Below are 54,255 nucleotides of genomic sequence, written 5' to 3'. Positions count from 1 at the left end.
CAGCCACGTCAGGAAGATGGCGGCGACCACGCCGACGCACCCGACCCAGAAGCTCAACTCCATGACGATGCGGCGCAGCGAACCCATGCCGACGCCGAGCGCCCGCAGGGAGGCGAACTCCTTGATGTTGGCCATGATCGCGCCGCGCAGGGTCTGCCAGGTGATGGACACGCCGATGATGGTGCCCAGCACCACGCAGCCGCCGATGATGATCACCAGAATGCCTTCCTCGAACATCGCGCCGGCATTGGCGTCCGCCAGCTCCTGACGGGTCCAGGCCTTCCACTGGCCGCCGCCCTGGGCGTTCAGCTCGGCGGCGACGCGCTCAGCCTGCGCCGGATCGCGCAGCTTCACCATCAGCGGCCCCACGCGCGGACCGGTGTCGGCCTGGCCCACCATGCGCAGGGTGTCGCGGGACATGATGATGGTGGCCTGCATCATGTTGGGATAGCCGCGGGTCACGCCCACGACGGTGACGGTCTGGCCGTTGTACAGGGCCTTGTCGCCCAGCTCGACGCCCAGCTTGGCGATGGCCGTTTCATCGATGGCGACGGTGTAGGGCTGGCGCAGCGCGTCCACCAGTTCCTGCGAGTAGTCGGTCGGGATGGTCACCGCGCCCGGGGTGGTGTCGATGATGCTGGTCTGGACGAACTCCTGACGCGGCGCGCCCATCTTGGCCCGGTCGGCCTGGGACATGGTCGGGTCGACGTTCTTGACCGACTGGAAGGAGCCGCCCGCCCCGTCCAGCGGCTGGACCTCGACCACTTCGGGATTGCGATAGGCCAGCGGAATGAAGCGGCGCGGCACGCCCGACGGGCCGCCCATCAGGCTCTTGGCGCCGGGCTGCATGATGATGATGTCGGCGCTGGAGCGCTCGATCGTCGCGGTGAAGCCCTTGCCGATGCCGATGAAGACTCCGGTCATGGCGAGCACCAGCAGGCCGGACAGCGCCAGCGCCATCACGGCCGCCATATAGCGCCGCCACTCATAGAGCAGGGTGGAGAGTGCAAGCGACATCGAAGAGATCGGCCCCCGGGTTACGCCGCTATCTGACGGCGCCGATGATCGGGGCCAAGTTAAATCGGGTTAAGGGCGTGTGGACGGGCTTCGTTCATCGGCGCTAGGTAGAGTGACTTAACTGAACCGGCGGGAGCCGGGTCCTCTGGAGACGTCTTCGGCATGAACCTTCGTTCGCTTCGGTCCGCCGTTTCGGTGACTGCTTCCAGCGCCGCCGTGGCCGGCGCCCTGGCCGTGGCGGCCGCTCCCTCGAGCGCCCGCGCCGACGAGGGAATGTGGACCTTCGACAACTTCCCGGTCCAGACGGTGAACCAGAAATACGGCACCCGCATCGACCAGGCGTGGCTCGACCGGGTGCGCAACGCCTCGGTGCGCATCCAGGGTTGCTCCGCCTCCTTCGTCTCCGACGAGGGGCTGATCCTGACCAACTGGCACTGCGTCGTCGGCTGCGCCCAGGAGCTGTCGGACGCGCAACGGGACTATGTGAAGAACGGCTTCACCGCCGGGACGCGCGAAGAGGAGGTTCGCTGCCCCGGCCAGACGGCCGAGGTGCTGACCGAGATCACTGACGTCACCGAGCGCGTCCGCGCCGCCGGCGCCGGTCTGGAAGGCGCCGCCTTCAACGCCGCGCGGCAGGCCGAGACCAACCGCATCCAGAGCGAGGCCTGCGCGGGCGATCCGAAGTTCAGCTGCCAGGTGATCAGCCTGTATCGCGGCGGGCAGTACAGCCTGCACAAGTTCCGCAAATACGACGACGTGCGGCTGGTGTTCGCGCCCGAGAACCAGGCGGCCTTCTTCGGCGGCGACCCCGACAACTTCAACTTCCCGCGCTACGCCCTGGATGCAGGCTTCCTGCGGGCCTACGAGAACGGCCAGCCGGCCGAGACGCCGAACTTCCTGAAGTGGAACGCCGAGGCGCCGAAGGAAGGCGACGTCACCTTCGTGTCGGGCAACCCCGGCTCGACCTCGCGGCTGCTGACCATGAGCCAGCTCGAGCGGCTGCGCGACCAGCAGCTGCCGGTCACGCTGATTCAGGCCTCGGAGCTGCGCGGCCGCCTGCTGGAGTACTCGCTGACCGGCGACGAAGCCAAGCGCGTCTCGTTCGACCCGATCTTCGGCCTCGAGAACAGCTTCAAGGTCTACTACGGCCAGCAGGGCGCCCTGACCGATCCGGCCTTCATGGCCGCCAAGCGCGAGGCCGAGGCCGAACTGCGCGCCCGCGTCGCGGCCGACCCCAACCTGCTGCAGCAAATCGGCGATCCGTGGACGGAGCTGGAGGCGGTGCAGGGCGTCGCCCGCGATCTCTACCTGCCCTACCGCCAGCTGGAGCAGGCGGCCGGCGGCGGCTCGCAACTTTACCAGATGGCCAAGACGCTGGTCCGTGCCGCCAAGGCCGATCTGCCGGCCGAACGCCGGGCGCAGTTGGCGTCCATGATGGGCGAGGAGACTCCGATCTCGACCGACATGGAAGAGATCCGGATGCGCTACTGGCTGTCGAAGACGCGGGAATATCTGACGGTCGACCATCCGCAGGTGAAGGCGCTGCTGGGCCGCGAGAGCCCCGAAGCCCTGGCTGAACGGCTGATCGACGGCACCCGGATGGCCGACGCGAACTTCCGTCGCGAGGCGGCGGGGATGACGCTGGAGCAGCTGAAGGCGGCCGATCCCCTGCTCGCCTTCGTGGCGGCCAATGACGACGCCGCCAAGGCGATCGGCGACCGCTGGGCCGCCGAGGTGAACGCGCCCACCGCCCGCGCGGCCGAAAAGGTCGCCCAGGCCCGGTTCGCCGTCTACGGCACCAACCAGTACCCCGACGCGACCTTCAGCCTGCGCCTGTCCTACGGCGAGGTGAAGGGCTGGACCTATCGCGGCGTGACGGTGCCGCCGTTCACCTACATCGGCGGGCTGTACGAGCGGGCCACGGGTTCGGAGCCTTTCAACCTGGCCCAGGCCTTCGCCGATCACGAGGACGACGTGAACAAGGAGGTCGTCTACGACTTCGTTTCGACCAACGACATCATCGGCGGCAACTCCGGCTCGCCGGTGATCAACGCCGAGGGCGAGGTGATCGGCGCGGCCTTCGACGGCAACATCCACTCGCTGGGCGGCGCCTTTGGCTACGACGGCGAGCTGAACCGCACGGTGTCGGTCTCGACGGCGGCGATCACCGAGGTGCTGCGCACGGTCTATCCGAACCCGCGCATCCTCGAGGAACTGGGCGTCGACTGATGCTCCTTCTCCCCTTGCGGGAGAAGGTGTCAGGCGCAGCCTGACGGATGAGGGGTCGCACCGGTCTTGCCGGGCGACCCCTTCGTCATTCATGGTCCGGCCGACGTCGGCAACCGTCGGCAAGACCCCTCATCCGTCGGCCTTCGGCCGCCTCCTTCTCCCGCAAGGGGAGAAGGACAGGAGATTTTGATGCGTAACCTCCAGATCACCCTGACCGCCATCGCTCTGACCCTCGCCGCCGGCTCGGCGGCCCAGGCCGAGGAAGGCATGTGGACGTTCGACAACTTCCCCATCGCGCGGGCCAACCAGACGCTGGGCACGAATATAGACCAGGCGTGGCTGGACCGGGTGCGGCTGTCGTCAGTCAAGTTCGGCGGCTGTTCGGCGGGGATCGTCTCGGGCGAGGGCCTGGTGATGACCAACAACCACTGCGTCGCCACCTGCGTGGCCAACCTGTCGACGCCCGAGGTCAACTATTCCGAGACCGGCTTCGCCCCACGCACCCGCGAGGATGAGCTGAAATGTCCCGGCGGGTCGGCCGAGATCCTGACCGACATCTCCGACGTGACCGAGCGCATGCACGCCGCCGGCGCCGGGCTCGAGGGACAGGCTTTCACGCAGGCGCGCGACGCCGAGGCCGGGCGGATCGAGCAGGAGGCCTGCGCCGGCGACGCCACGATCCGCTGTCAGGTGGTCAGCCTGTACCGCGGCGGGCAGTTCAAGCTCTACAAATACCGCCGCTACACCGACGTGCGCCTGGCCTGGGCCCCCGAGGACCCGGCGGCGACCTTCGGCGGCGACCTCGATAATTTCAGCTTCCCGCGCTTCGCGATCGATGCCGCCTTCATCCGCCTCTACGAGAACGGCCAGCCGGTGGCGACGCCGACCCACTTCAAGTGGAACGCCGACAGGCCGGTGGAGGGCACGCCGGTGTTCGTGGCCGGCAGCCCGGGCGCGACCCAGCGCCTGCTGACCCAGGACCAGCTGATGACCGTCCGCGACGTGGTCCTGCCGATGGACCAACTGATCGCCTCGGAACTGCGCGGGCGGCTGATCCGCTTCTCCGAGGAGAGCGAGGAAAACGCCTTCATCGCCATGGACCCGATCGTCGGGCTGGAGAACACCTACAAGCGCGGCCTGGGGCGGATGCGGGCGCTGACCGATCCGGCCTTCATGACCATGAAGGCCGAAGCCGAGGCGGACTTCCGCGCCCGGGCCGGGGCGGCCGATCCGTGGTCCGAGCTTGCTGCGGTGCAGCCGGTCGCGCGTGAACTGTATCCAGCCATGGCCCTGCTGGAAGGCGGCACGGGCATGGGCACGACCTCGCCCGGCGGCAACTCGCAGCTGTTCAGCTGGGCCCGCACCCTGGTGCGCGGCGCCCAAGAGCGCGAAAAGCCTTCGGCCGAGCGCCTGCCCGAATACGCTGACAGCCGGCTGGCGGCGGTGCAGTCGGGCCTGTTCGCCGAACGGCCGGTCTATCCGTCGCTGGAGCAGGTCCGGCTGGAATGGTGGCTGTCCAAGACGCGCGAGTGGCTGACCGTCGACGACCCCCGCGTGCGCGGCTTGCTGGGCCGGGAATCCCCGGAGGGCCTGTCGGCCCGGCTGGTCGAGGGCACGACCTTGGCAGACCCGGCCGTCCGCCGCGCGCTGTGGGAGGGTGGTCTGGCGGCCGTCGAGGCCTCGGAGGATCCGCTGATCCGCTACCTGCTGTCGATCCAGGACGAAACCCGGGCGATCCGCTCGGAGTGGGAGACGCGGGTGCAGGCGCCGACCGATCGCGCCTCGGAACAATTGGCCGCCCTGCGCTTCCGGGCCTACGGCGACAGCGTCTACCCGGACGCCACCGGCACGCTGCGGCTGACCTACGGCAAGATCGAGGGTTCGGACGTGCCCGGCCAGCGCTGGGGCCCCTTCACCACGTTCGCGGGCCTGTGGGACCGCGCCACCGGAGCCCCGCCCTTCGACGTCGCTCCCAAGCTGTTGGCCGCCCGGGACCGCATCGACGGCGATACGGTGATGAACATGACGCTGTCGTCCGACACCATCGGCGGCTCGTCGGGCTCGCCGGTCGTCAACGAGGCGGGCGAGATCCTCGGGGCCAATTTCGACTCCACCGTGCTGACCCAGCGCAACGCCTACGGCTACGACCCCAACGTCAACCGTTCGGTGATCGTGACCACCGGCGCGGTCACGGCGGCGCTGAGGGACGTTTACGGGATGGAACGGCTGGTGGAGGAACTGGGGGTCGAGTGAGCAAGAGGGCTTGGGGCTTGGGGAGCAGGCAAGAAGCTCCCGGCCCCACGACCTGATCCCTACGACCCGGGCCCTACTCCCTACAGCTGGCTCATCTTCTGCTGGGCCTTCGAGAAATACTGCCAGCCGGTCCAGAGGGTGACGATCGCGGCGACCCAGATCAGCACGTAGGCGAACGTCTGGAAGTGCGGCTGCCACTCCAGCGGCCAGCCGAAGCCGTCCCAGAGCAGGGCGATCTGAAGAGCGCCCAGGGCGACCATCTGCAGCATGGTCTTCCACTTGGCGAGCAGGGTGACGGGCAGCTTGACCTTGCCCGCCACGGTTTCACGCAGTGCCGAGACGGCGAACTCGCGGAACAGGATCAGACCGCAGGGAATCGCGCTCTGGGCCACCGAACCCCAGGCGAGAACGCCAAGAATGGCGCCGGTGACCAGCACCTTGTCGGCGATCGGGTCGAGAATGGCGCCCCAGCGGGTAGTGGCGTGCCAGCGCCGCGCCAGGTAGCCGTCAACCCAGTCGGTCGAGGCCGCCACGACGAAGATGACGAAGGCGGTCCGACCGAGGCGGAACTGGTCGTCCGGGCTCAAATAGTCGGACAGGACCGGGATGCCCTGCGGCGCGGCGCCCGCGAGGATCAGGAACATCACCACCCCTGCGAAGAGGCGCAGGCCCGTCAGGATGTTGGGAATGGGGTTGGCGTGATGGGTGGGGGTCATGAAAGGGCTCCGCTGCCTTCAACGCGGATCTGCCACGCTTCGCTGCATGAAGCGAGGCTACAGCGCCTCAAAGCGTCCGGGACCCGTCAGGGCGCGCAGGATGCCGTCGGCGATGCCGAAATGCAGGCCGGTGAGGGCCAGTTCGCCGGCCGCCTCGCGCTCGGCGATCCACGGGAAGGTGCGGAGGTTGTCGAGCGACAGGCGGACCACGGCTTCCTCGGCGGCCTGCTCGACCTGATCGGGCTCGACGGCCTCGGCCACCCGGCGCACGAGCGGCGCGCCTTGGGCCACCCACGGGGCGACGAAGTCCTGGCAGTTGGCGGGGGCGCCGTTGAGCATGGCGTTCACACCGCCGCAGTGGGCATGGCCCATGACCACGATGCGCGAGACGTTTAGCACCTTGACCCCGAATTCCAGCGCCGCCGAGACGCCGTGCAGCCGCCCGTCAGGCTGGTAGGGCGGCACCAGGTTGGCGACGTTGCGAACCACGAACAGCTGGCCCGGCGCGGTGTCGAAGATCAGCGCCGGGTCGGCGCGGCTGTCGGAACAGGCCACGACCAGGGTGTGCGGGCGCTGGCCTTCGGTTGCGAGCGCCTCGTACTCGGCCTTGGCCTGGGCCCAGTGACCCTCGCGGAAACGGCGGTAGCCCGAGAGAAGGGCGTCGGCGGATTCGTTGGACATAGGCCGCTTCTAGAACGGGATCACGCCTTACGGAAGAAGGCGTGGATACGTTCGGCGAGCGGCTGGTTAATGCCCTCGACCTTGACGAGATCGGCGACGGAGGCGCGCGAGACGCCCTTGGCCGAGCCGAAGGCGTGCAGCAGGGCCTTCTTGCGGCCGGGGCCGACGCCCTCGATCTCGTCGAGCGGATTCTTCTTGATGTCCATCGAGCGGCGGGTGCGGTGCGCCCCGATGGCGAAGCGGTGGGCCTCGTCGCGAAGGCGCTGCAGGTAGTAGAGAGCCGGCGACTTCAGGGGGAGCATGAAGGGCGGCTTGCCGGGCATGAAGAACCGCTCCAGCCCCGCGTCGCGGTCCGGCCCCTTGGCGACGCCGACGACGGTGATGTCGTGGACGCCCAGTTCGGCCATCACCGTGACCGCCTCCGCCAGCTGGCCGGCGCCGCCGTCGATGAGAACCAGGTCGGGACGATCGACCTCCTCACCGGCCTCCTCTTCCTTGATCAGGCGGCCGAAGCGGCGGCGCAGCACCTCGCGCATCATGCCGTAGTCGTCGCCGGGCGTGAGCTCGTCGCCGCGGATGTTGAACTTGCGATACTGGGTCTTCCGGAAGCCGTCGGGCCCCGCGACGATCATGCCGCCGACCGCATTGGTCCCCTGGATGTGCGAGTTGTCGTAGACCTCGATCCGCTCGGGCCGGCCCTCCAGCCCGAATACCTCGCAGACCTCGTCGAGGATCTTGCCCTGGGCCGAGCTCTCGGCCATGCGCCGGCCCAGCGCCTCGCGGGCGTTGGTCAGGGCGTGGTCGACCAGCGCCTTGCGGTCGCCCCTTGCGGGCCGTTCGATGCTGACCACCCGGCGGCCGTCGACGGATTTTGCCTTCGTCGAGAAGGCCTCCTCCAGCAGTTCCTTCTCGTGCGGCACGACGTTGGACAGGATCTGCCGCGGCACCGGCTTGTCCTCGTAGAACTGGCCCAGGAAGGCGGCGAGGATTTCCGGATCGGTGTCGACGCGGTCGACGCGCGGGAAATAGGCGCGGCCGCCCCAGTTCTGGCCGGCGCGATAGAAGAACACCTGCACGCAGGCCTGGCCGCCGTCGGAATGCAGGGCGAAGACGTCGGCCTCGGCGACGCTCTCGGCGCTGACGGAATTCTCCATGGCGATGGCGGAGAGGGCGCGAATGCGGTCGCGGACCCGGGCGGCCTGTTCGAAATCCATGGCGTCGGACGCCGCCTGCATCTCCTGCGACAGGCGGCCGATGACGGCGCGGGACTTGCCGCGCAGGAAGGCTTCGGCCTCGTCGACCAGCCCCCCGTAGTCCTCGAGCGAGATGAGGCCGGTGCAGGGCGCGGAGCAGCGCTTGATCTGGTGCAGCATGCAGGGACGGGTGCGGGTCTCGTAGACGCTGTCCGAGCAGGAGCGCAGCAGGAAGGCCTTCTGCAGGGTGGTCAGGGTGCGGTTGACCGCCCAGGTCGAGGCGAAGGGACCGAAATAGTCGCCCTTCATGGTGTGGGCGCCGCGGTGCTTGCGGACCTGCGGTGCGCGGTGGTCGCGGCGGATCATCAGCTCGGCGAACGACTTGTCGTCGCGCAGCACCACGTTGAAGCGCGGCTTCAGCTTCTTGATGAAATTGGATTCGAGCAGCAGGGCCTCGGTCTCGGAGGCGGTGACGACCAGCTCCATCGAGCGCGTCAGCGACACCATCAGGCCGATCCGCTGGGTGTGGAACCGGCCCTGCGCATACTGGAGGATGCGCTTTTTCAGCGAACGCGCCTTGCCGACGTAGAGGCAGACACCGTCCTCGCCGTACATGCGGTAGACGCCGGGCTTGTCCGGCGCGCGCCGGGCCTCGTCGCGGATCAGGTCGGCGGCGACCAGCGAGGGCGGCGTCTCGGCGGCGGCGGGAATCGTCTCCTCGGTCATCCCGACCGATATAGGCCTAGAACTTCCGGACCATAAGGACGCCGGCGATCACGAGACCGACGCCGGCGACGCGGCCGAGGCTGATCGGTTGTCTCGGCATGCCCATGGCCCCGAAATGATCCAGCACCACGCTGAGCAGCAGCTGGCCGGCGACCATCAGGATGATGGTGGTGGCGACGCCCAGCCGCGGCACGCCCCAGGCCGCCGCGACCACGAAAATCGCCCCGTACAGCCCGCCGACCCAAGCGTACCACGGCAGGGCGCGCGACGCGGCCATATCCGGCCTGACCTGCAGCACGAGGGCGAGGATGCCCAGCGCCGCGGTTCCCACCGCAAACGAAACGAAGGCGGCGTTCACCGGCGAGCCGACGGCGCCCATCAGCTTCGCATTGGTCGGCGCCTGGAGAGAGGTGGCGGCGCCGCCGAGGACCACGGCCAGCATGGCCAGGAGGGAGGGGTTCATGGAGCCTCGCTACCAGCTTGTCGCGCATTCCGCATCGCCCAATACCTCCGCCAGACGGTCCCGCGTCGCTCGGTGAGTGTCTTCCGGCAGGGCGCAGGGGTCGAACCAGCCGACCTCGGCGATTTCGCCGCGGCTGGTGCGGTCGGTCAGCGCGAATTGGTCGATGCGGTAGACCAGGACATGGTCGCCGCGGAAGAAGCGCTCATTGGCGTGGATGCTGAGCAGGACCGGGCGCCCCTGGATGATGACGCCGGCTTCCTCGCGCATCTCGCGGATCAGGGCCTCCTCGCAGGACTGGCCGCGCTCGACACCGCCGCCTGGCAGCCACCAGCCGTGCAGATAGGTGTGCTTGACCAGCAGCACGCGACCATCGCCGTCCACCGCCACGCCGCGCACGCCGAGCGTCATGCCCCGGCTCATCCGTGACCAGGCGAAGAACAGCGGGCGGGTGAAGGGCTCGATGCTGGCGCGCCACGTCGTCATGGGGAGGAACGATAGGGCCTGACGGCTGCTTGAACAGCCGGGCCGCGCGCTTTATTGCGGGCGCCGACACAGGAGCATCGCATGCTGGCCCTCTACATCATCCTCGGCTTCGTGGCCGTTCTCGCCGCGATCAACTTCATCGAGTTCGGCCGGGTTGACTGAGCCGTCGGCCCGAAACGGGGCCGCCCTCGTCACCGGCGGGGCCAGGCGCATCGGCCGGGCCATCTGTCTCGAGCTGGCCCGCGCCGGCTTCGACATCGCCATCCACCACCGGGCCTCGGACGACGAGGTCGCCGATCTGGCGCGCGAGATCCAGGGCCTGGGCCGGCAAGCCGTCGCCCTGCCGGCCGACCTCAGGGACGTGGTCGCCACCCACGAGTTGATCGGGCGAGCGGCCGCGGCGTTGCGGCCGCTGTCGGTGCTGGTGAACAACGCCTCGGTGTTCGCCGACGACCGGCTGGACACCATCACCGGCGACAGCTGGAGCCGGCATCTCGACACCAATCTGCGCGCGCCGGTGCTGCTGGCCCAGGCATTCGCCCGTCAGGCGCCGGACGGATCAGCCATCGTCAACATCCTCGACCAGCGGGTGCTCAAGCCGGATCCGCGCTTCTTCTCCTACGGCCTGTCCAAATCCGCCCTGTGGCACGCCACCCGGACCATGGCCCAGGCGCTGGCGCCGCGCATCCGGGTAAATGGCGTCGGGCCCGGTCCGACGCTGCCGTCGATCCACCAGACCGCGGAGGATTTCGCCGCCGAAGCCGCCGCGATTCCGCTGGCGCGGCCCGGAAATCCCGAAGCCGTGGCCGAGGCCGTGCGATGGCTGGTGGACGCCGAACTGGTGACGGGCCAGATGATCGCCGTCGACGGGGGCCAGCATCTGGCCTGGCAAACCCCGGACATCGTGGAGTAGCCTGTGGCCGCCTCATCGCCCCTGCCCTTCCCGGGCGCCGACGCGTCCTCCGGCGTACGCCGCGAAGGCCTGACCGTCTTCGTGCGGGGACTGGAGGTCGCCGCCGGCATCGGCGTGCACGATCACGAACTGGGTCGGTTGCAGCGGCTGCTCATCGACGTCAGCCTCGATCTCGCACCGGCGGCCGTCGAGCGGCTGGCCGACACCATCAACTACGAGACGGTCGCTGAGGCGGCGCGGGCCATCGCGACCGAGGGGCATGTGGGGCTGGTGGAGACCTTCGCCGAACGGCTGGCGATGGCCATGCTGGCCGATGCCCGGGTGCGGCGCTGCACCGTGCGCATCGAGAAGCCGGGCGCGCTGGACGGCGCCGTCGCCCCCGGCTGCGAGGTGACGCTGGCGCGCTGACCCGGGGCGTCAGGCCGACGCGTTCAGCTGTTGCGCCCCCGGCGGCGGACCGTCATTCTGATACGAGGACTCGAAGGACCCCCATGGCCGAACCCGGCGATCCGCAAGCGCCTGACGACCACGACGATCTCGTCGGCTTCGCCTCTCCGGCGTCGCTGCAGGGCCGCGTCCGGACACCCGGGACCCCCGGGATGCCGGAGCCGCAGCCCGAACCGGGGCCCGATCTGTTCACGGCCTCTGTCGCCGCCTCGGTCCCGGTTGAACCGGAACCGGATCCGGCGCCCGTGACGTCCGACCCGGCGCCGACGCCGATCGCCTCCGTCACCGCCGACATCCCGATCGAGCCGGAGCCGGAGCCTGTTCCCGCACCGGCCGAGCCGGCGCCCCCCGTGGCGCCTGGGCCCGTAACGACCGCGCCATCCGCGGCCCCGGTCTCCGCCGCCGCAATCTTTGAACCCTCGCCCGAGTTCTCGACCCGCCCGCGGCGGCGCGAGCCCCCGGCCATCCCAGGAGGCGGCATGGGCCTGTACGCTGTCTATGCACTGATCCTCTTCGCCGTCCCGACTCTCGGGGTGTCAGCGATCATCGGTCTGCTCGCGGTCACCGGCCGGGCCGGGCCGGAGGACCCGCTGGCGCAATCGCACTTCATCTATCAGCAGCGCACGCTGTGGACCGCGGCCGTTGCCGTCACGGTAGGGGTGATCTTCTTCCTGGTGCCGTTCGGGCTGGGCCCCGCCATCATGTTTCTCGCGGCGCTGTGGCTGGTCGCGCGCGGCGCCGCCGGGGTCTGGTCGTTGAAGGCGGGGCGGCCGATCGCCGATCCCCGCGGCTGGTGGATCTGAAGGAGCTCGCCATGACGTCCCCCTCCTCGCGTGACGAACCGGTCTTCCGCCCCGGCGGAGATGGCGATGGCAAGGTCGCCGCCCTCATCGCCTGGGCGCTGTACATCCTGTCGATCCCCAGCGCGAACGTGCTGGTCCTCGTCGGGCTGGTCGTCGCCTACGCGGGAAGGAGCTCGGCCGCCGGCCTGCCTCTCGAACACCTGAACGCCCAGATCCGACTGTTCTGGTCGGTGTTCTGGTGGACCATTGCGTGCTGGATCGCGATCGGCGTCAGCGTCCTCGCCAGCATGATCCTGATCGGCATTCCGTTCCTGCTGCTATTCCTGCTGGCGTGGTTCCTGATCAGCGTCTGGTTCACCGTGAAGAGCATCTTCGGCCTGATCAACCTGCTGGGCGACCGGGCGCCCTGAGGCGCCGGGGCGACACGTCGCCTCGAAACGTACGATAACCGACGCTCGACGAGGAACGCATGACGCCTGCTGGAGTTGGCCCTGTGTCGGCCCGGCGACATAGCCGTCAGGAGTCCCCATGACCGATCTGCGTGACGTGGTCGCTCGCCAGCGGTTCGAGCAGGGATTCGCCGACGCCGAGGGCGAGATGCGCACGGTGTTCGCCGATTACGCCGTGCAGGGACGGACGCGCATCATTCTGCATGTCGAGGCTGACCCGGCGCTGAGAGGCACGGGCGCGGCGGGAACCTTCATGCAGGCCTTGGCGGAGCACGCCCGGGCCGAGGGGCTGAAACTGGCCCCGCGCTGCAGCTACGCCGTGGTCTGGCTGAAGCGGCACAATGAATACAGCGACATCGTTGCCTGAGGTCGGCGCGCCGGATCAGCCGCCTCCGTAGCCGCCGATCACCGGCAGGATTTCGCCGGTGATGTAGCTGGAGCATTGCGGTGAGGCGAGGAAGACGAAGGCGGGGGCGATCTCCTCCGGCTGGGCCGGGCGTTTCATCACCGACTTCGAGCCGAATTCGGCGACCTTCTCCGCCGGTTGGTCGGCGGGGTTCAGCGGCGTCCAGACCGGGCCGGGCGCGACCACGTTGACGCGGATTCCCTTCGGCGCGAGGTGCGTTCCGAGCGAGCGGGCGAAGGCGTGGATGCCGCCCTTGGTCATAGAATAGTCGAGCAGTCGTTCGCTTCCCTCGATGCCGGTGACCGAGCCGGTCATGACGATCGAGCCGCCGGGTTTCAGGTGCGGGACCGCCGCCTTCACCAGGTTGAAGTAGCCGTAGAGATTGGTCTTCAGCGTTCGGTCGAAATGCTCGAGGGTCAGGTCCTCGAGCGCCTCGACGTGTTCCTGGAAGGCGGCGTTGGGTACGACCACGTCGAGCCGGCCGAAGGCGTCGAGGGTGGCCTTCACGGACGCTTCGGAGAAGGCCGGATCGGCGGCGTCGCCCTTGAGCACGATAGCGCGGCGGCCCTCGGCTTCGACGGCGGCCTTGGTGTCCTCGGCGTCTTTTTCCTCGTCGAGGTGGCAGATGGCGATGTCGCAGCCTTCGCGGGCGAACAGTACGGCCACGGCGCGGCCGATACCGGAGTCGCCGCCGGTGATGATCGCCGCCATGCCGTCCAGCTTGCCCGAGCCCTTCCAGAACGGCGCGTCGTACATCGGCGCCGGATCGAGGGCGGCCTCGTCGCCTGGCTTGCGCTGGTGCTGTTCCGGGAAGGGCGGCTCCGGGTATTTGCGGGCTCCGGCCTGGACCGCGCCCTCCTCCTTCGATCCGCCGCCGCCGGACGCCTTGGCGTCGATCCCGGCCTGAATTTTCCGCTCCTGTTCGGCGATGCGTTCGGCGCGGTGTTCGAAGCGGTCGTCCATGGTTGGCTCCTGTTGCGGGGATGACCGGAAAGTCGATGGAGCGGGCGGGTGTTCCCGCGCATTGTAGCGGGGCGGTTCAAGGAGGCGGCGATGCCGGAGTTCGATGTCGAGGCGCTGGGCGCGGCGGCGGGGCCGATGCAGGTGTGGATACTGCCCGCCCTGCTGGGGCTGGGGCTGGCTTCGGCGACTGGGTTGAGGACCTTCCTGCCGCTGCTGATGCTGGCCCTGGCGGCGCGGATCGAGGTGTTCGGCGTGCGGCTGATCGATCAGATGGACTGGCTGGTCTCATGGCCGGCGATCGCGGCGCTGGGGGTAGCGACGACGGCGGAGTTCCTCGGCGACAAGGTCCCGGCCATCGACCACGGCCTGAACGCGATCGGCTACGTCACCCGGCCGGTCGCCGGGGCGGTCGCGGCGGGAAGCGTATTCTGGGCGGTCGACCCGGCCATGGCGGCGGTGGCGGGGCTGATCGTCGGCGCGCCCGCGGCCCTGGCGTTCAATGCGGCCCAGACAGGGGTGCGGGTCGGCTCGACGGCGACGACGGGCGGGCTGGGCAATCCGGTAGTGTCGCTGATCGAGGACGTACTGGCCTTCTTCACCGTGATCGTGGCCTTCCTCGCCCCGATCGTCATTCCGCTGGTTCTGATCGTGCTGGCCGTCATCGTGTTCCGACTGGCCCGTCATATCCGGAACCGGCGCGAGGAGCGGCTCGCCTAGAGGATTCGGCTGACGATCGCCTTCAGGGTCTCGGCCTTGGCCGGCAGATCGGCGGAAAGCCGCCCGGCCAGTTCGCGCGCGCCCACCGGATAGGCGTCGCCGCCGTCGGCGATCTCCTTGGCCATGCGCGAGGCCTCGAGCAGCACCCGCTCGAGCGCCTCGACCTGCTCGACCGCGAGGGCGCGGGCCTCGAGTTGCAGCCGTTTGACGCGCTCCGCGGTCGTCTCGGGCGTGCGCATCAGGTCGTAGATCTCAGCGTCGCCGGGAACGAGGCGCAGGTCAGGCTTGGCGGGCGGACTCTTGGGCATGGGGAACTCCTGCCAAGCCGAATGCGAAGCGGCGCCGCTCCGTTCCCGCGCGAAAGGGTAAACGGGCGACAACCGCCGCCGGTGTGCCTCCGTTGCATCACGAAACCGGCGCCGGGCGCCTTCAGGCGGCTTCGGTGCGCAGCTCGATGCGGGCCTCGGCCTCTCGCACCACGTCGACGGCGCGGTCGACCACCTCGAGCCCAGCCCCCGGCCTGACCGCCTCGACGGTGAGGATGCGGCGGAAGGCGCGCGCGCCCGGCCGTCCGTGCATCAGGCCCAGCATGTGCCGGGTCATGGCCGACAGATGCGCGCCCTCCGCCAGCCGGGCGGCCATGTAGGGGCGATAGCGGCCGACGGCCTCGAAGGCGTCGACATCGGCTGTCGGGGCGCCGAACAGCCGCCGGTCCGCCTGGCCGAGAATGGCGGGCTCGTGATAGGCGGCGCGGCCCAGCATGACGCCGTCCAGCTGAACGCCGTCGGCGGCGTCCATGTGGGCCTCGACTTCGTCCAACGAGGCGACGCCGCCGTTGATGGTAACGGACAGATGCGGCCGCTCGCGCTTGAGCCGGCGTACCAGGGCGTAGTCCAGCGGCGGCACGTCCCGGTTCTCCTTCGGCGACAGCCCCTGCAGCCAGGCCTTGCGGGCATGGATGATGAAGACCTTGACGCCGACGGCGGCGCAGGCGTCGACAGTCTCGAACAGCGCCACCTCCGGGTCCTGGTTGTCGACGCCGATGCGGCATTTGACGGTGGCGGGGACGGAGACCGCCCCCTTGATCGCGGCCATGCACTCGGCGACCAGCGACGGCTCGCGCATCAGGCAGGCGCCGAAGCGGCCAGACTGCACCCGATCGGACGGGCAGCCGACGTTGAGGTTGATCTCGTCATAGCCGAAGGCCGCGCCGATGCGGGCGGCCTCGGCCAGCTGGTCCGGGTCGGAGCCGCCGAGCTGCAGCGCGACGGGGTGCTCGACCGGATCGAAGCCCAGCAGGCGCTCGCGGTCGCCGTGGATCACGGCCGGGGCCGTGACCATCTCGGTATAGAGCAGGGCCCGCGACGTGAGGACGCGATGGAACGCCCGGCAGTGCCGGTCGGTCCAGTCCATCATGGGGGCGATCGAGAGGCGGCGGTCCATCGGGCGCGCTCCATACACCGAAGTCGGCTCCGGCGCGAGCTTGGGAACCTTTGGCATTCGGCCCGGTTCATCGGGCTCTAGGAGGATTTTCCATGATCAGACCAATTCTCGCCGGCGTCGCCTGCGTCACCCTGCTGGCCGCCTGCAATCAGGAGCGGAGCCCGGAAGCCGTCGACAAGGCGCAGGACATGGCCGCCGGCCCCGTCGGACAGACCTCGGCAGCGACCATGGGCTCCAATATGGTGTCGGCCTATGTGCCGAACGCCGCCATGGGCGACATGTACGAGATCCAGGCCGCCGACATCGCGCTCGAGCGGTCGCAGAACGCCCAGGTCAAGGAACTGGCCAACATGATCAAGGCCGACCACACGGCCGCGTCGAACGCCATGAAGGCCATGCTGCCGCAGGCGGCCCCGGACATGACGCCGCCCACCGCCCTGGACCAGCGCCGTCAGGGCCTGATCGACAACCTGCGCTCCGCCTCGGCGGAAAACTTCGACCGGACCTGGGTCGACCAGCAGATCGCGGCCCACAACGAGGCGCTGACCCTGCATCGCGGCTTCTCCGATCAGGATTCGCCGCTGGCGGCCCACGCCCGCTCGGTGGTTCCCAAGATCGAGGCTCACCTGCGTCAGGCGGAGGCGATCAGGGCGGCCATGTAACCGCCGGCTTCGCGAGCCGAACCGGAAGGGCCGGCGCCGGTCAGGCGTCGGCCTTTTCGCGTTCGTCGTCCCCTTCCAGGGCCTCGGCCGCCTCCTCGTTGAGAGCCCTGCCCTCGCGCCGGGGCTTGATGTACGGCTCCGGCCGGGTGGTGGCGATATTGCCACGCATCAGGGACCGGCCCGCCTGGATGCCCTCGACCAGCTGGAGCGAGAGCCGCTCGTCGTCGCGTCGGCGGACATCCTCGATCGTCTCGCGCGCCTCGTCGGCCGAGAAGCCGAGGTCGACCAGCACCTGTTCGCCGAACACCAGCGCCGACTCGAAGGTCTCGCGCAGCTGGTACTCGACCCCGGCCTGCACGAGTCGGATGGCGTGGCCGCGGTCGTAGGCGCGGACGAACAGTTTGGTCAGTGGGAACTCGGCCTTGACCAGTTCGACGATGCGGTCGGCGGTTTCGGACTTGTCGACGCAGACGAGGATGGTTTCGGCCTCCCCGGCGCCCGAGGCGCGCAGGACGTCCAGCCGCGAACCGTCGCCGTAGTAGACCTTGAAGCCGAAATTGCCGGCCGCCTGGATCATCTCCACGTCCATGTCGATGATCGAGACGTCGACGTTACGGGCCAGCAGCGGCTGCGACACGACCTGGGCGAACCGGCCGAAGCCGATGATCAGCACCCGCTCGCGCAGGTTCTCCGCCCGGTCGACGCCGTCGGCGCTGTCCGGATCGAGCGTCGAGGCCGGCATGAAACGGCCGACCACCATGGTCGTCAGCGGCGTCAGCACCATCGACAGGATGACGATGGCGGTCATCGAGGCGGAGACGCGGGCGTCGAAGATGCCGACCGACAGGGCCGCGGCATAGAGGACGAAGGCGAATTCGCCACCCTGCGCGAACAGGGACGCGCGCTCGACGGCCTCGCGTTCGCCGTGCCCGAACAGGCGGGCGACGGCGTAGATGGCCACCGCCTTGACCGCCATGAAGGCGATAACGCCGCCCAGGATGACCTGCCAGCGATCGATGACCACATCCATGTTCAGGGACATGCCGACGCTGAGGAAGAACAGGCCCAGCAGGATGGCCCGGAACGGCTCGACGTCGGCCTCGAGCTGGTGCCGGAAGACCGATTCCGAAAGCAGAACGCCGGCGAGGAAGGCGCCCATGGCCATCGACAGGCCGCCCATGTCCATCAGCCAGGCCGCGCCCGCCACGACCAGCAGGGCCGCGGCTGTCATCACCTCGCGGCCGCCGTAGCGGGCGAGGATGCGGAACACCGGGTTCATCAGATACCGGCCGGCGAGGAAGACGACGGCGACCGCGCCCACGGCCAGGCCGATCGTGCGCCACAGCGGCGGCGCGGTTTCTCCGCCCAGACCCATGGCCCCGGCCATGACCGCGACAATGGCCAGAAGCGGCACGATGGCGATGTCTTCAAGCAACAGGATTGAGACGGCGCGCTGGCCCTTGACCGAGCCCAGTTCGCCCCGCTCGTCCAGCGTCTGCATGATCACGGCGGTCGAGCTGAGCACGAAGCCAGAGGCGGCGACGAAGGCGACCGGGACCGACAGGCCGGCGGCCATGCCGGTCAGGGTCAGCAGGGCGCTGGCGGCGACGACCTGGGCCGCCCCGAGGCCGAAAATATCGCGCTTCAGCTTCCACAGCCGGGACGGACGCATTTCGAGGCCGATGATGAAGAGGAAGATGACGACGCCGAATTCGGCGACGTGCAGGATGACTTCGGGCTCGTCGAACAAACCTATGCCCCAAGGCCCGATGGCCAGACCGGCCGCCAGGTAGCCGAGCACCGAGCCGAGGCCGAGGCGGCGGAACACCGGCACCGCGACGACCCCCGCGGCCAGCAGGGCGGCCACGTGGCCCAGTTCCAGTCCGCCCGTTGGTTCCGCCATTCTGATGCCCCCTGTGAGCCTTGCCGTTCATAGTGGGGTCGGGGGCGACCGAGCGCCAGCCCACCGGTCCGTCGGCGGACGTCAGGCATCGTCAGACGACCCGCCGCCGCTTTGCGCGGAGGATGGCGCCGTGCAGAACCGGCACGGACAGGGAGCGACGCCGATGACGAACCACCCCTTGAGACGCAGTCTGGCCACGGTCCTGGCGGTCTCTCTCGCCGCCCCGCTGGCGCCCGCCCCGGTGATGGCCGCGGCCAGCCGTCCCGACCTCGCCCGCGACGGGGTGGTCTCGCCGGAGAACTGCCGCGCCGTCGGGATCGAACTCGCGCCTGATCGCCGCAGCGACGACTATTACGGGGCCGCCCGCGGCCGGGTGGCGGCGCCGGGCTATGCGCCGCCGCCGCCGCCCCCGCCGCCCATGGCCCCGCCGCCGCCCGTCGCCCAGAGCACAGTGGTCGAGGAGGTCGTCGTTTCAGGAACGCGCATCCCGCGCCCGCCGACCAACGCGCCGACACCCTCCATTCAGGTTCAACGCGAAGATCTGCTGAGCACGGGCCAGGCGACGACGGCGGACTATCTGGCCACCGCGCCGGCGATGTCGAACCCGCTCGTTCCCGGACATCCCCGGGTCGCGCCCGATACCGAGCGCTATCCCGACGCCCGGCCCAACCCGGTGAAGCGTGTGGCCGACGAGCCTGTCTCCACCTTCTCGATCGATGTGGACACCGCGAGCTATTCCAACGTGCGCCGCTTCATCGAGGAGGGCCGGTCGCCGCCCGCCGACGCGGTGCGGGTCGAGGAGATGATCAACTTCTTCGACTACGGCTATGAGCGGCCGCGCTCGGCCTTGGAGCCGTTCGCCATCACCACCGCCGTGGCGGCGTCGCCGTGGTCGGAAGGGCGCCAGATCGTGCATGTAGCGCTGCAGGGCTATGAGCTGCCCGAGAGCCAGCGACGTCCGCTGAACCTGACCTTCATGGTCGATGTGTCCGGTTCGATGATGTCGCCCGACAAGCTGGATCTGGCCAAGAAGTCGATGAACCTGATCATCGACCGGCTGCGGCCGCAGGACCGGGTGGCGGTGACCTACTACGCCTCCGACGTCGGCACCGCCGTGGGACCGACACCCGGCGACCAGAAGCTGAGGCTGCGCTGCGCGGTGGAAGCGCTGAACGCCGGCGGCTCGACGGCCGGGGCGCAGGGCATGGTCAACGCCTACAACCAGGCCGAAGCCGCCTTCGGGCGTGACAAGGTCAACCGCATCCTGATGTTCACCGATGGCGACTTCAACGTCGGCGTCACCAACGATCAGCGGCTGGAGGACTTCGTCGCCGCCAAGCGTGAAACGGGCATCTATCTGTCGGTCTACGGCTACGGCCGTGGCAACTACCAGGACGCCCGCATGCAGACGATCGCCCAGGCCGGCAACGGCACGGCGGCCTACGTCAACAACCTCGAGGAGGCGCGGCGACTGTTTGGTCCGGCCTTCGACCGCGGGGCCTTCCCGATCGCCGACGACGTCAAGATCCAGGTCGAGTTCAATCCCGCCCGCGTCGCCGAGTACCGGCTGATCGGCTACGAGACCCGGATGCTGAACGAGGAGGACTTCGACAACGACCGCGTCGACGCCGGCGAGGTCGGCTCCGGCGCCTCGGTGACGGCCCTCTACGAGATCACGCCCGTCGGCGGGCCGAGCCAGATCCCGGACCGCCGCTACGATCAGAACCGCCTCGGCGTCGGCGGCGGCGACCCGACCGGCGAGGTCGGCTTCGTCCAGGTCCGCTACAAACTGCCGGGCGAGCGGGACTCGCGGCTGATGCAGCGGGTGGTGTCGAACAGCGGCGCCGGACGGGTTTCGGCCCAGCCGCCGGAGAGCACCCGCTGGGCGCTGGCCGTCGCCGCCTTCGGCCAGAAGCTGCGCAACGATCCGTGGATGAGCGCCGACTACGGCTGGGACCAGATCCTCGAACAGGCGCAGGGCGCGCGGGGCGAGGACCCCTACGGCGAACGGGCGGACTTCGTGCAGATGGTCCGGGCGGCCGCGGGGATGCCGGTGCAGACGCGGCCGTGATCCCTGCTCTTGTCATCCCGGCCGCGCGACGCGGCGATCCGGGACGGCAGGAGGCCACTACGAGGCCCCCCGCGGCGGCGGTTTGTCCGGGAGCAGGGTGGCCTCCGCGCGGGGCCTGATCTGTCTGCCGGACAGCTGCTGACGCAGCTTCCGGCAGATTGCCGTGGTGGCTCTTCGCTTCGGCCGGGATGACAAGCGCCCGACTTTCATCGAGCGGAGATCGGACCCGGTTGCGCCGCCCCTCTCCCAACGGAAGAGCGAACCGGGCATGGTCACAGCGTGACCGAAACCCTTTCCCCCAAGACCGCCCGCCGCATCGCGCTTTCCGCGCAAGGTTTCGGCCGGACGCCCCCCGCGGCGCCCGGCCGAACGCACGTCCGGAACATCGTGCGCAAGCTGGGCGTGGTCCAGATCGACAGCGTCAACGTGGTGACGCGGACCCACTATCTGCCGGCCTTCTCCCGGCTCGGCGACTATCCGCGCGTGGCGCTGGAGGCGGAAGCCTGGGGTCCGCGCCGCAGCCTGTTCGAATACTGGGGCCACGAGGCGTCGCTGCTGCCGCTGGAGCTGCAGCCGCTGCTGCGCTGGCGCATGGCCCGGGCCGAGGCCGGTGAGATGTGGACCGGCCTGTCGCGGTTCGGGCGCGAGCGGCGCGACTACATCGACGGCGTGCTGAAGGAGATCGAGCAGCGCGGACCGGTCACCGGAGCCGACTTCAACGACGCGCCCAGGGGCGCGCCGGGCTGGTGGTCGTGGTCCGACGGCAAGCGGGCGCTGGAGTGGCTGTTCTGGGCCGGACTGATCACCACGAAGACGCGGCGCGGGTTCGAGCGCGTCTACGATCTGACCGAACGGGCCCTGCCCAAGCGGATCGTCGACCAGCCCACGCCCGACGAGGCGGATGCGCAGCGGGAGCTGGTGCGCATCTCGGCGCGCGCGCTCGGCTTGGCGACGGCGGCGGACCTGCGGGATTATTTCCGTTTGCCGCTGGCCGACGCGAGGGCGCGAGTGGCGGAGCTGGTCGAGGCGGGGGAGCTGACGGAGGCGGCGGTGAAGGGGTGGCGGGGCCCCGCTTATCTGGCGGCCAACGCCCGCAAACCGCGCAAGATCGCGAGCGCGGCCCTGCTGTCGCCGTTCGACAACCTGATCTGGACCCGCGACCGCACAGAGCGGCTGTTCGGAACGCGGGTGCGGCTGGAGATCTACACCCCGGCGCACAAGCGCACCCACGGCTACTACGTCCTGCCCTTCCTCGAGGACGAGGCGATCACGGCGCGGGTGGACCTCAAGTCCGACCGGCAGGCCGGTGTGCTGCGGGTGCAGGCGGCTTGGCGGGAGCCGGACGCGACGGCGGACTCGGCCTCGCGGCTGGCGGCGGAGCTTCGGAAGATGTCCGGATGGCTGGGGCTGGACGGGGTCGAAGTGGCGGGCAAGGGCGATCTGGCGGCGGCGCTGGAGTCGGCAGTCAGTTCGTGACGAGTTCGACTATGGATTTCGTGGGGATTTCGACCAGGCTGGCCGATCAGAGTCTGAAGATTTGTGCTGTTCTCCCTCCCCGTCCCTCCGTCATCCTCGGGCTTGACCCGAGGATCAGATGTCAGCGCAGGCTGTGCCACGGGAACGGCCCGGCGGGCGTGATCGAGCGGGCTTCGACGGAGCACCCGACGGTCTGATCCTCGGGTCAAGCCCGAGGATGACGGGGTGGTGTGGTTTCGTCGATGTGTGCGGGGCGACCCTCACACGTCGAATTTCACGCCCTGCGCCAGCGGCAGTTCGCGGCTGAAGTTCACGGTCTGGGTCTGGCGGCGCATATAGGTCTTCCACGCGTCCGAGCCGGACTCGCGGCCGCCGCCGGTGTCCTTCTCGCCGCCGAACGCCCCGCCGATTTCGGCGCCGGACGGGCCGATGTTGACGTTGGCGATGCCGCAGTCTGAGCCCCAGGCCGAGAGGAATTGCTCGGCCTCGCGGACGCTGTCGGTGAAGACGCAGGACGACAGGCCCTGCGGCACGGCGTTCTGCATCGCCACGGCCTCGTCGAAGTCGGACCAGGTCAGGACGTAGAGGATGGGGGCGAAGGTCTCGCGCCCGACCACGGGGGTCTGGGCGGGCATGCGGACGATGGCCGGACGGACGTAGACGCCCTCGCGGTCGAGAGCGTCGCCGCCGGTGACGATCTCGCCGCCCTGCTCCACGGCCTGCGCCAGCGCCGTCTCGAAGCTGCGGCGAGCGTCGGCGTCGATCAGCGGCCCGACCAGCACGCCGTCCTCGCGCGGATCGCCGACCGGCAGGGTCTCGTAAGCCTTTGAAAGACGGGCGATCAGGGCGTCGGCGATGCTCTCGTGGACCAGCAGGCGGCGCAGGCTGGTGCAGCGCTGGCCGCAGGTGCCGACGGCCGAGAAGGCGATGGCGCGCACGGCCATGTCGAGGTCGGCCGAAGGCGTCACGATCATGGCGTTGTTGCCGCCGAGCTCCAGCAGCGAGCGGCCGAGACGGGCGGCCACCGTCCGGGCCACGGCCCTGCCCATGCGGCTCGATCCGGTGGCGGAGACCAGCGGGATGCGGGGATCGGCGGCGAGCCGTTCTCCGACCTCCCGCCCGCCGATGACGACCTGCGACAGACCCTCCGGGGCCCCGTTTCCCGTTTCCCTGGCGAAGCGGGTGAGCGTGCGGTCGAAAATCGCCTGCGTCGCCAGGGCCGTCAGCGGCGTCTTCTCCGACGGCTTCCAGATCACAGGGTCCCCGCAGACCAGCGCCAGGCAGGCGTTCCACGCCCACACGGCGACGGGGAAGTTGAAGGCCGAGATCACCAGCACCGGCCCGAGCGGCTGCCAGGTCTCGCGCATGTGATGGCCGGGGCGCTCGCTGGCCAGCGTCAGGCCGTAGAGCTGGCGCGACAGGCCGACGGCGAAGTCGCAGATGTCGATCATCTCCTGGACCTCGCCGAGGCCCTCGGAGACGATCTTGCCAGCCTCGAGCGTGACCAGGCGGGCGAGGTCGGCTTTCGAGGCGCGCAGTTCCTCGCCGAGGAGGCGGACCAGTTCGCCACGGCGCGGAGCGGGCACGCGCTTCCACTGGTGGAAGGCGGTGACCGCAGCGGCGACAGCGGTTTCGATGGCGGCGGCGTCCGTCTCGGCCACGATCCCGCCGGTCGAACCGTCGACCGGCGAGCGCGTCGTCAGGCCGGCTTCGGCGAAGGCGGCGTCCGGCACGCCGAGGCGGCGCAGGATGGCGTGGCTTTCAGCGGCGGCGGTGGCGCGGACGGTCATGGGGCGGGGCTCCGGCAAGTCCGTGCGGCTTAGCCGGGCCGGGCGCAAAGAGAAAGGCCGCCCCGTCGCCGGAGCGGCCCCTCGTTGTTCGCGGCCGACTACCAGCGGCTGCGCCAGGCGACGCGCTGGAGCTGGTACTCGATGCGGTCCAGCCGGCGGTCCAGGTCATGATACTCGGCCCGGCTCAGCCCGTTGCGGGCGTAGCGGTATTCGAGCCGCTGGTAGTGGTTCATCTCGCGGGCCAGGTCGCGGGCCTCGAAGCGATGAACCCCGCCGCTCCAGGCGAGGCGGTCAATGTGCTGGGCAAGCACACGGGCGCGGTAGTGGAGGTCGCGCGGGGCGTAGCCGTAATCCCGGCGGCCGTGGCCGTAGCCGTAGCCGTAGCCGTCGCTGTAGCCGGGCGAGCCGAAGCTGAGGGTGACTCCGAAATTCTGGGCCAGCGCCGGGGTCGATACCATGACCGCGGACGCCGCCAGCACGGGAAGCAGGGCTTTCCTGATCATGGCGGTATTCATCGAGTGTCGTCCTTTCGAGTCCGGGACCATCCCGGCTGATGGACGCAGGGAACCATGCCGCGGCTGACAGGACCCTGAGGCGTTCGTTGTCCGGCAGTCAGGAACCGGCCGAAGGCCGGCGGGTTGTGTCGCCGAGCCGACAAACAGGAGAGTGGCCGATGAAAGTTCGCGACGTAATGAGCAAGGACGTGCAGGTGGCCCGCCCGGGCGACAGCCTGCAGGAGGTCGCGGCGCGGATGGCGAGCGGCGACTTCGGCTTCATGCCGGTGGCCGACGGAGATCGCCTGATCGGCACCATCACCGACCGTGACATCACGGTGCGCGCTGTCGCCGGCGGCGCCGCCTGCACGGCTCCGGTGGTGGAATACATCACCCGCGACCCCCATACGGTCCGGGCCGACGACGATCTGAAATCCGTGCTGGACGCGATGGGCGACAAGCAGATCCGCCGCCTGCCGGTGCTGGACAAGAACGACCGGCTGGTCGGCGTGGTGTCGCTGGGCGACCTGTCGACGCGGGTGAAGGAGAAATACGCGGGCGAGACGCTGGAGGACATCTCCCGTCCCTAGGACAGGCCGGGCGTTAACCCTTTCGCCAAACCACGTGTTCACCCGCGCCGGGGCATGCTCGCCGTTCACGACGGGAGACGCCGATGGCGCGCGCGCAGTTCCAGAAGGGTCAGAAGGTCTGGGTCGAATGTGTCGGCGCCTGGGCCCAGATCGAGAAGGTCCAGCCCGTCTGGGCCAAGGGCTTCGAAGAGCCCGTGCGGGTCACCTACGACGTCGGTCTGGGACGGGAGTTCCTGGGCCACGAGCTGCTGCTGCCGACCGAGGATCCCGCGGCCAACGCCGGTGAGAACTGGCGCCTGATGCGGGCCCGCAACAAGTGGCAGACGGCGGACGACACGCCGCATCACCCGTTCCCCGGCACCTATCCGGTGGTGGTCACCGACAAGGCCGACTGGGGCGGCTGGCGCGTGCCCGGCGCGGAATACGACCGCGACCCCGACCAGATCGAGTTTCAGGCCCGCCTGATCGCCGCCGCGCCCCGGCTGATGGCGCTGGCCGAGCGGATCGTCGCCGCGGTGGACGAAGCCCCGGAAGACGCGCCGCCCGAAATGCTGGTCATGGCCCGCGACGCGCGCACCGTGCTCAAGAGCATCACCGACGTGCTCGCGCCGCCGACCGAGGGCCGTCAGGCCCACAGCCCGTCACGCGCGGCCTGAGGTGAATTGATCCACCGGTCGGGGCAGGGAAGCCTCGACAGGAATCCGCGACGCAGCCTAGATTCGGCCATCGTCGCCGAATCGTCCGGGAGAGCGCCTTGCGGGGCAGTGAGCGCCGCATAACCCCGCAAGGACGGCGCGCCCAGGACCGGCGCAAGGGCCCGCCCGCATGGCTGCGGATCGCCATTCTCGCCGTCACCCTGGCTGTCGCCGCCTATGTGCTTCTGTTCGCTCGCGAAATGGCGCGGCCGGGCCAGGAGGCGGACGCCCTGCGCATGGTCGCGGTCGACCGCGAGGCGCGACTGCTGGCGCTGGAGATGGAGACCCGCATCGCGCCGGTCGAGGCCGCTGTCCGCGCCGCCGCGGCCCAGCCGCGCGGTCCCGCCGAAACCATCCGGCAAGCCCGCGCCGCCGCCCCGGAGAGCGCGTTCGCCGTGATCTCGGCGGGACAGGGCGTGACGGCCGTCGCCGGCGCCTCCCCCGCGGCCTTCGTGTCCACGCCGGGCAAGCCGCTGCTGGCCGCCGACGGCGCCGCCCTGCTGATCTCGCGGCCGCTGCCGGACGGAAGCCGGCTGGTCGGGCGCGCGCCCCTGCCCTCGCTGAGAACCACCGACGGCGTGGATCTGTGGCTGCTGTCGGGACCGCGCTCGCTGCTGGCCGGGGGATCGGGCGAGGAAGAGGCGCTGGCGCTGCAAGAGGCTCCGGCTGACGGGCGCGGACTGGGCGCGACCCTGACCGTCGCCGACGGTGCCGTGCGGCGGACGACGGTGGCGGTTGGAGACACCGGCGTGATCGCCGTCGCGTCCACCCCCGTCAGCATCGGGGCCGGCGCCCTGATGGACGACGCCTGGGTGCTGACAGCGCCGTTCATCATCGGCGTGCTGGTGCTTCTGCTGGCGAAGCTGCAGGAGCGCAAGCAGGTGGGCATCAGCCGTGAATGGGCGGCCTCCGAGCGCCGCTTCCGCGGGGCTGTCGAGGCGGCGCGATGCGGCGTCTGGGACTGGGACCTCGAGAGCGGCCAAATTCTGTTGTCCGACTACATGGCCGACCTGATGGGGCTGGAACGCACGGGCGCGGCTTCGGCGGACGAGATGATGGAGCGCATCCATCCGCGTTACCGCGCGGCCGTGGAACACGCCCTGCGACAGGCCGAGACTTTCGGAGCCTTCGAAGTCAGCTTCCCGGTTCCGGACGCGCAGGGCCGCGCGCGCTGGATCGACGCCCGCGGCCAGGCCCGGGGCGATCGCGGCGAGGACGGCTTCACCTCGATCCTCGGCATCGCGCTGGACACGACCGAGGCGCGGCGGGCGAAGGCGCACGCCCAGGCCGCCGAGGGGCGGCTGCGTGACGGCATCGAGAGCGTGTCGGACGCCTTCGTGCTGTTCGACCGCCACGGGCGGCTGATCCTGTCCAACCAGGCATTCGAGGACGCCTTCCGGTTCGAGCCGGGCGTGGTGCGCAAGGGCGCGCTCAAGGCCGATCTCAACCGCATCGCCGCCCTGGCGATCAAGTCGGAGCAGCCCGCCGCAGGCGGGCGGGCCGGAGCGCGGGAGGTCGAGCTGCACGACGGCCGCTGGCTACAGCTGGTCGAGCGATTCACCTCAGAGGGCGGCTCCGTGGTCTCGGCGGCCGATATCACCGCCATCAAGCAGAAGGAGGCCGAGCGCCAGCGCGCCACCGAACGGCTGCACGCCACCATCACCGAGTTGGAGGACCGCGAGGAGAAGCTGTCCCTGCTGGCGCGCAAGTACGAGATCGCCATGACGCGGGCCGAGGCGGCGAGCCAGGCCAAGTCGGAGTTTCTGGCCAATATGAGCCACGAACTGCGCACGCCGCTGAACGCCATCAACGGCTTCTCCGAGATCATGGCCGGAGAGATGTTCGGGCCCTTGGGCGATCCCCGGTACAAGGGCTACGCCGCCGACATCCTGCGCTCGGGCCAGCATCTGCTCAGTCTGATCAACGACATCCTCGACATGGCCAAGATCGAGGCCGGCAAGCTGACGCTGCACTATGAGGAAGTGTCGCTGAAGGAGATCGTCGACGACGCGGCGCGGCTGATGCGCGGGCGGGTCGAGGAGGCTGGTCTGAAGCTGCTGGTCGACACGCCGGACCTGCCGACCATTGAGGCCGACCATCGGGGCCTGAAGCAGGTGCTGCTCAACCTGCTGTCGAACGCCGTGAAATTCACGCCGGAAGGCGGGGACATCGTCGTGGCCGTGTCGCGCGAGGACGACGACCGGCTTCGTGTGGCGGTCACCGACACCGGCATCGGCATCGCCGCCGAAGACCTCGGCCGGCTGGCCCGACCGTTCGAACAGGTCGAGGGGCAGCATTCCAAGACCACGCAGGGGACGGGGCTGGGTCTGGCCCTCACCAAGTCCCTGATAGAGTTGCACGGCGGGACCCTGACGCTGGAAAGCGAGCCGGGGCGCGGCACCACGGTGAGTTTCGATCTGCCCGTCCGCCGGCCGAATCAGGCTGCGGCCAACCAGGCCGAGGCCGCCTGACGCCGGTCAGCCGCCGGAGCGCCCCGGATCGCGGGCCTTGCGTTCGCCCTTGTCGCGCACCACCGTCCGCCCCCGCCGGGTGAGGATTTCCGACAGGGCGGCGCGGTCGTCCGGCTCCAGCGTCGCCAACAGCGCCACCGCATCGGCCTCGATGCGGGCCCGGCCGCGAAGCTCCGCGGCGCGCGACTGCTCCAGCAGGGCGGACACCTCGGCCGGATCGAAGTCAGCAGAGCGGACGAGCGCCGTCGCCTGACGCCGCTTCGACCGCGTCTCCTCGAAATCGGGCCGGGCGGCGCGGGCCGAGGCGCGCAGGGCCTCGCGCACCTGATCACGCACCTCAGGGTCGAGCCCTTCGACGACGGTCATAAACGGGTGGGTTCGGGGCGAGCGGTGCTGGGACTCGATGCGGCGCTCGACGCCGGCGCGGCCGACGAGCAGCGTCGCTCCGGCCGCGACAGCGAACAGGTTCAGCGCCACCGAGGCGGCCAAGGCGATCTTGAGGGTCCTGGCGTTCACCCGAGCACCTCCGTGTCGTCGACGCCAAGCAGGGAGGCCTGGTACAGCACGGCGTCGGCCTGGGCGTCGGCGGTGACATGGCTGGTCAGCATCACGCCGGCCACGACGCCGGCGCAGGTCGCCACCGCCCAGCCGGCCCCGAAGGCCAGCGACAGCCGGTCGATCCAGACGCGGCCGGTGCGGCCGGCCTTGCCTCCGGCCGTGGCGGCGGCGGCCAGAACCCGGTCGCGCAGGGCCATCGACACCTGCGGCGTCGGCGAGCGATGCAGCAGGGCGTCGATCGCGTCGGCCTCGGCCATGGCCGGGCCGGCGATATCCGCATGCGCCGCGGCGAAGGCCTCGGCCGCCGCGCGTTCGCCTTCCGGCCAACGCCGGCGGTCGGCGCCGTAGGCGGCCACAAGGGCGAGGAAGCGTTCCGCCGTCATCCGTTCATACTCCTTCGCCGCCGGGCCGGTGCCCGGCCAGCGCCAGTCTCAACGCCCGCCGTCCGCGCGACAGCAGGCTTTCCAGAGCCTCGATGCTGATCTCCATCAGCGCCGCGGCCTCGATATTCGTCAGTTCCTGATAATGGCAAAGCACGATGGCCTCGCGCTGCCGATCGGGCAAGCGGGCCAGCGCCCCGTTGACCGCCGCGCCAACGTCGGCGGCGAGAAGGCCGCGATCGGGCGCCGGCCCCTCGTCGCGCCGGTCCGGCGGCAGGGCCGTCGGAATCTCCCGGCGACGCCTGAGCCGGTCGTAACAGAGGTTCAGGGCCACCCGATGCAGCCAGGTGTCGAACCTGGCCTTGCCGGTCACCCAGCGGGGCGCCTGCCGCCACGCCCGCAGCAGGACGTCCTGCGCGACGTCCTCGGCCTCGACGGCGTCCCCGAGCATGCGCTGGGCGAGCGCCAGCATGCGCGGCAGCTTGCGCGCCACCATGGTCTGGATGGCCGCGGGATCGCCCTGACCCACACGGCGCACCAGGTCCTCGTCGGGGTCGGCGAAAGACGCCATCCGGCCTCGTGCGAACGTTGCTGCAAGGCCGGTGAGGTCGAGGACCGCCGCGCCCGTCATCTGCTTACTCCGAAGGGGGCGCCGAAGGCGACGCCTGTTGCGCCAGGCGAGCGGCGCGGCGCTCCGCCCGCCGCTCGCGGCGGTCGGCGCGAACGGCACGGCGCTCCGCCGCCGCGACGAAGCCGTCGTTGTCGGCGTCCAGACGGGCGAAGGCGGCCTCGGCCCGGGCCTGGGCGGCTGCGATCACGACCGGCCCGCGATCGGCCCTGCGTCCGGCGCGCACGGCGCGCCGGTGCGGTCCGCGGTGAGCGCGGCGCGGCCCCCGCTCGGCCCGGGTTTCGGCGCGGTGCTCACCACGGGCGTCGAACTCGGCCTTGCTGATGACGCCGTCGTCGTCGGCGTCGAGCCGGTCGAAGCGCGTATCCGCACGCTGAGCCATGCGCGTCCGGGCGACGGCGCGCATTTCGTCGCGGGTAACGGAGCCGTCACGGTCGGCGTCCGCGGCGGCGAGGCGCTCGATGCGGCGGCCGACGAACTCGGCCTGGCTGAGGCGCCGGTCGCCGTCGGCGTCGGCTCGGATGCCGGGCGCATGCGGGCGATCCGGCGACTGCCGGGCGGAGGCGGCGCCGCCCGCGGCGAGGGTCAGAGCGGCCAGAGCGGCCGCTACGAGGGTCTTGTTCATCTCGATGGTCTCCATGGCCGCCCGACGCGGCCGCGTGTCCCTGTCTGAGAGTGAAACGGCGTTCGCGTCAGTCTCCGTCGCCGACCAGCGGCAGGGCGGCCTCGAAGGCGGCGCGGGCGGCGCGCCGCGCCTCCGCCAGCCCCGCCTTCAGCGCGTCGAAGCTTTCGAAGCCGGCCGCCTTGGCCAGCCGCTGCCGGAAACCTTCAGGCTCCTGGTCGGGATCGGGACGGTCGTCGAAGGCGGCGCCGAGAATCTGGCTGAGCGCCTGCTGCAGCCGCCAGGCCTCGGCCAGATCCGGGTCGTCGGCCAGCGCCTCGAGGGTCGAGACGGTCAGCGGCCCGCCCGCCCGGGCGCTGCGGAGCTGGCGCACCTGGGCGACGAACTCCGCATCGACCTGTCCGCCGGGCGCCAGCTTCACGTCCCAGTCGCCCTGCCCGGGCCGTTCCCGAGCCATCAGGTCGCGCATGCGCCGCGCGTCGGCGGCGAGCGCCACGCCCGGTCGCGGCCGACGCAGGATGCTCTCCAGCGTCGCCGCCGTGCGCGCGCCGAAGGCCGGGTCGTCGGTCCAGACCACGCGCGCCCGGGTCAGGGCCATGAACTCCCAGGTGTCGGCCTCGGTGGCGTAATAGTCCTCAACGGCGGAGAGGCGCAGCGACACCGGTCCCTTGGCCGCGCCGGGCCGCAGCCTCATGTCGACTTCGTACAGTCCGCCCTCTGCGGTGTGGGCCGAAAGGGCCGCGATCAGCCGCTGGGTGAAGCGCGAGTAGAACACCCCTGCGGCCCAGTGCCGGGCGTCCGACATGGCCTCGGCGGGCGCGTCATAGACGGTCATCAGGTCAAGGTCCGACGTCGCGGTCATCTCGCGCGAGCCGGCCTTGCCGAGCGCGACCACGGCCACCGCGCCGCCCGACAGGGTTCCGCCCTGGCGCATGGTCTCGGCCATGGCGGCGGGCGCGAGAGCCCCGAGGCAGGCGTCCGCAAGGGTGGTGTAGGCCCGTCCGGCCTCCTCCGGCCCGACCCGGCCGGTCAGGGTCTGGACGCCGATGCGGAACATCTGCTCGCGGTGGACCCGGCGCACGACGTTCATGGCGGTCTCGAAATCCGGCGCGGCGGCGGCCTCGGCGCCCATCTGATCGACGACGCCGGTGTCTTCCTCAATGCTGCGGGTGAAGCGGGCGTCCAGCATGCTGTCCAGCGCCGCAGGGTAGCGGCCCAGCGTGCGGGCCAGCCGCGGTGCGAAGGCCATGACTCCGACGACGAGGTCGAACAGCTTCGGCTGGGCGAGGAACAGCGCCTGGACCTGCACCCCGCCGCTCAGGCCCGAGAAGAACACGGCGAAGCGGCGGAAGGCGGCGTCGGCCGCGCCGGTGTCCGCCAGCGCCGTCAGCAGGCGGGGCGCGAGCCGGGTGAACAGCTCGCGGCCGCGCGCGGTCCGGGTGGCGGGGATGCGGCCGTGGTGCCAGCTCCGGATGGTCTCGGCGACCATGGCGGGATCGGAGAAGCCCATGCGGGCGAGGGTTTCGAGCGTCTCGGGGTCGTTCTCGACGCCGGTGAAGACCAGCGAGCCGTAGGGGGACGACAGCGCCTCCTCGCCCTCGAACAGTTCACCGTAGCGGCGGTTGACCCCGACGAGCAGGGCCTCGACCCGGGTGTCGAAGACGGCCAGATCGCCCTCCCCCGTCAGCGCCGCGACCCGGGCCCGGGCGGCCGGGTCGACGGGCAGGCTGTGGGTCTGCTCGTCCTCGAGCATCTGCACGCGGTGCTCGAGACCGCGCAGTTCGACATAGGCGGCGGTCAGATCTGCGCAGGCGTCGGGCTCGACATGGCCGGCGTCGCGAAGGGCCGCCAGGGCGTCGACCGTGCGCGGCTCGCGCAGGCCCGGATCGCGGCCGCCGAGGATCAGCTGCTGGGTCTGGGCGAAGAATTCGATCTCGCGGATGCCGCCGCGGCCGAGTTTCAGATTGGCGCCGGCTGCCTCGAGGCCCTCGCCGGTCTTGTGGACGTGAATCTGACGCTTGATCGACTGGATATCGAGGATGGCCGGGTAGTCGAGGCTGCGGCGCCAGATGAACGGCGTCAGCGCCTTCAGGAAGCCGCGCCCCGCCGCGACGTCGCCGAGCACGGGCCGGGCCTTGATGAAGGCGGCGCGCTCCCAGTTCTGGCCGACACTCTCGTAATAGGCCAGGGCCGTCGGGGCGGCGACCACCGGCGGCGTCGAGGAGGGATCGGGACGAAGGCGCAGGTCGACGCGGAAGACGTAGCCGTCGCCGGTCCGCTCCTGCATCAGCGCCGCCAACGCCTGGGCCAGCCGGTCCACGAACCGCTGCGGCTCCACGCCCTCCGCCAGCGCCGGGATCAGCCCCTCCGGCTCCCAGAACAGGCTGATGTCGATATCGGACGAGTAGTTGAGCTCGAACGCCCCGTGCTTGCCCATGGCGAGGCCGAACAGGCCGGGGACGGGGCCGCGCGGATCATCGGGGCCGCTGACCAGCTTGCCGCGCTCGCGCTGGTCGTCGGCGACCGCGCGCAAGGCGGCGTTGACCGAGGCGTCGGCGAAACGGCTAAGCGCGCCGGTGACCTGATCGAGATCCCAGACGCCGCCGAGATCGGCCAGGGCGGTCAGCAGGTGGAGTTCGCCCTTGAGCCTGCGCAACGGCGCGCGCAGGTCGTCGGCGCCGCCGGTCAAGGCTTCGGTGGCGGCGAGGACACGCCCCAGCCGTTCGTCCGGTCCCTCGGCCAGCAGGTCCCGCAGAAGCTCCGGCCAGCGCCGCGCGAGCCCGAACAGATAGGGTGACGCGGCGAATATCGGGGCCAGGGCGGACCAGGCGCCTTCCAGCAGCCCTGTCCAACCCTGCTCGCTCGCCGGGTCGGCCAGGCGCTCGAACGCTCTGGCGGCCGCGTTCGGGTCCACGACCGGCCCACACGGCTGCAGCGCCATCATGCACGCCACGTCATGTGCAGGAGCGGATAGGGCATTCCCAGGCCGTCCGTCGGCGAACGGCCCGTCCGCTGGAAGCCCAGCCGCTCGTAGAACCCCACCGCGCGGGCGTTCTGCTCGTTCACATCCACCGTCAGGGCGCCGTGAAGGGTTCGGGCGTGGGCGATCAGGGCCCGCCCCACGCCTGCGCCGTGCCGTGCCGGATCGACGAACAGCGCGTCCACATGCGCGCCGGTCAGGGCCATGAAGCCGACGGCCGTGTCCGTCTCGTCGACGTGAACCCAGGGACGGGAGGTCGCCAGCCAGTCCACGACGATCCCGTCGATGCGCGTCAGGTCGGAGGCCGAGACGAAGTCGTGCGTAGCGGCCACCGCCCGCCGCCAGATTTCGAGCGTGCGGGGGCCGTCCGCCGCCGTGGCCAGGCGGATCATCCCTCGGCCGCCGGCAGAACCAGTGCGACCCGCAGGCCGGGCCCGAAGCTGCCGTATTCGCCGGGCCCCTCGTCCAGCTGGACCCGCCCGCCATGGGCCTCGAGCACGGCGCCGACCAGCGACAGGCCGAGGCCGGAGCCGGGCTCGGTGCGGCTGTTGTCGAGGCGGACGAAGCGCTGGATGACCCGCTCGCGATCCGCCTCGGGCACGCCCGGACCGGTGTCGGTGACGGAGAACTCGATTTCGCCGGAACTGCGCCGACGGGCGCGCAGCATCACCGCACCGCCGGTCGGGGTGTATTTGATGGCGTTGTCGATGACGTTGGCGAGGGCCTGGGCGAGGAAGGGCCGGTTGGCCTCGACCATAAGGCCGCGCTCGATTTCGGCCGAGAACTCCAGCCCCTTGTCCTCGCTGGCCGGCTCGTAGAGTTCCGCCATGTCGACGGCGAGGTCGGCGGCGTCGAACAGCTGGGGATCGGGCGTGCGCCCCGCCGCCGCCTGCAGACGGGCGATGGCCAGCACGGTGTTGAAGGTCTTGAGCAGGTTGTCGGCCTCGTCCAGCGCCAGCTGCAGGGCGTCGACGCCATCGATCTTGCCCGCCTCGGCGTCGATCAGCGACACCTCAAGCTTGGCCCGCATGCGGGTCAGGGGCGATCGCAGGTCGTGGGCGATGGCGTCGCCGGCGTGGCGGATCGAGGCCATCGACGCCTCGAGCCGGTCGAGCATGGTGTTCAGGCCGGCCCCGAGCTCGTCCAGTTCGTCGCCGGAGTTGCGCACCGGGGCGCGCGCCTTGAGGTCGCCTTCCTGGACGGCCGTCACCACCCTGTTCAACCGGCCCATCGACCGTTCGAGATTGCGGCTGACCAGAATTCCGCCGGCGAGGCCGAGCAGCAGGACGATGCCCATGGCCCCCCACAGAGCCTGGGTCAGACGGGCGAGGTAGGCCTCGGTGTCGCCCAGGGACCGACCCACGAACAGCATCTCGCCGCCGGACAGCCGGACCTGGACGCCGCGGGCTTGGGGCCGGGTGACCCGCCCTTCCGCATCGGTTTCGGTCAGTGGGAAGGTGATCCAGTGACGGTCGCCCTGCATCGTCTCGATCGGCGACAGGGTGAGGCTGCCGGTCACGCGGCTGCCGTCCGGGTTCATCAGCAGGTAGACGAAGGCGCTGGGCGTCAGCGAGCGATCGATCAGGGCCCGGTTGAGTGCGTCCACGCCCCGGGCGTCGTAGATGCCGAGCAGCACCTGCATCTCGCCGCGCACCTCGCGCTCGGCGTTGACCCGCGCCTCGGCGGCCGAGGCGAAATAGACATAGGCGAGGATGGCGCTGGCGGCCGCCGCGAACAGGGCGAGGAACAGCAGCGTCAGCCGGAAAGGCGTGCGGCGAAGAAGGGACGGAAGCCGCATGAGGCTGGATCAGGCCTCCAGCCGGTACCCCGCGCCGCGCACGGTCTGCAGCATGGCGTGGTCGAAGCCCTTGTCGATCTTGGCCCGCAGCCGGCTGATGTGGACGTCGATGACGTTGGTCTGGGGGTCGAAATGATACTCCCAGACCTTTTCGAGCAGCATGGTGCGGGTGACCGACTGGCCGGCGTGGCGCATCAGGAACTCGAGCAGCTGGAATTCGCGCGGCTGCAGGTCGATCTCCTGGCCGCCGCGATGCACGGTCCGGGCGATCAGGTTCATCTCGAGATCGCCGACCTTGAGCATGGTGGCGACCGAGCCGGTCTCGCGGCGACGCGACAGGGCCTCGACGCGGGCGATCAGCTCGGAGAAGGCGTAGGGCTTGACCAGATAGTCATCGGCCCCGGCCTTGAGGCCCGCGACGCGGTCGTCGACCTCGCCCATGGCCGACAGGAACAGGACCGGGGTCTGGTCGCCGTCCTTGCGCAGGGTCTCGACCATGCCGATGCCGTCGAGCCGGGGCATCATGCGGTCGACGACATAGACGTCGTAGCCGCCCTTCTGGGCTTCCAGCAGACCGAAGGCGCCGTCGACGGCGTGGGTCGGCTCGTGACCGGCCTCGGTCAGCCCGCGGACCATGGCGGTCGCGGCCTCGGCGTCGTCCTCGACCACCAGAATACGCATGGAAAGACCCCTCCGGATGCAGAATCGCCGCCGATGGTAGCGCATCGGCGGCGATGGGGGCAGTTAAGGCTTATTCAGGATCGGGACGGTCATTCCGCGTCCGCGAACTCCAGCAACACCGGCACCCGCGTCGCGCTGCCCGCCTGGATGACGAACAGCACCACGCCCGACCGTCCGGCAGCCCGTACTGCCTCTACGGCGGCGCGAAGCTCGCCCGCAGAGGAGACCGAACGTCTGTCCGCGTGGGTGATCAACATCCCCGGGCTGAGGCCCAGCCGAGCGGCGGGGGTGCCCCGCGCCACTGCGGTAATCACCACACCGGTTGCTGTAGACGGGAAGCGGTAGCGCTGGCGAAGCGTTGGGGTCAGCGACGTAACGCTGACACCTTCGATCGGAGCGCCGTCAGCTCCTGCCGAAGGGCCTTCGCCGAGCCCGTCGGCATTCGAGCCGAGAAGCCCTTGGCGCAACTGCTCTTCCGACGGACGGACCCCCGCCCGGACGTTCGCCGTGACGCGCCGGCCGTCCCGACTGATATCGAGACGGATGTTGGAGCCCGGACTCACGGCCGCGACTACGCGGGTAGCCTCAGTGCTGTCCTCGACCGGCTCGCCATTCACGGCCGTGATCACGTCGCCGATTTCCACCCCGGCGCGGTCAGCGGGACCTCCGGGCGTGACCTCGGTGACCAAGGCGCCCTCGGTGCCGCGCGGCAAGCCATAGGCCTCCCACATCGCGGCACGCGGGGTCGTGAGCGTCAGACCGACGTATCCGCGCTTGATCTCGCCGTCACGGATCAGGCGCTCGGTGATCGGCTTGGCCACGGAGGCCGGGATGGCGAAGCCGATCCCGACCGAGCCTCCCGTCTGGGTGTAGATCGCCGAATTAACCCCGATCACGCGGCCGTAGATGTCGAACGTCGGGCCGCCGGAGTTCCCGGTGTTGATCGCGGCGTCGATCTGCAGGAAATCGACGTAACCCGCGTTGGAGTCGGGATCGATGTTCTGCCGACCGAGGCCCGATACGATGCCCGCCGTGGCGGTGCCCCCGAGGCCGAACGGGTTACCGACGGCAATGACCCAGTCGCCGACCCGCGGCTGGGCCTTCTCCTCGAAGGAGACGAACGGGAAGTCCGTACCTTCGACCTTGATCACCGCGAGGTCCGTAGCGGGATCGCGTCCCACGACCTCGGCCTTGAGTTCGCGTTCATCGGCGAGCACCACGGTGATCTCGACAGCGTCGGCGACGACGTGATTGTTGGTGACGATGTAGCCGTCGCGGGAAATGAAGAAGCCCGAACCAGCTCCGAGAGCGGTGCGGCCATCGCCCTCCTCTCCGCCCTCTTCTCCTTCGGGTACGGGGATGGCAAACGGGAGCCCCGGAACGCGGATGGTCGAAGGTGCGCTGACGCGCGACTCCACATTGATCTGCACCACCGCCGGCGCGACCTGCTGGAAGATATCCGCGAAGCTGAGCGGCGCACCCTGCGGGGGCGCGAAGAGGCCGCCGGGGCCGGCGTTCGGCGCCAGTCGGCCGGACATGCCCGCGACGGGACCCGCATTGGCGGTCGGCCAGTCGATGACGCCGCCGGCGGTGGCGCCGGCCGCGAGAACCAGGCCGAACGTGGCCCCCAGCATGAATTCCTTACGCTTCATCATCGGGTTTCGTACGATCCTTTCATCGGACGGCAAGCGCCCGGTCAGTCCGTCAATATAGGACGGCGGCTCCCGTCGCCAACGCTGTGACACGCGGATGGGTCCGTCCGGACCTCAGTCGTCAGACGGCTTTGCGTCAGGATCACGGCGAAGGTGGGCCTCCGAGATGATATCCGCCAGCCGCGCCTCCTCCACGGCCGTCAGCGGCTCGATCTCGGTGCGAGGGCGGCGGGACCGGAACAGGAGGAGCGCCAGAATCCCGGTCAGCAGCGCCACCGGGCCGAACCACAGCAGCCACGTCCCCGACCGGACGGGGGGCTGGAAGAGCACGAAATCCCCGTAGCGCCGGACCAGATCCTGCTCGATCTCGGCGTCCGAACGGCCGGCGGCGACCTGTTCGCGGACCAGCTGGCGCATGTCGGCGGCGATGACGGCGGGGCTGTCGGCGATGGCCTCGTGCTGGCAGACGACGCAGCGGATGCCGTCGAACAGGGCCTGGGCCCGGGCTTCCTGCGCCCCGTCGGGCAGCGGCCGGTCGGGCGCGGGCGGCGGCTCCTGGGCGACCACGGGGGGGCCGATCAGGCCCAGGGCGGCGACAGCGATCAGCAGGGCGCGCCTCATGCCGCCACCTTCCGCTGACCGACGCCGAGCCGCAGCCGCCGGTCCATCAGCGACAGCACCCCGCCAAGGGCCATGATGGCCGGGCCGAGAAAGATCAGTCGCGCCCAGGGATTCCACCAAACGCGGACGTTCCAGGCCGGCGCTCCGGTCGCGGACTGGCCGCGCTCGCCCAGCACCACATAGACGTCGTCGAGGCCGCGGAAGTCGAGGCCGACCTCGGTGGTGGTCTGGCCGCCGGCGGGAAAGAAGCGGCGCTCGGCGGTGATCTGGCGCGGCGCGGCGCCGGAGCGGAGGGTGACGGTCAGCAGGCCCCGCTCGGCCAGATAGTTGGGGCCCTCGACCACGCGCACGTCGTCGAGCCGCACCGCCCATGGGCCGGCCTCGACCACTTCGCCGATGGCGACCGGACGGGCCGCCTCGGCGCGGTAGCCGGTCTCGACCACCGCCCCGAGCACGAACACGCCGAGCCCGGCGTGGGCGAGGGTCGTGCCCCAGGCGCCGAGCGGCAGCCCCTTGGCGCGGCGCAGACTCTCGGCGAGGGGGGAGCGGAACAGGCGGACGCGCTCGGCGGTCTCGGCCAGGGCGCCGACGATCAGCCACGCGCTGAGGCCAATTCCGGCGGCGGAGAGCGCCTTGCGAGGCTCGAACATCAGCCAGCCGGCGAGGGCCAGCAGAAGGGCCAGCCCGGCGGCGACCGCCAGCCGCTGCAGGACACCCGGCAGATCGCCACGCTTCCACGCCAGCAGCGGCCCGGCGGGCAGGATCAGAAGGGCGACGGCCATCAGCGGCACGAAGGTCAGGGCGAAATAGGGCGGGCCGACCGAGATGGTCGAGCCGTTCGCCGCCTCCAGGATCAGCGGATAGAGGGTGCCGAGCAGGACGGTGGCGCAGGCGGCGGTGAGGAACAGGTTGTTGAGCACCAGCGCCCCTTCCCGGCTGACCGGAGCGAAGATGCCGCCGCCCTTCAGTTGCGGCGCCCGCCACGCGAACAGGCCGAACGCCAGCCCGCCGGTGAGGCCGAGGATGGCCAGCAGCATCATTCCGCGCTCGGGGTCGACGGCGAAGGCGTGGACGCTGGTCAGGACGCCCGAGCGGACGAGGAAGGCGCCCAGCATGGAGAAGGTGAAGGCCGCCAACGCGAGGAAGGTGGTCCAGCCCGCCAGCGCTCCACGCCGCTCGGTGACCACGGCGGAGTGCAGCAGGGCCGCGCCGGCCAGCCACGGCATGAAGCTGGCGTTCTCGACGGGATCCCAGAACCACCAGCCGCCCCAGCCCAGTTCGTAATAGGCCCAGAAGGCGCCCAGCGTAATGCCGACGGTCAGGAAGGCCCAGCTGGCCAAGGCCCACGGCCTGACCCAGCGGCCCCAAGCCGGCCAGAAGGCGGCGTTGGCCCGTCCCTCGACCAGGGCCGCGACAGCCAGCGAGAAGCAGACCGAGAAGCCGACGTAGCCGGCGTAGAGCAGCGGCGGATGGAAGGCGAGCGCGGGATCCTGCAGCAGAGGGTTCAGCGACGCGCCCTGAAACGGAGCCGGGTCCAGACGGGCGAACGGATTGGAGGTGAAGACGGCGAAGGCGAGGAACAGCACGCCGAGAAGGCCTTGCGTCGCCACGGCCGAGGTCTTGAGCCCGAACGGCAGGTTCCGGGCCCGGGCGAGCAGCGCGCCGAAGCCGGTCAGGACGAGGCACCACAGCACCAGAGAGCCTTCGTGGCTGCCCCAGGCGCCGGCCACCTTGTAGAGCATCGGCTTGTCGGTGTGGCTGTTGGCGGCCACGTTGGCGACCGAGAAGTCGGACACCGAGAAGGCGTGAATCAGGGCCGCGAACGCGACGGCGACGGCTAGCGCCGAGCCGATCGCCGCCCCGGCCGCCGCACCGGCCAGCACCGGGCTCCGGCGCAGGCGTCCAGCTACGGCAAGGGCGGTCTGCAAGGCCGCCAGCCCGAGGGCGAGAATCAGGGCGAAGGCGCCCGTTTCAACGATCACGGCGCGGTCGCGGAAGCGGCGGGGCGCCACTCGCCCTTGGCCTTGAGGCGGTCGGCGACCTCGCGCGGCATGTAGGTCTCGTCGTGCTTGGCGAGCACCTGGGTGGCGCGGAAGCTGCGATCGGGCAGGAAGGCCCCCTGGGCCACCACGCCCTGCCCTTCGGCGAACAGGTCCGGGAGGTCGCCGCGGTAGACCACGCGGGTGGTCGCGACGTTGTCGGTGACGGCGAACGCCACCTGGCCCGAGCCGTCCCGCACCACGCTGCCGGTTTCGACCAGCCCGCCCAGCCGCACCACGCGGCCCGCGGGCGCGTTCTCGGGCGTGGCCTCGGAGGGCGAGAAGAAGAAGGTCACGCTGTCGCGCATCGCATACAGCGAGAGCGCCACGGCCAGCGCCAGCACCGGCGCCACGGCGGCCACGACCCAGAGGCGACGGCGGGCCTTGGGGGATTTCGGCAGCCAGCTCAAGACCCGGCTCCCGCCAGCCGCGCCTGCAGGTCGGCGCGGGCCGGGTCGCGCGGGTCCATGGCGGCGATCAGGGGCGACCACATCTCGCGGGCCCGCGCCGCGTCGCCCCGCGTCAGGGCCGCGTCGCCGAGGAAATAGCGGGCGGAACCCTGACCAGGGTCGAGCTCGAGCGCCCGGAGGAAGGCGGCTTCCGCGTCGGCGCCGACCGAGCCGCCGTTCGCCCGCACGAGGCCCTGTCCCAGCCGGGTCCAGCCAGCGGCGTCATCCGGCCGCAGCGCCACGGCCCGGCGGAAGGCGGAGACGGCGCCGATGGGGTCCCCGGCCTCGGACCGGGCGACGCCCAGCATGGTCAGGGCTTGATGATCGTCGGGACGCTTCTCCACCTCGCGCGCGACCACGGCGGCGATCTGCGGCGGCTGCAGCGTGTCCAGCCGGGTCGCCCATTCGTCGACCCGCCGTTCGTAGGGCTGATCGGGCCGTCCGGAGCCGCCGACCATCATATACAACCCGACCGTCGCGGCGACGGCGGCGAAGATCCCGCCCAGCACCCAGACGCGGTCCTGCGGTCCGGAGAGGACGGGCGCCGTCTCGCGCTGCGCGGACAGGATGCGGCGGCCGGCCTCGGCCCGGGCGGCGGCCCAGCCGGCCTCATCCAGCAGGCCGCGGGCCTTCAGGCGGTCCAGCTCGGCGAGTTCGGCCGAAGCGGCCGCGGGGGTCACGAGCTCGCCCCCGTCCGCGCCGCGACGCGCTCCGGCCAGAACCAGCAGGCCGGCGAGCGCGGCCAGCAGGGCCGTCATGATCCAGAACATCGTCATCGCCGCGCGATGTAGCCGATCAGGCGGCTCGCGACGAGGGTTTCGACCCGCCCTTGCCCGCTCCGGCCACTGCGGCGCGGCGACGCACGGTACGGGCGGCGTCCCGGGCGTCGATCAGGTCAAGGCAACGGGCGGCCAGCTCGACCAGCCGCAGGGCGTTGACCTCGTCCTCCGCCTCGCCGTCGTTGACCACCGTCAGCGCCTTGTCGGCGTAGTCCGACAGGCGGTCGGTGAGGGACTCAACCAGTTTCTTGCGGTCGGACTCCGCACCGAAAACCGAAGCCGGGCCGCGGACGGCCCCGACCAGCTTCAGCAGATGGCGGACCGCCTGCACCGTCTCGCCCTGGACCGGGGCCGTGAGCTGCGGCGACTTCAGGGTCATGCGGCCGGCGATCCGGACGCGCTCCAGCGGCAGGGCCTTGTCCACGGCCCGGTCGGCGGCGCGCAGGAAGGCGGACAGCTGGCCGGCGATGCTGACCCGCGCGTCGCGAACCGACTTGCCCCAGACGCTGAGCGGATTGAGGGTCAGGGTCACGTCCAGTTCGTTGAGGACGTTGGCGCACCACGTCAGGTCCTCGATGACGGAACCGACGTTGGCGAGATCGGAGCCGGGGCGGAAGGCGCCGATCCGCGCGACCCGCGCACCGACGCCGGCGATCAGACGCTCGACGAAACCCGCCAGCTCGGAGGCGCTCAGGAAGCCCTCCCGCCCGGAGGCGCACGAGCTCTGGGTGATGATGCGCAGGATCAGGACGGCGTCCTCCAGGTGCGAAAACAGCATCTCCAGCACCCGCTGGGCCCCGTCCTCGTGGACCGCGGCGCAGTCCTTGATCAGCAGGCGCAGCTCGGCGATCTGGTCGCCGTCGGGCCGCTTCAGCCAGACCTCGATGGAGGGCAGGCCGCGTCGGGCCAGATGGGCCAGGTCCAGACAGGCGGCGAGGTCGAAAAGACCACGCTCGCGCCTCGCCGGCTCGAGATCCGCGGGCCAGACCAGCTCGGGACGGTCGCGCACGGCGGCGGCGGCGGCCAGGCAGATGCGATCGCAGACCGCCGTGGCGTCGGCGCCCTCCTTGTCCAGCCGCGGCAGCAAGGAAGGCTCGCGCGTCGATCCCGCCTTCCACAGGCGCGGCAGGACGGCCGGAGGAAAGGTCATCGCCTCGACCCCGTCCACACGGGGCCTGAACATCGGCAGCAGGGGCGCCATCACCAGACGGCGGCGATTGCGGTCGAGAACCTCGTCGGCGAGCATGGCGCCGAGCTCCAGCGCCCGGGCCCCCGGGAGGGCCACGGCCGCTGATGAGAGCTTCACCAGCGTGGCGTCGGACGCCTGCTCAATCAGAGCAGCCAGCGCGACGCGGTGGGCGACGGACAGCCCCGACATTCAACACCCTCGCGGCCGGTCACTCGTCCGGCCGCCGCCATGCTGACGAGACGAGGTTAACATCCGCTATCCGGCGGACGGTCACGCCTCGAGCGCGGGCAGCTCCAGCACTGCTTTCAGGCCACCGAGCTCGCTGTCGGACAGGGAGACCCGGCCACCGTAGGCGCGGGTCAGCTCGACCACGATCGACAGGCCCAGCCCTGAACCCGGCGTGGTCTCGTCCATGCGCGAACCGCGCTGCAGTGCGGCCTCGCGCTGATCCTCGGGGAGACCCGGGCCGTCATCCTCGACCACCACGATCATCTGGCCCAGTCCGGTGGAGCCGGCCGAGACACGCACGCGGCGCCGAGCCCATTTGCAGGCGTTCTCGAGCAGATTGCCGAGGAGCTCCTGGAGGTCCTGCCGCTCGCCCCGGAACGCCAGGTTCTCGGGCGAGCGCCAGTCTATGACCACGCCCTTTTCCTCGAACACCCGCTCCAGCATCACGGCCATCTCGTCCAGAACCGGCTCGATGGGGGTGATCTCGCCCAGCATCTGGGCCCGGGCGGCGGCGCGGGCGCGGCGCAGGTGATGGTCGACCTGGGCCTTCATGACCTCGGTCTGACGGCGCACGATGTCGGGCAACGGCCCCTTCTGCTGGCCGGCTTCGGCCAGCATCACCGACAGCGGCGTCTTCAGCGCATGGGCCAGGTTGCCGACGTGGGTTCGCTGGCGTTCGACCGTCTCCTGATTGTGGTCCAGCAGCCGGTTGACCTGTTCGGCGAGGGGCTGAATCTCGAGCGGATAGCTGCGCGCGATGCGCGACGCCCGGCCCATGCGGACATCGGCGATCTCGTTCCTGAGGGCGTAGAGTGGGCGCAGGCCGATCTGCACCTGCAGGAAGACGGCGATCACCAGCCCGAGGCCGAGGATCAGCAGGGCGGTCCAGGTGAAGGTCGCGAACTGCTGGGTGTCGCGGTCGATGTTCGAGCGGTCGATGCCGGCGAGAAACACCACAGGCTCGGCCCGACCGGGCAGCTGCTTCATGCTGGCGGCCACGCGCAGCGGAACCCCGAGCGGCCCCTCCCCGCCGGGACGAAGCCCGTCCGGGTCGTTGTAGCTGATGATGGCGCCCCGCGCGGCGGCGAGGCGGGCGGGAAGCTCGTCGGGGATCGTCAGGCTTTCGCCGGCGAGGGAGGGAGAGCGCACCAGAATGCGCAGCCGGCCGTCCTGCCCCGGCTCGGCGACCGCCCAGTATTTGCCCTGCAGCGGGCTCAAGGTGCGGTCGTCCTTGACCTCGCCGACCGTAAGCCTTCCATCCGCGCCTGCGTTGGTCGCCAAAACCACCTGGTCAATGGTGTTGGCCAAGACGTCGCCGAGCCGGCGCAGGGAGGATTCCTGGTACTGGTTAGTCAGCGCCCAGCCCGTCAGCACGAGGGCGAGCACGATCCAGGCGGAGGCGAGCCAGATCAGGCGACGTGTGAGGCTTCTGCCCGGGCGGCCGAACCAGCGGCCCCACGTGCGCGGCTCGCTGGCCACTCCGGTTTCGCCCCCCGAGCCGTCCGTCACGTGTCGTCGCTCTCCCCGGGCAGGGGCGTCAGCCGGTAGCCGAGACCGCGCACCGTCTCGATCCGGTCCGGTCCGATCTTCTTGCGCAGCCGGCCGACGAACACCTCAATCGTGTTGGAGTCGCGGTCGAAGTCCTGGTCGTAGAGGTGTTCGACGAGTTCGGTGCGGCTGATCACCCGGCCCTGATGCATCATCAGATAGTGCAGCAGGCGGTATTCCAGAGAGGTCAGGCGCAGGGGCTCGCCGTTGACGCTGGCCCGCGCCGCCCGTGGATCCAGCCGGAGACCGCCGCAGGACAGGGTCGAGGAGGCGATGCCGGCCGAGCGCCGCAACAGGGCCCGCAGCCGCGCCAGCAACTCCTCGGTGTGGAAGGGCTTGGTCAGATAGTCGTCGGCGCCGGCGTCAAAACCCGAGACCTTGTCCGACCAGGCGCCGCGGGCGGTCAGGATCAGCACCGGCGTGGTCTTGCCCTCGCGCCGCCAGCGTTCGAGCACCGAGACGCCGTCGATCTTGGGCAGGCCGAGGTCGAGCACGATGACGTCATAGGGCTCGGTGTCGCCGAGGAAATGAGCCTCCTCGCCGTCGGCGGCGTGGTCCACTGCGTAGCCTGCGTCCGAAAGGGCGCCTTTCAACTGGCGCGACAGGTCGGCGTCGTCCTCGACAAGCAGCACGCGCATTCAGCGTTCTCCGATCACCCGGCCCGAGCGGCCGTCCACCATGATGTCTGCGACGCGACCGCCGGGATACTCCCACCGGACCACGATCGTGTCGCCGCGATCGCTGGCGCCGAGGAAGCGTCCAGGACGTCCGGCCGAGGCGCGCTGAACGGCGGCGCCCACGCTGACGCGGGGCGACTGGTCCGACTGGTCGCGAGAGGGCCTCTCGCGAGACGGCTGTTCGCGCTGGCGTTCCGAGCCGCCGCGATCGCCTCCATCGGGACGGCTTCCGCGATCCTGCAGTCCGCCGCCGCCGCCAGCGGCGCGACGCTCCTGCCGCGCTTCGGCGCGGTCGCCGCGATCCTGCGCCCCAGCGGACACGGGCGCGGCGGCGAGCAGGGCGGCGAGGATGTAGGCGGGCATCCGGGTCATGGGCGACGGTCTAGGCCCCAAGCTCTGAACGACGGCTGAACGGCGAGTGTAGACATATTTCACCGTTACCGCGCCCTCGACCCCGAATGAACGCCCGCGCACGACAGAGGCGCATGGATGCGTGCTCACGGACATGAACGCAAGCTGACACAAGCCGTTCAGATCGGGCTCAGGCGCAACATGGTCTTGTAGTTCCAACGCAGCCAATCCGGCGTGCGTGGACCGCGAAGGATAAGACCGATGATGAAGAAAGCCCTCATCCCCGTGCTGGCCATCGCCGCGGCATCCGTCGCGGTTCCCGCCGCCGCCCAGAACTACGACCGCTACGACCGCTATGAGCGGAATGACCGCGACGGTCGATACGACCGCGATCGGTACGACCGTGGCGATCGGTACGACCGTGACGACCGCTACGAGAACCGCGGCCACTGGCAGTCGATCAGCCAGCGCAAATATCAGCTGGACCGTCGCATCGAGGCGGGCCTTCGCAACGGCTCGCTGAGTCGCCGGGAAGCCAGCCGGCTGCAGGTTCAGCTCAACAGTCTGATCCGGCTGGAGCGCAGCTACATGCGCGGCGGCCTGACCCGCTGGGAGCGCAACGATCTGGACCGCCGCTACGACCGTCTGGCCGTTCAGGTCCGCATGGAGCGCCGCGACCGCGACAACCGTCGCTGGTAGCGCCTGACCTTTCCTCCCCGGAAGGTCCGAGGGGCGTCGTCCGCAAGGGCGGCGCCCCTTTCCTATGGCGCGACGCGCAGCCGGCTCTCGATGACGGTGACGGCCCGCCCGCGCAGCAGCACCCGGTCGCCGCGCACCTCGGTCTCGATATCGCCGCCCCGGCCCGGGAACACCTGCCGGAACCGCACCACCGGCCGTCCGAGCTTGTCGGCATAGAGCGGGGCGAGGATGCAGTGAGCCGATCCGGTGGCGGGATCCTCGTCTACGCCGCAGCCCGGCGCGAAGAAGCGGTCCACGACATCGACAACATCGCCTCCGTCCGCATCCGCGCAGACGATGACCTCCCCCGCCTCGCCGGCCTCGCCCTGCAGCAAAGCGAGCGCCGCAATATTCGGCGCCAGCGACCGCACTGCGCCGGCGTCGCGGAGCACCGCCACCAGATAGCGGGCCGCCCAGACCTCGACCGGCTCGGCGCCGAGCGCCTCGGCCAGACCCGCGACAGGACCGGTCAGACGCGGCGGATTGGCCGGGAAATCCATCTCATAGCCATCGATGGCGCGGCGCACGATCAGCGGACCGGAACGGCTGTCGAAGGTCAGGGCCTCTGCGCCGGCGGCGAGTTCGGTCATCAGCACATGGGCCGAGCCGAGCGTGGCGTGACCGCACAGGTCGACCTCGCGGCCCGGCGTGAACCAGCGCAGGCCGAACCGGGCCGGATCGGCGGTGCGCAGCAGGAAGGCGGTTTCGGCCTGATTGTTCTCCCTGGCCAGCGCCTGCATCCATGCGTCGTCGGGCCACGCCTCGAACGGCTCGATCACGCAGGCGGGATTTCCGCGAAACGGGGCGGAAGCGAAGGCGTCGACGGTCCACTGGCGCATCAGGCGATCTCCGGCTGGATGATTGTGAGTTCCGGCCAGCGGGACCGGGCGTTGACCACGGCCCGATCCCAGCCCCTGGCCAACGGCCGGTGCGGATTGGGCCGAATGGTCAGCGAGAAGACGTCCTCCAGCCCGAAAGGAGCAGCGATGCTGATGGTGTCGTCCTCATCCAGCCTCACGCCGACGGCGAAGGCGGGAGCCACGAAACGGGCCAGCGCCTCGTCCGTCTCCGTCAGAGCTTCGTAGGGCTCGCCGAACTTGCCCTCGAACCAAAGATGGACGCGGGCCTGGTTGCGGACCTCGACCATGTCGCGGAACGGCGGCTCGAAGGCGGCTGCGGCCCGCTGGATGACCGCATCTTCCGCGTCCCAGGACGTGTCCGGATCGAAATAGCCGAGGTCGTAGTCGCGGACGCCGTAGCCCGGAGGACGGCCGGTCACCGCGTTCCAGGCGCTCTGATAGACCGCGCCCGAGAACACCCGCCAGTCGTTGAGCTCGAGCCCGCGCACCGTCGTCAGCACCTGCATCAGGCCCGGGTCGGCGCGGACGATCTCCGCCAGCCGGGCTTCCAGATCGCTCACTTCGCCTCCCTCAACGGCCAGCCGTGGTCGAGCGGCCCATGCCCGCGCCCCAGCCCTGGAGCGCGGCGGATGGCCTCCGCCACATAGGCCCAGGCCTCGGCCACGGCGACCTCGAGGGGCAACCCCCTGGCCAGGCCGGCGGCGCAGGCGCTGGCCAGGGTGCAGCCGGTGCCGTGGGTGTGGCGTGTTTCGACGCGCGGGCCCTCCAGCAGGGTCTCGCCGGTCGGCGTCAGCAGCAGGTCGCTCACCGTCTCGCCCTCGACATGGCCGCCCTTCATCAGCACGGCGCGCGCGCCCATGGCCAGCAGCGCCTCGCCCGCTGCGCGCTGGCCGTCGAGGTTCGCGACGGCCAGGCCGGTCAGGGCCTCCGCCTCCGGAGCGTTCGGCGTCAGCAGGGCGGCGCGGGGGACCATCAGAGCCCGCACCGCCTGCACGGCCTCGTCCGGCAGCAGCGGCTGGCCGCCCTTGGCGATCATCACCGGATCGATCACCGTCGGCGCGTCGGATGTGTCGAGGATCGCCGCCACACGCTCCACCACGTCGCTCGAGCCGAGCATGCCGGTCTTGATGGCGTCGGCCCCGATATCGTCAAGGACAGCCCGCGCCTGCGCTTCGATCAGCTCCAGCGGCAACGGATGGACGCCATGAACCCCGAGGGTGTTCTGCACGGTTATCGCCGTGATGGCCGTGGCCGCGTAGCCGCCCATCGCCGTCACCGCCTTGATGTCGGCCTGAATTCCCGCCCCGCCTCCGGAGTCGGAGCCGGCGATGATCAGGACGCGTCCGGGGAGCGAGGTCATGCGCACGGGATGGCCAATCCGGCGTGACTCGGCAAGGTCGAGTTGTATATTGTGGTATGGCTATATTGCTGATACAGGATATTCATGCTCGCCGCCCTGCAAGCCCTCTCTGAACCTCACCGGATGGCCATTCTGTCGATGCTGGCGGACGGCGAACGCCCGGCCGGAGACTTCGTCGAGGCCCTGCCCATCACCCAGCCGACGGTGTCGAAGCACCTGTCGGTGCTGCGCGAGGCCGGGCTGGTCACGGTGCGCAAGGACGCTCAGCGGCGGCTGTACAGCCTGAACCCCGCGCCCTTGAAGGAGCTGGACATCTGGCTGGCCCGGTATCGACGTTTCTGGACCGATCGCCTCGACGCGCTCGAGGCTCAACTCGACAAGGAGTTTCCGCAATGACCGAGACCCTGGAGCCGGGCGTCCGCCTGGGCGCGGAGGCCGGAACGCTGCGCCGCATCGACGGCGGCTGGGAGCTTCGTTTCGAGCGCCGGCTGCGCCATTCTCCGGAACGCGTGTGGAAGGTCCTGACAACCGGCGAGGGGCTGGCCTGCTGGCTGGCCGAGGCGGAGATCGAACTGGTCCCCGGAGGCCGGATGGATCTGAATTTTCGGCAGCCGGATCACGAGTTCATGCCTGACGTCCCGGAACGGCGGCGGCAGTCGAACGAGGTGCTGGTGGTGCGGCCCTTCACCCGTTTCGAGCACACCTTCGGGAGCAATGCCGAGTCGGTGGTGTCGTGGCGGCTCGAGCCGGACGGCGACGGTACGCATCTGACCCTCGTTCACCGGCTGCCAGAGTCGTGGACGGACGCGCGCAGCAAGGTGCTCAGCGGCTGGCATCATCACATGGAGGGGCTCGACGATGCGGCGCAGGGTGTGCGGCATGCGTGGGAGTGGGATCGCTGGTTCGCCCTGCGCGACGCCTATGCGACGGAGCTGGAGAGGGGCGAGTGACCGCTCCCGTCGCCAGCGCCGGCATGCTGATCCGCCGTCCCGTCCCGGAGGTCTTCGAGGCCTTTGTCGATCCGGCGGTGACAAGCCGGTTCTGGTTCACCGACGGCAGCGGCCGGCTGGAGCCCGGCGTCAGGGTCCGATGGAACTGGGCCATGTACGGCGTCGGCACGGAGGTGGTGGTGAAGGTGATCGAGCCGAACCGCCGCGTCCTGATCGACTGGGATGTCGACAGCGAGCCGAATGAGGTCGAGTGGCGCTTCGAGGCCCGGGGCGGCGACGCCTGGGTGACGGTCGAGAACCGGGGCTTCGGCGGCGCGCCCGAGGAGCAGACGGCCAGGGCGCTGGACTCGACCGGCGGCTTCACCCTGGTGCTGGCCGGGGCCAAGATCTGGCTGGAGCACGGCATCGATCCCCGCTTCGTGGTCGACCGGCATCCGGATGCGCGGGTCAAGGGATGGGACGGATGAGCCCGCCCGTCGAAATCCGCGTCGAGAAGCGGTTCCGCCATCGGCCGGAGCGGGTGTTCGACGCCTTCCTCGATCCGGTCAGGGTCGGCGAATGGCTGTTCCACACACCCGAGGGAGTGATGGAGCGGACCGAGTACGATCCGCGGCCGGGAGGATCGTTCGCCATCTTCGAGCGGCGGGGCGCGGACCTGGCGCGGCATTTCGGGCGCTTCGTGGAGATCGAGCGGCCGAACCGGGTGGTGTTCGACTTCCGCGTCGACGAGGCGCCGGACGAGCCGACCCGGGTGACGGTCACGTTGGAGGCGGAGGGCGATGGCTGCCGGGTGGTTCTGACGCACGATCTGGCGCCGGCCTGGGCGGCCTATGCGGAGCGGACCGTCGCAGGATGGACGATGATTCTGGACGGGCTGGCGAAGACGGTGGGAGATTGACCGATGACCGCGAACTGGCTGGACCAGCTGGTCGGCGATTGGACGTATGAAGGCCATGGCGTGCCCGACCAGCCGGAGCATCGCCGCAGCGGGACGGAGACCGCGACACGGCACGGCGCGTGGGTAGTGTTGGAATCGGGCGACGAATACCGCTTCCAGATCGCTCTCGTCCCGAAGACCGGCAGGGCCACGGGCGACTTCATCCATTGGGAGCACCCGACGCTCTGGACCTATGAGGGCGCGGTAGAGGCTGACGGCAAGCTGCACCTGAAGAGCCGGGGGCCCAGCTTCGATGTCGAGGGCGAGACCTGCGACTACGACGACGTCTTCGAGATCATCTCGCCGGATGAGCGCCGGATGACCAGCCGGATGATCGGGCCGGACGGCCAGTGGCGCGACTTCATGGTCACCGACTATCGCCGCAAGGGCTGAGGGAATCTGCCGATGAAAGCCACGCCGTTCCTCATGTTTCAGGGCCAGGGCAAGGAGGCGCTGGCGCTCTATCGCAAGGCCTTCCCCGGTTTCGAGGAGATCCTCGTGCGGGAGCACGCCGAGGGTGGGCAGGCGGGCCAGATCGCCATGGCCAGCTTCCGGATCGGCGGCCTGGAGATCCGGCTGTACGACAGCCCGCCGGTGCACGACTTCACCTTCACGCCGTCGACCTCGACCTTCATCGATTGCGACGACGAGGGCCAGCTGCGTCGGCTGGCCGAGGTGCTCGGCGAGGGCGGCAAGGTGATGATGCCGATCGACAACTATGGTTTCAGCACCCTGTTCACCTGGGTCGCCGACCGCTTCGGGGTGAGCTGGCAGCTGAACCTCCCATAGAAGCCACCGCCGCCTGCACCGCCAGCGCCTGGACCGTTTCGCGAACGTCGTGGACGCGGATGACGGCCGCGCCGTTGCGCGCCGCCTCGAGCGCCAGGGCCAGCGAACCGCCGAGCCGGTCGGACGGCTCGGCGGCAGTGGGATCGATGGACTGGATGGTCCGCTTGCGGCTGGCTCCGTAGAGGACGGGGAAGCCGGGGGCGCCCAGGCGGTCGAGATGGGCGGTCAGGGCGAGATTGTGCTGCACCGTCTTGCCGAAGCCGATGCCGGGATCGAGCCAGATCCGGTCCCGTGCGACACCGGCCGCCACGGCCGCTTCGGCGCGGGCCGCCAGCCACGCGGTCACCTCGGCGACGACATCGTCGTAGTGCGGCGCGGCCTGCATGGTGCGCGGTTCGCCCTGCATGTGCATGAGCACCACGTCGCAGCCGAGCCCGGCGGCGGTCGCAAGACTTTCCGGAGCGAAGCCGAGCGCCGTGACGTCGTTCCACATCGTCGCGCCGGAGGCGACGGCGGCGCGGGCGACGGCGGGTTTCATGGTGTCGATGCTGATCGGTCCCGGCCAGCGGCGTCGCAGGCCTTCGATGACGGGAACGACGCGGGCCATTTCGTCGGCCTCCGGCACGGGTTCGGCGCCCGGCCGGGTGCTTTCGCCGCCGATGTCGAGGAGGGCCGCGCCCTGGTCGACCAGCCGCAGGCCGTGAGCGATGGCGGCCTCGACCGAGCTCAGCCGGCCGCCGTCGGAGAAGCTGTCCGGCGTGACGTTGACGATGCCCATGACGCGCGGGTCGGCCATCAGTCCTTGCCCCCGATCAGCGCCCCGATCGCCTCGAGGTAGGCGGCGAAGGCGCGGCGGCCCTGCTGGGTGATCGACACCCGGGTCAGCGGCTTGTTGTTCACGAAGCTCTTGGAGATGGCGACATAGCCGGCCTCCTCGAGCTTTTTGAGGTGGACCGAAAGGTTGCCCTGGGTGGCCTCGAGGACAGTCTTGAGTTCGGTGAAATCGGCCGCATCCACGTCGGCGAGATAGACCATGATCCCCAACCGCATACGGCCGTGGATGACGTCGTCGATCCGTCCGAGGTCGGCGAGACCCATGGGTCAGGCCGCCTTCGGCCCGGCAACCGCATTGGGTGTTCTGGCGTCGCGGAACATGATCCAGCCCGGCAGGGCGAACAGCAGGAACAGGGCGACGGTGCAGACGCCGAGATACCACATGGGCTCGCGGACCAGCACGCCGAGCGCCACCGCCGTGACCCAGCCGCCCAGCGCCGTGGCCAGCATCCAGCCCTTCTTTCTCAGGGTCCAGGCCATGTACCAGGCGGCGGCCTGCAGGGCGAAGACGATGGCGGCGTAGTACAGCCAGATGGCGAAGTCGTTGTCGCGCATGGCGCCGACGCCGAAGACGATGATGACCGCGGTGTTGGCCATGCCGGTCGCGCTGAAAGCGGCGTTGAGCGTGCGGGTCGCCAGCGGTCCGCGGTTGGCCGGGCCGGCCTTGCGGTCCCGCAGGATCGCCCAGGTCAGCACCGACAGGAAGGCGACGCTGATCATGACGACGAAGACCAGATTGGCCAGATCGGGCCAGCGGATCACCCCAAGCACCTGGCCGACGTGGAACAGGCACTGCAGGCCGTAGAGCAGGCCTCCGGCGAGATAGCAGACGGCCAGCGTCATGGGCGGGCGGGCGCCGCCCTCGGCGATCGACCGCATGAAGGCGAGATCGTCCTCGGCGGAGTGGAGGCGGGGTCTGGCGATTTTTGCGGACATGGGGCGATTCTCCGGAACCGGCTCGTCCCGATTGGGTGGACGAGCCAGTGGACCTTGGCAAGCTATTCGGCCGGGACGACGACCGCCTCGACGGGCCGCCTCCGCCAGGGGATGCGGCGGCCGTTCAGCCAGCGGCCCATGAAGGTGTGCCGGACCATGAGCTCGTAGGTGGCGAGGCAGACGGCGAAGACGCCGACCGAGACGCCGCCCAGCTTGAGCCACCAAGGCCCCGTCCAGTCCTGGACCCAGACCTGGGCCAGCATGACCAGCGGCAGGTGCAGGATGTAGACCCAGTATGAGGCGTCGGCGAGGTAGCGGCGGAGGGGACTGAAGCCGGACAGGAAGCGCAGGCACAGACCCGTGGCGGCAAGGGCGGAGGCGTAGACCGCGAGGGCGACGACGCCGGCGGCGAGGGCCTTCTGCGCGGTGGGCTCGACCATGGGCGTGACGGTCGGACCGCCGACCAGGGTCCATGCGGCGACCCCCGAGGCTACGGCGACCGCGAGGAACAGGGGAGACCAGGCGGCGATCCGGTTCAGCAGATCGCGCCGGCGGTCGAGCAGGAAGCCGAGACCGAAGGCCAGTCCGAACCCGACCAGGGCGGCGGTGTCCGGCACGGCGCCTGCATCCGGCGTGGGCACGGCGAAGAAGGCGATCCACGCCGGATCCAGCCACAGGGCCAGCGCCAGCGGGGCGGCGAGGACGACGGGCGTCCACCAGCCGACCAGAGCGCCCGTGACCCGGTCCACGAAGCGGCCCCAGCCGCCGTCGCGGTCCAGCCATGCGAACGGCGCGCGCAGGATCAGCACAGCGGCGCAGAACAGGCTGAGCACGTACAGGAACCAGAGGTGGGTCAGGGGGAAGTTGGTCCAGTCGTAGGTCGGGGGCGGCGGCGGCGGCGCGCCGGGGACGACCATCCCGTTGGCCCAGGCGTTCCAGACCAGGGCCGTGACGATCCCGGCCATGACCGGGAACCAGAAGGCCAGCAGCGGGCCCGTGATCCTCGACGCCCGGTCGCGGAGGAAGCCCCACCAGCCCTTCCGCGCCAGAATCATGTGGGCGAACAGACCGGCGATCAGGAAGAAGGCCGTCATGCGGAACAGGTGGATGGCGAAGAACAGCCAGGCCGCGCCCATCGAGCGACTGTCATCGGCGACGATCCAGATCTGCTGCGGAAAGAACGATAGGCTGGCGTGCAGCAGCACGCCCAGCAGCAGGGCGCCGCCGCGCAGGGCGTCGAGCCCGTGCAGGCGGTCGACCGGGTTGGAATGAATGGCGGACATGGATCTCTCCCCTCTTGATTGGACTCGTCTACGCCAGACTTGTTTGAATTGCAAACTTGTTGATGCGAGGAGTTCCGTAAGCGACAGGGAGGGCGCGGGACAGCCGGGCCTCGCCCGGTGCTGTTGTGTTGTTACCGTTTCGACGAGACAGGCTGTCCCGCGCGGCCGTTTTCCACACGCCCTCCGACTGGCAGCCCTGCCTTCGGGCCTTTGACGGATCACGCGGCGGCCGCCTTGCGACGACCGACGCGGGGGGGCCTGCCGCCGCGACTGCGACGTCCTCAACCCCGCCAGAAGCGCGCGGCGAGCAAGCAGAGGCCATCCATCGACCTCC

At 70.2% G+C, this 54,255-nt stretch carries 57 protein-coding genes (1 of these 57 only partly in view); 21 read left to right on the top strand and 36 right to left on the bottom strand.

The window, feature by feature from the left end; genetic code table 11:
• Positions 1–1,017 carry the 5' portion of an ABC transporter permease gene (locus VEC04_RS10750; protein WP_324776660.1) on the bottom strand. 156 nt of this gene lie to the left of the window's left edge, so only the first 1,017 of its 1,173 coding nucleotides appear in the window; it begins with the start codon at positions 1,015–1,017; its stop codon lies off the left edge, out of view.
• Positions 1,018–1,179: 162 nt separating this feature from the next.
• Between VEC04_RS10750 and VEC04_RS10745 the strand changes: the two genes are divergently transcribed.
• Complete coding sequence (locus VEC04_RS10745; RefSeq protein WP_324776658.1) at positions 1,180–3,246, top strand: S46 family peptidase; 2,067 nt, start codon at positions 1,180–1,182, stop codon at positions 3,244–3,246.
• Between the two features lie 189 nt (positions 3,247–3,435).
• A complete protein-coding gene (locus VEC04_RS10740; protein ID WP_324776656.1) occupies positions 3,436–5,499 on the top strand; it encodes a S46 family peptidase in 2,064 nt (687 codons plus the stop codon).
• An 80-nt stretch (positions 5,500–5,579) separates the two neighbouring features.
• Here the strand turns inward: VEC04_RS10740 and pgsA are convergent, their stop codons facing one another.
• From pgsA to VEC04_RS10715, 5 genes are read right to left on the bottom strand one after another with little or no spacing between them, the layout of a single operon-like run.
• Complete coding sequence (pgsA, locus tag VEC04_RS10735) at positions 5,580–6,215, bottom strand: CDP-diacylglycerol--glycerol-3-phosphate 3-phosphatidyltransferase (protein WP_324776654.1); 636 nt, start codon at positions 6,213–6,215, stop codon at positions 5,580–5,582.
• Between the two features lie 57 nt (positions 6,216–6,272).
• Positions 6,273–6,896, bottom strand: coding sequence for a carbonic anhydrase (locus VEC04_RS10730; RefSeq protein ID WP_324776652.1), 624 nt, complete (start codon positions 6,894–6,896; stop codon positions 6,273–6,275).
• 20 nt (positions 6,897–6,916) lie between these two features.
• Positions 6,917–8,815, bottom strand: a complete 1,899-nt coding sequence (gene uvrC / locus VEC04_RS10725; protein ID WP_324776650.1) for an excinuclease ABC subunit UvrC — start codon at positions 8,813–8,815, stop codon at positions 6,917–6,919.
• Positions 8,816–8,831: 16 nt separating this feature from the next.
• Entirely contained in the window at positions 8,832–9,278 is a 447-nt protein-coding gene (locus tag VEC04_RS10720) for a DMT family transporter (protein ID WP_324776648.1), read from the bottom strand.
• 9 nt (positions 9,279–9,287) lie between these two features.
• A complete protein-coding gene (locus tag VEC04_RS10715) occupies positions 9,288–9,761 on the bottom strand; it encodes an NUDIX domain-containing protein (protein ID WP_324776646.1) in 474 nt (157 codons plus the stop codon).
• A 154-nt stretch (positions 9,762–9,915) separates the two neighbouring features.
• Here VEC04_RS10715 and VEC04_RS10710 point away from each other — a divergent pair, with 154 nt between their 5' ends.
• The 5 genes from VEC04_RS10710 (at position 9,916) to VEC04_RS10690 (ending at position 12,740) form a co-directional block, all read left to right on the top strand.
• Positions 9,916–10,674: an SDR family oxidoreductase gene (locus VEC04_RS10710; RefSeq protein WP_324776644.1), complete on the top strand. Its 759-nt coding sequence runs from the start codon at positions 9,916–9,918 to the stop codon at positions 10,672–10,674.
• Between the two features lie 3 nt (positions 10,675–10,677).
• Positions 10,678–11,082 (top strand): dihydroneopterin aldolase, encoded by a 405-nt coding sequence (folB, locus tag VEC04_RS10705; protein WP_414642670.1) that lies wholly within the window; start codon positions 10,678–10,680, stop codon positions 11,080–11,082.
• A gap of 83 nt (positions 11,083–11,165) precedes the next feature.
• A complete protein-coding gene (locus tag VEC04_RS10700) occupies positions 11,166–11,924 on the top strand; it encodes a hypothetical protein (protein WP_324776642.1) in 759 nt (252 codons plus the stop codon).
• 11 nt (positions 11,925–11,935) lie between these two features.
• Complete coding sequence (locus VEC04_RS10695) at positions 11,936–12,334, top strand: hypothetical protein (protein WP_324776640.1); 399 nt, start codon at positions 11,936–11,938, stop codon at positions 12,332–12,334.
• A gap of 118 nt (positions 12,335–12,452) precedes the next feature.
• Positions 12,453–12,740 carry a GNAT family N-acetyltransferase gene (locus VEC04_RS10690; RefSeq protein WP_324776639.1) on the top strand — a complete coding sequence of 96 codons (288 nt, stop codon included), beginning with the start codon at positions 12,453–12,455 and terminating at the stop codon, positions 12,738–12,740.
• 15 nt (positions 12,741–12,755) lie between these two features.
• Here VEC04_RS10690 and VEC04_RS10685 read toward each other — a convergent pair whose 3' ends face one another.
• Positions 12,756–13,742 (bottom strand): SDR family oxidoreductase, encoded by a 987-nt coding sequence (locus VEC04_RS10685; RefSeq protein WP_324776637.1) that lies wholly within the window; start codon positions 13,740–13,742, stop codon positions 12,756–12,758.
• Positions 13,743–13,790: 48 nt separating this feature from the next.
• Here VEC04_RS10685 and VEC04_RS10680 point away from each other — a divergent pair, with 48 nt between their 5' ends.
• Positions 13,791–14,459, top strand: a complete 669-nt coding sequence (locus VEC04_RS10680) for a DUF4126 domain-containing protein (RefSeq protein ID WP_324776635.1) — start codon at positions 13,791–13,793, stop codon at positions 14,457–14,459.
• On the opposite strand, the gene VEC04_RS10675 is transcribed toward VEC04_RS10680, so the two are convergent.
• Together VEC04_RS10675 and dusA are read right to left on the bottom strand one after the other, a co-directional pair.
• Positions 14,456–14,767 carry a hypothetical protein gene (locus VEC04_RS10675; RefSeq protein WP_324776633.1) on the bottom strand — a complete coding sequence of 104 codons (312 nt, stop codon included), beginning with the start codon at positions 14,765–14,767 and terminating at the stop codon, positions 14,456–14,458. The genes VEC04_RS10680 and VEC04_RS10675 overlap by 4 nt on opposite strands.
• Before the next feature lie 121 nt (positions 14,768–14,888).
• On the bottom strand, positions 14,889–15,902 hold the full coding sequence (gene dusA / locus VEC04_RS10670; protein ID WP_324776631.1) for a tRNA dihydrouridine(20/20a) synthase DusA: 1,014 nt from the start codon (positions 15,900–15,902) through the stop codon (positions 14,889–14,891).
• A gap of 92 nt (positions 15,903–15,994) precedes the next feature.
• Between dusA and VEC04_RS10665 the strand changes: the two genes are divergently transcribed.
• Complete coding sequence (locus VEC04_RS10665; protein WP_324776629.1) at positions 15,995–16,564, top strand: DUF4142 domain-containing protein; 570 nt, start codon at positions 15,995–15,997, stop codon at positions 16,562–16,564.
• Between the two features lie 40 nt (positions 16,565–16,604).
• Here the strand turns inward: VEC04_RS10665 and VEC04_RS10660 are convergent, their stop codons facing one another.
• On the bottom strand, positions 16,605–18,467 hold the full coding sequence (locus tag VEC04_RS10660) for a monovalent cation:proton antiporter-2 (CPA2) family protein (RefSeq protein WP_324776627.1): 1,863 nt from the start codon (positions 18,465–18,467) through the stop codon (positions 16,605–16,607).
• A gap of 178 nt (positions 18,468–18,645) precedes the next feature.
• Between VEC04_RS10660 and VEC04_RS10655 the strand changes: the two genes are divergently transcribed.
• Together VEC04_RS10655 and VEC04_RS10650 are read left to right on the top strand one after the other, a co-directional pair.
• Positions 18,646–20,538: a vWA domain-containing protein gene (locus tag VEC04_RS10655; RefSeq protein WP_414642669.1), complete on the top strand. Its 1,893-nt coding sequence runs from the start codon at positions 18,646–18,648 to the stop codon at positions 20,536–20,538.
• A gap of 279 nt (positions 20,539–20,817) precedes the next feature.
• Entirely contained in the window at positions 20,818–22,014 is a 1,197-nt protein-coding gene (locus VEC04_RS10650; protein WP_324776623.1) for a winged helix-turn-helix domain-containing protein, read from the top strand.
• 260 nt (positions 22,015–22,274) lie between these two features.
• Here the strand turns inward: VEC04_RS10650 and VEC04_RS10645 are convergent, their stop codons facing one another.
• Together VEC04_RS10645 and VEC04_RS10640 are read right to left on the bottom strand one after the other, a co-directional pair.
• Positions 22,275–23,804 (bottom strand): aldehyde dehydrogenase family protein, encoded by a 1,530-nt coding sequence (locus VEC04_RS10645; protein ID WP_324776621.1) that lies wholly within the window; start codon positions 23,802–23,804, stop codon positions 22,275–22,277.
• Positions 23,805–23,902: 98 nt separating this feature from the next.
• On the bottom strand, positions 23,903–24,307 hold the full coding sequence (locus VEC04_RS10640) for a hypothetical protein (RefSeq protein ID WP_324776619.1): 405 nt from the start codon (positions 24,305–24,307) through the stop codon (positions 23,903–23,905).
• A 170-nt stretch (positions 24,308–24,477) separates the two neighbouring features.
• On the opposite strand from VEC04_RS10640, the gene VEC04_RS10635 reads away from it, so the two are divergent.
• The 3 genes from VEC04_RS10635 (at position 24,478) to VEC04_RS10625 (ending at position 28,054) form a co-directional block, all read left to right on the top strand.
• Positions 24,478–24,888 carry a CBS domain-containing protein gene (locus tag VEC04_RS10635; protein WP_324776618.1) on the top strand — a complete coding sequence of 137 codons (411 nt, stop codon included), beginning with the start codon at positions 24,478–24,480 and terminating at the stop codon, positions 24,886–24,888.
• Positions 24,889–24,971: 83 nt separating this feature from the next.
• Positions 24,972–25,544, top strand: coding sequence for a hypothetical protein (locus VEC04_RS10630; protein WP_324776616.1), 573 nt, complete (start codon positions 24,972–24,974; stop codon positions 25,542–25,544).
• A gap of 98 nt (positions 25,545–25,642) precedes the next feature.
• On the top strand, positions 25,643–28,054 hold the full coding sequence (locus VEC04_RS10625; RefSeq protein WP_324776614.1) for a sensor histidine kinase: 2,412 nt from the start codon (positions 25,643–25,645) through the stop codon (positions 28,052–28,054).
• A gap of 6 nt (positions 28,055–28,060) precedes the next feature.
• On the opposite strand, the gene VEC04_RS10620 is transcribed toward VEC04_RS10625, so the two are convergent.
• From VEC04_RS10620 to VEC04_RS10540, 17 genes are all read right to left on the bottom strand, one after another.
• Positions 28,061–28,570, bottom strand: a complete 510-nt coding sequence (locus VEC04_RS10620; protein ID WP_324776612.1) for a periplasmic heavy metal sensor — start codon at positions 28,568–28,570, stop codon at positions 28,061–28,063.
• Positions 28,567–28,995 carry a hypothetical protein gene (locus tag VEC04_RS10615; protein WP_324776609.1) on the bottom strand — a complete coding sequence of 143 codons (429 nt, stop codon included), beginning with the start codon at positions 28,993–28,995 and terminating at the stop codon, positions 28,567–28,569. The genes VEC04_RS10620 and VEC04_RS10615 overlap by 4 nt, the downstream gene beginning before the upstream one ends.
• Before the next feature lie 4 nt (positions 28,996–28,999).
• Positions 29,000–29,563 (bottom strand): RNA polymerase sigma factor, encoded by a 564-nt coding sequence (locus VEC04_RS10610; RefSeq protein ID WP_324776686.1) that lies wholly within the window; start codon positions 29,561–29,563, stop codon positions 29,000–29,002.
• A gap of 64 nt (positions 29,564–29,627) precedes the next feature.
• Entirely contained in the window at positions 29,628–30,245 is a 618-nt protein-coding gene (locus tag VEC04_RS10605; protein WP_324776607.1) for an EF-hand domain-containing protein, read from the bottom strand.
• Between the two features lie 67 nt (positions 30,246–30,312).
• Complete coding sequence (locus tag VEC04_RS10600) at positions 30,313–33,183, bottom strand: bifunctional [glutamine synthetase] adenylyltransferase/[glutamine synthetase]-adenylyl-L-tyrosine phosphorylase (RefSeq protein ID WP_324776605.1); 2,871 nt, start codon at positions 33,181–33,183, stop codon at positions 30,313–30,315.
• Entirely contained in the window at positions 33,183–33,614 is a 432-nt protein-coding gene (locus tag VEC04_RS10595; protein WP_324776603.1) for an acetyltransferase, read from the bottom strand. Before VEC04_RS10595 ends, VEC04_RS10600 begins: the two co-directional genes overlap by 1 nt.
• On the bottom strand, positions 33,611–35,020 hold the full coding sequence (locus tag VEC04_RS10590; protein WP_324776601.1) for a HAMP domain-containing sensor histidine kinase: 1,410 nt from the start codon (positions 35,018–35,020) through the stop codon (positions 33,611–33,613). The genes VEC04_RS10595 and VEC04_RS10590 overlap by 4 nt, the downstream gene beginning before the upstream one ends.
• A gap of 9 nt (positions 35,021–35,029) precedes the next feature.
• The gene (locus VEC04_RS10585; protein ID WP_324776599.1) at positions 35,030–35,701 is read right to left on the bottom strand and encodes a response regulator transcription factor; all 672 of its coding nucleotides are present in this window, start codon (positions 35,699–35,701) and stop codon (positions 35,030–35,032) included.
• A gap of 89 nt (positions 35,702–35,790) precedes the next feature.
• Positions 35,791–37,353, bottom strand: a complete 1,563-nt coding sequence (locus VEC04_RS10580) for a trypsin-like peptidase domain-containing protein (protein WP_324776597.1) — start codon at positions 37,351–37,353, stop codon at positions 35,791–35,793.
• A gap of 114 nt (positions 37,354–37,467) precedes the next feature.
• Positions 37,468–37,974, bottom strand: coding sequence for a cytochrome c-type biogenesis protein (locus VEC04_RS10575; protein ID WP_324776595.1), 507 nt, complete (start codon positions 37,972–37,974; stop codon positions 37,468–37,470).
• Positions 37,971–39,956, bottom strand: coding sequence for a heme lyase CcmF/NrfE family subunit (locus VEC04_RS10570; RefSeq protein WP_324776593.1), 1,986 nt, complete (start codon positions 39,954–39,956; stop codon positions 37,971–37,973). Before VEC04_RS10570 ends, VEC04_RS10575 begins: the two co-directional genes overlap by 4 nt.
• Positions 39,953–40,423 carry a cytochrome c maturation protein CcmE gene (gene ccmE, locus VEC04_RS10565; RefSeq protein ID WP_324776591.1) on the bottom strand — a complete coding sequence of 157 codons (471 nt, stop codon included), beginning with the start codon at positions 40,421–40,423 and terminating at the stop codon, positions 39,953–39,955. The genes VEC04_RS10570 and ccmE overlap by 4 nt, the downstream gene beginning before the upstream one ends.
• On the bottom strand, positions 40,420–41,238 hold the full coding sequence (gene ccmI / locus VEC04_RS10560; RefSeq protein WP_324776589.1) for a c-type cytochrome biogenesis protein CcmI: 819 nt from the start codon (positions 41,236–41,238) through the stop codon (positions 40,420–40,422). Before ccmI ends, ccmE begins: the two co-directional genes overlap by 4 nt.
• A 19-nt stretch (positions 41,239–41,257) precedes the next feature.
• Complete coding sequence (locus VEC04_RS10555; protein WP_324776587.1) at positions 41,258–42,619, bottom strand: hypothetical protein; 1,362 nt, start codon at positions 42,617–42,619, stop codon at positions 41,258–41,260.
• Between the two features lie 81 nt (positions 42,620–42,700).
• Positions 42,701–44,167 (bottom strand): sensor histidine kinase, encoded by a 1,467-nt coding sequence (locus tag VEC04_RS10550; protein ID WP_324776585.1) that lies wholly within the window; start codon positions 44,165–44,167, stop codon positions 42,701–42,703.
• Positions 44,164–44,844, bottom strand: coding sequence for a response regulator transcription factor (locus VEC04_RS10545; RefSeq protein WP_324776583.1), 681 nt, complete (start codon positions 44,842–44,844; stop codon positions 44,164–44,166). Before VEC04_RS10545 ends, VEC04_RS10550 begins: the two co-directional genes overlap by 4 nt.
• On the bottom strand, positions 44,845–45,255 hold the full coding sequence (locus VEC04_RS10540; RefSeq protein ID WP_324776581.1) for a hypothetical protein: 411 nt from the start codon (positions 45,253–45,255) through the stop codon (positions 44,845–44,847).
• 243 nt (positions 45,256–45,498) lie between these two features.
• Here VEC04_RS10540 and VEC04_RS10535 point away from each other — a divergent pair, with 243 nt between their 5' ends.
• Complete coding sequence (locus tag VEC04_RS10535) at positions 45,499–45,933, top strand: hypothetical protein (RefSeq protein WP_324776579.1); 435 nt, start codon at positions 45,499–45,501, stop codon at positions 45,931–45,933.
• A 62-nt stretch (positions 45,934–45,995) separates the two neighbouring features.
• On the opposite strand, the gene VEC04_RS10530 is transcribed toward VEC04_RS10535, so the two are convergent.
• The 3 genes from VEC04_RS10530 to thiD are packed head-to-tail and all read right to left on the bottom strand — an operon-like array spanning position 45,996 to position 48,192.
• Positions 45,996–46,811, bottom strand: coding sequence for a PhzF family phenazine biosynthesis protein (locus VEC04_RS10530; protein WP_324776577.1), 816 nt, complete (start codon positions 46,809–46,811; stop codon positions 45,996–45,998).
• The gene (locus tag VEC04_RS10525; protein WP_324776575.1) at positions 46,811–47,392 is read right to left on the bottom strand and encodes a nucleotidyltransferase family protein; all 582 of its coding nucleotides are present in this window, start codon (positions 47,390–47,392) and stop codon (positions 46,811–46,813) included. The genes VEC04_RS10530 and VEC04_RS10525 overlap by 1 nt, the downstream gene beginning before the upstream one ends.
• The gene (thiD, locus tag VEC04_RS10520; RefSeq protein WP_324776573.1) at positions 47,389–48,192 is read right to left on the bottom strand and encodes a bifunctional hydroxymethylpyrimidine kinase/phosphomethylpyrimidine kinase; all 804 of its coding nucleotides are present in this window, start codon (positions 48,190–48,192) and stop codon (positions 47,389–47,391) included. The genes VEC04_RS10525 and thiD overlap by 4 nt, the downstream gene beginning before the upstream one ends.
• Before the next feature lie 84 nt (positions 48,193–48,276).
• Here thiD and VEC04_RS10515 point away from each other — a divergent pair, with 84 nt between their 5' ends.
• The 6 genes from VEC04_RS10515 to VEC04_RS10490 are packed head-to-tail and all read left to right on the top strand — an operon-like array spanning position 48,277 to position 50,868.
• The gene (locus tag VEC04_RS10515; protein ID WP_324776571.1) at positions 48,277–48,588 is read left to right on the top strand and encodes a metalloregulator ArsR/SmtB family transcription factor; all 312 of its coding nucleotides are present in this window, start codon (positions 48,277–48,279) and stop codon (positions 48,586–48,588) included.
• Positions 48,585–49,142 (top strand): SRPBCC family protein, encoded by a 558-nt coding sequence (locus VEC04_RS10510; protein WP_324776569.1) that lies wholly within the window; start codon positions 48,585–48,587, stop codon positions 49,140–49,142. Before VEC04_RS10515 ends, VEC04_RS10510 begins: the two co-directional genes overlap by 4 nt.
• Positions 49,139–49,609, top strand: a complete 471-nt coding sequence (locus tag VEC04_RS10505; RefSeq protein WP_324776568.1) for an SRPBCC family protein — start codon at positions 49,139–49,141, stop codon at positions 49,607–49,609. Before VEC04_RS10510 ends, VEC04_RS10505 begins: the two co-directional genes overlap by 4 nt.
• Entirely contained in the window at positions 49,606–50,040 is a 435-nt protein-coding gene (locus VEC04_RS10500; RefSeq protein ID WP_324776566.1) for an SRPBCC domain-containing protein, read from the top strand. The genes VEC04_RS10505 and VEC04_RS10500 overlap by 4 nt, the downstream gene beginning before the upstream one ends.
• 3 nt (positions 50,041–50,043) lie before the next feature.
• The gene (locus tag VEC04_RS10495) at positions 50,044–50,472 is read left to right on the top strand and encodes a DUF1579 family protein (protein WP_324776564.1); all 429 of its coding nucleotides are present in this window, start codon (positions 50,044–50,046) and stop codon (positions 50,470–50,472) included.
• 12 nt (positions 50,473–50,484) lie between these two features.
• Positions 50,485–50,868 (top strand): VOC family protein, encoded by a 384-nt coding sequence (locus VEC04_RS10490; protein WP_324776562.1) that lies wholly within the window; start codon positions 50,485–50,487, stop codon positions 50,866–50,868.
• Here the strand turns inward: VEC04_RS10490 and folP are convergent.
• From folP to VEC04_RS10470, 4 genes are all read right to left on the bottom strand, one after another.
• Positions 50,816–51,664 (bottom strand): dihydropteroate synthase, encoded by an 849-nt coding sequence (gene folP / locus VEC04_RS10485; RefSeq protein ID WP_324776560.1) that lies wholly within the window; start codon positions 51,662–51,664, stop codon positions 50,816–50,818. The genes VEC04_RS10490 and folP overlap by 53 nt on opposite strands.
• Positions 51,664–51,966: a transcriptional regulator gene (locus VEC04_RS10480; protein ID WP_324776558.1), complete on the bottom strand. Its 303-nt coding sequence runs from the start codon at positions 51,964–51,966 to the stop codon at positions 51,664–51,666. Before VEC04_RS10480 ends, folP begins: the two co-directional genes overlap by 1 nt.
• A 3-nt stretch (positions 51,967–51,969) precedes the next feature.
• Positions 51,970–52,638 carry a hypothetical protein gene (locus VEC04_RS10475; protein ID WP_324776556.1) on the bottom strand — a complete coding sequence of 223 codons (669 nt, stop codon included), beginning with the start codon at positions 52,636–52,638 and terminating at the stop codon, positions 51,970–51,972.
• A 62-nt stretch (positions 52,639–52,700) separates the two neighbouring features.
• Positions 52,701–53,921: an acyltransferase family protein gene (locus tag VEC04_RS10470; RefSeq protein ID WP_324776554.1), complete on the bottom strand. Its 1,221-nt coding sequence runs from the start codon at positions 53,919–53,921 to the stop codon at positions 52,701–52,703.
• Positions 53,922–54,255 lie beyond the last annotated feature (334 nt).

This window comes from Brevundimonas sp. (assembly GCF_035626535.1).
In the GTDB taxonomy this organism is placed as follows: domain Bacteria; phylum Pseudomonadota; class Alphaproteobacteria; order Caulobacterales; family Caulobacteraceae; genus Brevundimonas.
The sequence above is the reverse complement of the archived record's forward strand: the minus strand, read 5'-3'. Positions and strand labels throughout refer to the sequence as shown.

What these genes read in the sequence shown, in the direction of transcription:
- ccmI (WP_324776589.1), bottom strand. Translation starts at nt 41,238, where the DNA reads ATGACGATGTTCTGGATCATGACGGCCCTGCTGGCCGCGCTCGCCGGC.
- pgsA (WP_324776654.1), bottom strand. Translation starts at nt 6,215, where the DNA reads ATGACCCCCACCCATCACGCCAACCCCATTCCCAACATCCTGACGGGC.
- VEC04_RS10535 (WP_324776579.1), top strand. Translation starts at nt 45,499, where the DNA reads ATGAAGAAAGCCCTCATCCCCGTGCTGGCCATCGCCGCGGCATCCGTC.
- folP (WP_324776560.1), bottom strand. Translation starts at nt 51,664, where the DNA reads ATGGCCGACCCGCGCGTCATGGGCATCGTCAACGTCACGCCGGACAGC.
- VEC04_RS10730 (WP_324776652.1), bottom strand. Translation starts at nt 6,896, where the DNA reads ATGTCCAACGAATCCGCCGACGCCCTTCTCTCGGGCTACCGCCGTTTC.
- VEC04_RS10470 (WP_324776554.1), bottom strand. Translation starts at nt 53,921, where the DNA reads ATGTCCGCCATTCATTCCAACCCGGTCGACCGCCTGCACGGGCTCGAC.
- VEC04_RS10580 (WP_324776597.1), bottom strand. Translation starts at nt 37,353, where the DNA reads ATGAAGCGTAAGGAATTCATGCTGGGGGCCACGTTCGGCCTGGTTCTC.
- VEC04_RS10530 (WP_324776577.1), bottom strand. Translation starts at nt 46,811, where the DNA reads ATGCGCCAGTGGACCGTCGACGCCTTCGCTTCCGCCCCGTTTCGCGGA.
- VEC04_RS10665 (WP_324776629.1), top strand. Translation starts at nt 15,995, where the DNA reads ATGATCAGACCAATTCTCGCCGGCGTCGCCTGCGTCACCCTGCTGGCC.
- VEC04_RS10545 (WP_324776583.1), bottom strand. Translation starts at nt 44,844, where the DNA reads ATGCGCGTGCTGCTTGTCGAGGACGACGCCGACCTGTCGCGCCAGTTG.
- VEC04_RS10745 (WP_324776658.1), top strand. Translation starts at nt 1,180, where the DNA reads ATGAACCTTCGTTCGCTTCGGTCCGCCGTTTCGGTGACTGCTTCCAGC.
- VEC04_RS10500 (WP_324776566.1), top strand. Translation starts at nt 49,606, where the DNA reads ATGAGCCCGCCCGTCGAAATCCGCGTCGAGAAGCGGTTCCGCCATCGG.
- VEC04_RS10645 (WP_324776621.1), bottom strand. Translation starts at nt 23,804, where the DNA reads ATGACCGTCCGCGCCACCGCCGCCGCTGAAAGCCACGCCATCCTGCGC.
- VEC04_RS10740 (WP_324776656.1), top strand. Translation starts at nt 3,436, where the DNA reads ATGCGTAACCTCCAGATCACCCTGACCGCCATCGCTCTGACCCTCGCC.
- VEC04_RS10615 (WP_324776609.1), bottom strand. Translation starts at nt 28,995, where the DNA reads ATGACGGCGGAACGCTTCCTCGCCCTTGTGGCCGCCTACGGCGCCGAC.
- VEC04_RS10490 (WP_324776562.1), top strand. Translation starts at nt 50,485, where the DNA reads ATGAAAGCCACGCCGTTCCTCATGTTTCAGGGCCAGGGCAAGGAGGCG.
- VEC04_RS10480 (WP_324776558.1), bottom strand. Translation starts at nt 51,966, where the DNA reads ATGGGTCTCGCCGACCTCGGACGGATCGACGACGTCATCCACGGCCGT.
- VEC04_RS10675 (WP_324776633.1), bottom strand. Translation starts at nt 14,767, where the DNA reads ATGCCCAAGAGTCCGCCCGCCAAGCCTGACCTGCGCCTCGTTCCCGGC.
- VEC04_RS10515 (WP_324776571.1), top strand. Translation starts at nt 48,277, where the DNA reads ATGCTCGCCGCCCTGCAAGCCCTCTCTGAACCTCACCGGATGGCCATT.
- VEC04_RS10600 (WP_324776605.1), bottom strand. Translation starts at nt 33,183, where the DNA reads ATGGCGCTGCAGCCGTGTGGGCCGGTCGTGGACCCGAACGCGGCCGCC.
- VEC04_RS10630 (WP_324776616.1), top strand. Translation starts at nt 24,972, where the DNA reads ATGGCGCGCGCGCAGTTCCAGAAGGGTCAGAAGGTCTGGGTCGAATGT.
- VEC04_RS10685 (WP_324776637.1), bottom strand. Translation starts at nt 13,742, where the DNA reads ATGGACGACCGCTTCGAACACCGCGCCGAACGCATCGCCGAACAGGAG.
- VEC04_RS10495 (WP_324776564.1), top strand. Translation starts at nt 50,044, where the DNA reads ATGACCGCGAACTGGCTGGACCAGCTGGTCGGCGATTGGACGTATGAA.
- VEC04_RS10575 (WP_324776595.1), bottom strand. Translation starts at nt 37,974, where the DNA reads ATGAGGCGCGCCCTGCTGATCGCTGTCGCCGCCCTGGGCCTGATCGGC.
- VEC04_RS10640 (WP_324776619.1), bottom strand. Translation starts at nt 24,307, where the DNA reads ATGATCAGGAAAGCCCTGCTTCCCGTGCTGGCGGCGTCCGCGGTCATG.
- VEC04_RS10595 (WP_324776603.1), bottom strand. Translation starts at nt 33,614, where the DNA reads ATGATCCGCCTGGCCACGGCGGCGGACGGCCCCCGCACGCTCGAAATC.
- VEC04_RS10690 (WP_324776639.1), top strand. Translation starts at nt 12,453, where the DNA reads ATGACCGATCTGCGTGACGTGGTCGCTCGCCAGCGGTTCGAGCAGGGA.
- VEC04_RS10660 (WP_324776627.1), bottom strand. Translation starts at nt 18,467, where the DNA reads ATGGCGGAACCAACGGGCGGACTGGAACTGGGCCACGTGGCCGCCCTG.
- thiD (WP_324776573.1), bottom strand. Translation starts at nt 48,192, where the DNA reads ATGACCTCGCTCCCCGGACGCGTCCTGATCATCGCCGGCTCCGACTCC.
- VEC04_RS10605 (WP_324776607.1), bottom strand. Translation starts at nt 30,245, where the DNA reads ATGAACAAGACCCTCGTAGCGGCCGCTCTGGCCGCTCTGACCCTCGCC.
- uvrC (WP_324776650.1), bottom strand. Translation starts at nt 8,815, where the DNA reads ATGACCGAGGAGACGATTCCCGCCGCCGCCGAGACGCCGCCCTCGCTG.
- VEC04_RS10700 (WP_324776642.1), top strand. Translation starts at nt 11,166, where the DNA reads ATGGCCGAACCCGGCGATCCGCAAGCGCCTGACGACCACGACGATCTC.
- VEC04_RS10715 (WP_324776646.1), bottom strand. Translation starts at nt 9,761, where the DNA reads ATGACGACGTGGCGCGCCAGCATCGAGCCCTTCACCCGCCCGCTGTTC.
- VEC04_RS10540 (WP_324776581.1), bottom strand. Translation starts at nt 45,255, where the DNA reads ATGACCCGGATGCCCGCCTACATCCTCGCCGCCCTGCTCGCCGCCGCG.
- VEC04_RS10695 (WP_324776640.1), top strand. Translation starts at nt 11,936, where the DNA reads ATGACGTCCCCCTCCTCGCGTGACGAACCGGTCTTCCGCCCCGGCGGA.
- dusA (WP_324776631.1), bottom strand. Translation starts at nt 15,902, where the DNA reads ATGGACCGCCGCCTCTCGATCGCCCCCATGATGGACTGGACCGACCGG.
- VEC04_RS10635 (WP_324776618.1), top strand. Translation starts at nt 24,478, where the DNA reads ATGAAAGTTCGCGACGTAATGAGCAAGGACGTGCAGGTGGCCCGCCCG.
- VEC04_RS10585 (WP_324776599.1), bottom strand. Translation starts at nt 35,701, where the DNA reads ATGCGTATTCTGGTGGTCGAGGACGACGCCGAGGCCGCGACCGCCATG.
- VEC04_RS10590 (WP_324776601.1), bottom strand. Translation starts at nt 35,020, where the DNA reads ATGCGGCTTCCGTCCCTTCTTCGCCGCACGCCTTTCCGGCTGACGCTG.
- VEC04_RS10475 (WP_324776556.1), bottom strand. Translation starts at nt 52,638, where the DNA reads ATGTCCGCAAAAATCGCCAGACCCCGCCTCCACTCCGCCGAGGACGAT.
- VEC04_RS10610 (WP_324776686.1), bottom strand. Translation starts at nt 29,563, where the DNA reads ATGGCGTCTTTCGCCGACCCCGACGAGGACCTGGTGCGCCGTGTGGGT.
- VEC04_RS10510 (WP_324776569.1), top strand. Translation starts at nt 48,585, where the DNA reads ATGACCGAGACCCTGGAGCCGGGCGTCCGCCTGGGCGCGGAGGCCGGA.
- VEC04_RS10720 (WP_324776648.1), bottom strand. Translation starts at nt 9,278, where the DNA reads ATGAACCCCTCCCTCCTGGCCATGCTGGCCGTGGTCCTCGGCGGCGCC.
- VEC04_RS10555 (WP_324776587.1), bottom strand. Translation starts at nt 42,619, where the DNA reads ATGTCGGGGCTGTCCGTCGCCCACCGCGTCGCGCTGGCTGCTCTGATT.